Annotated in this window: 47 protein-coding genes and 1 tRNA gene (1 of these 48 only partly in view); 24 read left to right on the top strand and 24 right to left on the bottom strand. The window is 72.8% G+C overall.

Annotation, left to right across the window (positions count from 1 at the left end):
• Positions 1-119 precede the first annotated feature (119 nt).
• The 12 genes from pip to C229_RS0121490 all read left to right on the top strand — a co-directional run bounded on the left by pip (position 120) and on the right by C229_RS0121490 (position 10,907).
• Complete coding sequence (gene pip / locus C229_RS0121435) at positions 120-1,097, top strand: prolyl aminopeptidase (protein WP_026314025.1); 978 nt, start codon at positions 120-122, stop codon at positions 1,095-1,097.
• Positions 1,098-1,582: 485 nt separating this feature from the next.
• On the top strand, positions 1,583-2,107 hold the full coding sequence (gene ectA / locus C229_RS0121440; protein WP_018657161.1) for a diaminobutyrate acetyltransferase: 525 nt from the start codon (positions 1,583-1,585) through the stop codon (positions 2,105-2,107).
• Between the two features lie 136 nt (positions 2,108-2,243).
• Positions 2,244-3,506 carry a diaminobutyrate--2-oxoglutarate transaminase gene (ectB, locus tag C229_RS0121445; RefSeq protein ID WP_018657162.1) on the top strand — a complete coding sequence of 421 codons (1,263 nt, stop codon included), beginning with the start codon at positions 2,244-2,246 and terminating at the stop codon, positions 3,504-3,506.
• Between the two features lie 46 nt (positions 3,507-3,552).
• Positions 3,553-3,948, top strand: a complete 396-nt coding sequence (locus C229_RS0121450) for an ectoine synthase (RefSeq protein ID WP_018657163.1) — start codon at positions 3,553-3,555, stop codon at positions 3,946-3,948.
• Positions 3,945-4,850, top strand: a complete 906-nt coding sequence (gene thpD / locus C229_RS0121455) for an ectoine hydroxylase (RefSeq protein ID WP_018657164.1) — start codon at positions 3,945-3,947, stop codon at positions 4,848-4,850. Before C229_RS0121450 ends, thpD begins: the two co-directional genes overlap by 4 nt.
• A 105-nt stretch (positions 4,851-4,955) precedes the next feature.
• Positions 4,956-5,849, top strand: coding sequence for an ectoine/hydroxyectoine ABC transporter substrate-binding protein EhuB (ehuB, locus tag C229_RS0121460; RefSeq protein ID WP_018657165.1), 894 nt, complete (start codon positions 4,956-4,958; stop codon positions 5,847-5,849).
• Between the two features lie 6 nt (positions 5,850-5,855).
• A complete protein-coding gene (gene ehuC, locus C229_RS0121465; RefSeq protein WP_018657166.1) occupies positions 5,856-6,575 on the top strand; it encodes an ectoine/hydroxyectoine ABC transporter permease subunit EhuC in 720 nt (239 codons plus the stop codon).
• A complete protein-coding gene (gene ehuD, locus C229_RS0121470) occupies positions 6,575-7,228 on the top strand; it encodes an ectoine/hydroxyectoine ABC transporter permease subunit EhuD (RefSeq protein ID WP_018657167.1) in 654 nt (217 codons plus the stop codon). The genes ehuC and ehuD overlap by 1 nt, the downstream gene beginning before the upstream one ends.
• Positions 7,215-8,057, top strand: a complete 843-nt coding sequence (ehuA, locus tag C229_RS0121475) for an ectoine/hydroxyectoine ABC transporter ATP-binding protein EhuA (protein ID WP_018657168.1) — start codon at positions 7,215-7,217, stop codon at positions 8,055-8,057. The genes ehuD and ehuA overlap by 14 nt, the downstream gene beginning before the upstream one ends.
• A 121-nt stretch (positions 8,058-8,178) precedes the next feature.
• Positions 8,179-9,339, top strand: coding sequence for a thiolase family protein (locus C229_RS0121480; protein ID WP_018657169.1), 1,161 nt, complete (start codon positions 8,179-8,181; stop codon positions 9,337-9,339).
• Between the two features lie 2 nt (positions 9,340-9,341).
• The gene (locus C229_RS31375; RefSeq protein WP_018657170.1) at positions 9,342-9,749 is read left to right on the top strand and encodes a Zn-ribbon domain-containing OB-fold protein; all 408 of its coding nucleotides are present in this window, start codon (positions 9,342-9,344) and stop codon (positions 9,747-9,749) included.
• 9 nt (positions 9,750-9,758) lie between these two features.
• A complete protein-coding gene (locus C229_RS0121490; RefSeq protein WP_018657171.1) occupies positions 9,759-10,907 on the top strand; it encodes a nitronate monooxygenase in 1,149 nt (382 codons plus the stop codon).
• A gap of 258 nt (positions 10,908-11,165) precedes the next feature.
• Here the strand turns inward: C229_RS0121490 and C229_RS0121495 are convergent, their stop codons facing one another.
• Entirely contained in the window at positions 11,166-12,254 is a 1,089-nt protein-coding gene (locus C229_RS0121495; protein WP_018657172.1) for an SGNH/GDSL hydrolase family protein, read from the bottom strand.
• A gap of 228 nt (positions 12,255-12,482) precedes the next feature.
• On the opposite strand from C229_RS0121495, the gene C229_RS0121500 reads away from it, so the two are divergent.
• Positions 12,483-12,692 carry a hypothetical protein gene (locus tag C229_RS0121500; RefSeq protein WP_018657173.1) on the top strand — a complete coding sequence of 70 codons (210 nt, stop codon included), beginning with the start codon at positions 12,483-12,485 and terminating at the stop codon, positions 12,690-12,692.
• Here C229_RS0121500 and C229_RS0121505 read toward each other — a convergent pair.
• Positions 12,670-13,224 carry a GNAT family N-acetyltransferase gene (locus C229_RS0121505; protein ID WP_018657174.1) on the bottom strand — a complete coding sequence of 185 codons (555 nt, stop codon included), beginning with the start codon at positions 13,222-13,224 and terminating at the stop codon, positions 12,670-12,672. The genes C229_RS0121500 and C229_RS0121505 overlap by 23 nt on opposite strands.
• A gap of 14 nt (positions 13,225-13,238) precedes the next feature.
• Here C229_RS0121505 and C229_RS0121510 point away from each other — a divergent pair, with 14 nt between their 5' ends.
• Both C229_RS0121510 and C229_RS0121515 read left to right on the top strand, forming a co-directional pair.
• Positions 13,239-13,844 carry a class I SAM-dependent methyltransferase gene (locus tag C229_RS0121510; protein ID WP_018657175.1) on the top strand — a complete coding sequence of 202 codons (606 nt, stop codon included), beginning with the start codon at positions 13,239-13,241 and terminating at the stop codon, positions 13,842-13,844.
• Between the two features lie 326 nt (positions 13,845-14,170).
• The gene (locus C229_RS0121515) at positions 14,171-14,734 is read left to right on the top strand and encodes a dihydrofolate reductase family protein (protein ID WP_018657176.1); all 564 of its coding nucleotides are present in this window, start codon (positions 14,171-14,173) and stop codon (positions 14,732-14,734) included.
• 31 nt (positions 14,735-14,765) lie between these two features.
• On the opposite strand, the gene uvrB is transcribed toward C229_RS0121515, so the two are convergent.
• Entirely contained in the window at positions 14,766-16,883 is a 2,118-nt protein-coding gene (gene uvrB / locus C229_RS0121520) for an excinuclease ABC subunit UvrB (protein WP_018657177.1), read from the bottom strand.
• 94 nt (positions 16,884-16,977) lie between these two features.
• The gene (locus tag C229_RS0121525; protein ID WP_018657178.1) at positions 16,978-18,129 is read right to left on the bottom strand and encodes a sensor histidine kinase; all 1,152 of its coding nucleotides are present in this window, start codon (positions 18,127-18,129) and stop codon (positions 16,978-16,980) included.
• Between the two features lie 151 nt (positions 18,130-18,280).
• Between C229_RS0121525 and C229_RS0121530 the strand changes: the two genes are divergently transcribed.
• Positions 18,281-19,288 (top strand): hypothetical protein, encoded by a 1,008-nt coding sequence (locus tag C229_RS0121530; protein ID WP_026314028.1) that lies wholly within the window; start codon positions 18,281-18,283, stop codon positions 19,286-19,288.
• 20 nt (positions 19,289-19,308) lie between these two features.
• The gene (locus C229_RS31380; protein WP_018657180.1) at positions 19,309-19,947 is read left to right on the top strand and encodes a hypothetical protein; all 639 of its coding nucleotides are present in this window, start codon (positions 19,309-19,311) and stop codon (positions 19,945-19,947) included.
• On the opposite strand, the gene C229_RS0121540 is transcribed toward C229_RS31380, so the two are convergent.
• Entirely contained in the window at positions 19,944-21,173 is a 1,230-nt protein-coding gene (locus C229_RS0121540; protein WP_018657181.1) for an ArsB/NhaD family transporter, read from the bottom strand. The two genes, C229_RS31380 and C229_RS0121540, sit on opposite strands and share 4 nt — an antisense overlap.
• Positions 21,174-21,245: 72 nt before the next feature.
• On the opposite strand from C229_RS0121540, the gene C229_RS0121545 reads away from it, so the two are divergent.
• Positions 21,246-27,203 (top strand): WD40 domain-containing protein, encoded by a 5,958-nt coding sequence (locus C229_RS0121545; protein WP_018657182.1) that lies wholly within the window; start codon positions 21,246-21,248, stop codon positions 27,201-27,203.
• A 116-nt stretch (positions 27,204-27,319) separates the two neighbouring features.
• Here C229_RS0121545 and coaE read toward each other — a convergent pair whose 3' ends face one another.
• The 5 genes from coaE to C229_RS0121570 form a co-directional block, all read right to left on the bottom strand.
• The gene (coaE, locus tag C229_RS0121550) at positions 27,320-27,925 is read right to left on the bottom strand and encodes a dephospho-CoA kinase (RefSeq protein ID WP_026314029.1); all 606 of its coding nucleotides are present in this window, start codon (positions 27,923-27,925) and stop codon (positions 27,320-27,322) included.
• Positions 27,926-27,938: 13 nt separating this feature from the next.
• Entirely contained in the window at positions 27,939-28,427 is a 489-nt protein-coding gene (locus C229_RS0121555; RefSeq protein WP_018657184.1) for a GNAT family N-acetyltransferase, read from the bottom strand.
• 9 nt (positions 28,428-28,436) lie between these two features.
• Positions 28,437-30,341, bottom strand: a complete 1,905-nt coding sequence (locus tag C229_RS0121560) for an endonuclease/exonuclease/phosphatase family protein (protein ID WP_018657185.1) — start codon at positions 30,339-30,341, stop codon at positions 28,437-28,439.
• A 1,111-nt stretch (positions 30,342-31,452) separates the two neighbouring features.
• Positions 31,453-32,946, bottom strand: coding sequence for a 30S ribosomal protein S1 (gene rpsA / locus C229_RS0121565; RefSeq protein WP_018657186.1), 1,494 nt, complete (start codon positions 32,944-32,946; stop codon positions 31,453-31,455).
• Positions 32,947-33,213: 267 nt separating this feature from the next.
• Complete coding sequence (locus C229_RS0121570) at positions 33,214-34,335, bottom strand: polysaccharide deacetylase family protein (RefSeq protein ID WP_018657187.1); 1,122 nt, start codon at positions 34,333-34,335, stop codon at positions 33,214-33,216.
• A gap of 169 nt (positions 34,336-34,504) precedes the next feature.
• Here C229_RS0121570 and C229_RS0121575 point away from each other — a divergent pair, with 169 nt between their 5' ends.
• Positions 34,505-35,509: an asparaginase gene (locus tag C229_RS0121575; RefSeq protein ID WP_018657188.1), complete on the top strand. Its 1,005-nt coding sequence runs from the start codon at positions 34,505-34,507 to the stop codon at positions 35,507-35,509.
• Between the two features lie 64 nt (positions 35,510-35,573).
• On the opposite strand, the gene polA is transcribed toward C229_RS0121575, so the two are convergent.
• Complete coding sequence (polA, locus tag C229_RS0121580) at positions 35,574-38,264, bottom strand: DNA polymerase I (RefSeq protein ID WP_018657189.1); 2,691 nt, start codon at positions 38,262-38,264, stop codon at positions 35,574-35,576.
• 93 nt (positions 38,265-38,357) lie between these two features.
• Between polA and C229_RS0121585 the strand changes: the two genes are divergently transcribed.
• Positions 38,358-38,789: a PaaI family thioesterase gene (locus C229_RS0121585; protein WP_018657190.1), complete on the top strand. Its 432-nt coding sequence runs from the start codon at positions 38,358-38,360 to the stop codon at positions 38,787-38,789.
• A gap of 201 nt (positions 38,790-38,990) precedes the next feature.
• Complete coding sequence (locus tag C229_RS0121590; RefSeq protein ID WP_018657191.1) at positions 38,991-39,536, top strand: DUF4352 domain-containing protein; 546 nt, start codon at positions 38,991-38,993, stop codon at positions 39,534-39,536.
• A gap of 64 nt (positions 39,537-39,600) precedes the next feature.
• Here C229_RS0121590 and C229_RS0121595 read toward each other — a convergent pair whose 3' ends face one another.
• The 6 genes from C229_RS0121595 to C229_RS0121620 all read right to left on the bottom strand — a co-directional run bounded on the left by C229_RS0121595 (position 39,601) and on the right by C229_RS0121620 (position 45,620).
• Positions 39,601-40,422: an ABC transporter ATP-binding protein gene (locus tag C229_RS0121595; RefSeq protein WP_018657192.1), complete on the bottom strand. Its 822-nt coding sequence runs from the start codon at positions 40,420-40,422 to the stop codon at positions 39,601-39,603.
• Positions 40,412-41,236, bottom strand: coding sequence for an ATP-binding cassette domain-containing protein (locus C229_RS0121600; protein ID WP_018657193.1), 825 nt, complete (start codon positions 41,234-41,236; stop codon positions 40,412-40,414). The genes C229_RS0121595 and C229_RS0121600 overlap by 11 nt, the downstream gene beginning before the upstream one ends.
• Positions 41,233-42,372 (bottom strand): ABC transporter permease subunit, encoded by a 1,140-nt coding sequence (locus C229_RS0121605; protein WP_018657194.1) that lies wholly within the window; start codon positions 42,370-42,372, stop codon positions 41,233-41,235. The genes C229_RS0121600 and C229_RS0121605 overlap by 4 nt, the downstream gene beginning before the upstream one ends.
• Before the next feature lie 56 nt (positions 42,373-42,428).
• Positions 42,429-43,415 (bottom strand): branched-chain amino acid ABC transporter permease, encoded by a 987-nt coding sequence (locus tag C229_RS0121610; RefSeq protein WP_018657195.1) that lies wholly within the window; start codon positions 43,413-43,415, stop codon positions 42,429-42,431.
• A gap of 94 nt (positions 43,416-43,509) precedes the next feature.
• Positions 43,510-44,685 (bottom strand): branched-chain amino acid ABC transporter substrate-binding protein, encoded by a 1,176-nt coding sequence (locus C229_RS0121615; RefSeq protein WP_018657196.1) that lies wholly within the window; start codon positions 44,683-44,685, stop codon positions 43,510-43,512.
• A gap of 296 nt (positions 44,686-44,981) precedes the next feature.
• A complete protein-coding gene (locus tag C229_RS0121620; RefSeq protein WP_051109040.1) occupies positions 44,982-45,620 on the bottom strand; it encodes an ANTAR domain-containing response regulator in 639 nt (212 codons plus the stop codon).
• A gap of 68 nt (positions 45,621-45,688) precedes the next feature.
• Between C229_RS0121620 and C229_RS0121625 the strand changes: the two genes are divergently transcribed.
• Positions 45,689-45,761, top strand: a tRNA-Leu gene (locus tag C229_RS0121625).
• A 140-nt stretch (positions 45,762-45,901) separates the two neighbouring features.
• On the opposite strand, the gene pyk is transcribed toward C229_RS0121625, so the two are convergent.
• Positions 45,902-47,341 carry a pyruvate kinase gene (pyk, locus tag C229_RS0121630; protein WP_026314033.1) on the bottom strand — a complete coding sequence of 480 codons (1,440 nt, stop codon included), beginning with the start codon at positions 47,339-47,341 and terminating at the stop codon, positions 45,902-45,904.
• A gap of 116 nt (positions 47,342-47,457) precedes the next feature.
• Entirely contained in the window at positions 47,458-48,012 is a 555-nt protein-coding gene (locus C229_RS0121635; protein ID WP_018657199.1) for a type 1 glutamine amidotransferase domain-containing protein, read from the bottom strand.
• Positions 48,013-48,084: 72 nt separating this feature from the next.
• Here C229_RS0121635 and C229_RS0121640 point away from each other — a divergent pair, with 72 nt between their 5' ends.
• Positions 48,085-48,753, top strand: a complete 669-nt coding sequence (locus C229_RS0121640; protein ID WP_018657200.1) for a helix-turn-helix transcriptional regulator — start codon at positions 48,085-48,087, stop codon at positions 48,751-48,753.
• Here C229_RS0121640 and C229_RS0121645 read toward each other — a convergent pair.
• Positions 48,737-49,615: a hypothetical protein gene (locus tag C229_RS0121645; RefSeq protein ID WP_018657201.1), complete on the bottom strand. Its 879-nt coding sequence runs from the start codon at positions 49,613-49,615 to the stop codon at positions 48,737-48,739. The two genes, C229_RS0121640 and C229_RS0121645, sit on opposite strands and share 17 nt — an antisense overlap.
• Before the next feature lie 138 nt (positions 49,616-49,753).
• On the opposite strand from C229_RS0121645, the gene C229_RS0121650 reads away from it, so the two are divergent.
• Positions 49,754-50,464 carry a VOC family protein gene (locus C229_RS0121650; RefSeq protein WP_205624530.1) on the top strand — a complete coding sequence of 237 codons (711 nt, stop codon included), beginning with the start codon at positions 49,754-49,756 and terminating at the stop codon, positions 50,462-50,464.
• On the opposite strand, the gene C229_RS0121655 is transcribed toward C229_RS0121650, so the two are convergent.
• From C229_RS0121655 to C229_RS0121670, 4 genes are all read right to left on the bottom strand, one after another.
• The gene (locus C229_RS0121655; RefSeq protein ID WP_018657203.1) at positions 50,461-51,036 is read right to left on the bottom strand and encodes a GNAT family N-acetyltransferase; all 576 of its coding nucleotides are present in this window, start codon (positions 51,034-51,036) and stop codon (positions 50,461-50,463) included. The two genes, C229_RS0121650 and C229_RS0121655, sit on opposite strands and share 4 nt — an antisense overlap.
• A gap of 80 nt (positions 51,037-51,116) precedes the next feature.
• The gene (locus tag C229_RS0121660; RefSeq protein WP_018657204.1) at positions 51,117-52,580 is read right to left on the bottom strand and encodes a glutamate synthase subunit beta; all 1,464 of its coding nucleotides are present in this window, start codon (positions 52,578-52,580) and stop codon (positions 51,117-51,119) included.
• A 16-nt stretch (positions 52,581-52,596) separates the two neighbouring features.
• Positions 52,597-57,153, bottom strand: coding sequence for a glutamate synthase large subunit (gltB, locus tag C229_RS0121665; protein WP_026314035.1), 4,557 nt, complete (start codon positions 57,151-57,153; stop codon positions 52,597-52,599).
• Positions 57,154-57,464: 311 nt separating this feature from the next.
• Positions 57,465-57,671 carry the 3' end of a hypothetical protein gene (locus tag C229_RS0121670; RefSeq protein WP_155884972.1) on the bottom strand. The gene runs 537 nt beyond the window's last position, so 207 of the gene's 744 nt are visible here — the last part of the coding sequence; the start codon falls outside the window, past its right edge; the stop codon is at positions 57,465-57,467.

The following is a 57,671-nucleotide window of genomic DNA, read 5'->3' on the forward strand; positions in this document are numbered from 1 at the left end:
GAACGTTTGCCCAGTTTGGGGTTGAGTTTCGTGATCCGCGCGGTCGGTGAGGCCGTTCCGGACGCCGCGCGCCCCCCGCAACGGGAGCGCCTCCAGTGAGAGAATCACAGCTCATGGAGCTGCGCACCCTTTATCCGCCGATCGAACCGCTGGAATCGGGACTCCTCGCCGTCGGTGACGGCGACGAGATCTACTGGGAGGTGTGCGGAAACCCACGCGGGCTGCCCGTCGTGATGCTGCACGGCGGTCCCGGCGGGGGCTGCACGCCCGAGCACCGGCGCCAGTTCGATCCCGAGCGGTACCGGATCGTCCTGCTCGACCAGCGCAACTGCGGCCGCAGCCGCCCGCACGCGTCCGACCCGGCGGTGTCGCTGGAGGCCAACACCACCTGGAACCTCGTGGCCGACCTGGAGCTGCTGCGCGAGCACCTGGGCGTCGATCGGTGGCTGGTTTTCGGCGGGTCGTGGGGCAGCGCGCTGTCGCTGGCCTACGCGCAGACGCATCCCGAGCGCGTCGCCGCGCTCGTGCTGCGCGGGATCTTCACGCTGCGCCCGTTCGAGCTGTACTGGTTCTACCAGGAGGGCGCCTCGCTGCTGTTCCCCGACCTGTGGGAGCGGTATCTGGCGCCGATCCCCGAGGACGAGCACGACGACCTCATCGCCGCCTACGCCGCCCGCGTCCACTCCCCCGACGCGGCGGTGCGCGTCCCGGCGGCGCGGGCGTGGTCGCGCTGGGAGGCGAGCACGCTGACGCTGCGGCCCGACCCGGCGATGGTGGCGCCCTTCGACGACGACGACCGCGCGGTCGCGTTCGCCCGGATCGAGAACCACTACTTCGTCCACGAGGGATTCTTCGCCGAGGACCAGTTGCTGCGCGACGTGGACCGCATCCGGCACATCCCGGCCGTGATCGTGCAGGGCCGCTACGACGTGTGCACGCCGCCCGCGACGGCGTGGGATCTGCACCGGGCGTGGCCGGAGGCCGAATTCCATCTCGTGGACGACGCGGGGCACGCGTTCAGCGAGCCGGGCACGCTGGACCGTCTCGTCACCGCCACCGACCGTTTCGCGGATCGGCCGGAACTGTGGGCGGGCTGACCGTCGCGGAGTGAGGGATGAAGGCCGCGGGGCACCGCGGCCCTTCACTTTTCCGCCGCGCGGGCCGCATACTCGGCCCTGGGGCGGATCACCGGCGCCGGGCTCCGGTGCGGCCCGGCGAAACACTCCTGTAACGGGAGGCACACGTCCCACCTGGGGTGATGATCGGTGACGCAGAGCACGGGCGCGAAGATGACGATCAGATGACGTGATTCACCTCACAGAAATGAGACATAAAATTTCCGGTCGAATCCCGTGCATCCCCTAAAGTTGCCGCCGAACAACCGCTACTCGCCAGTAGCACTGCATCGGTGCCCATCCTGCGCAGACATGGCCGACACGCCAGGGATTCGGACCCCGCGCCGCACGGGGGGATTCCGGAAAAATGCAAGCGAACGTTCATACCCCGACCCGCCAACTGCCAAACATACGCGCGATAACAATCTATAACGGCACCGGTCGAACGTTCGCTACGTTTGCTGAATATGTCAGCGCAACCCCTGGAAACGACGACGCCCCGGCGGGAGCACCTGCTGCGGGAACCGACGCTCGCGGACGGGCCGCACCTGTGGCGCATGGCCCGTGACACCCGCGTCCTGGACGTGAACTCCCCCTACAGCTACACGCTGTGGTGCCGGGACTTCGCGGCGACCTCCGTGGTCGCCGAGGACGACGGTTCCCCCTGTGGCTTCATCACCGGCTACGTCCGCCCGGACGCGCCCGACACCTTCTTCGTCTGGCAGGTCGCCGTCGACCGGGACCAGCGCGGCCGCGGCCTCGCCCGCGCCATGCTCGACGAGCTGGCCGCCCGGCTGTCCGCGCGCGGCCACCGCCACCTGGAGGCCACCGTCACGCCGGACAACACCGCGTCCACCGCGATGTTCGCGTCCTTCGCCCGTGACCACGGCGCCGAGCTGACCCGCACGCCGCTGTTCGAGGCCGAGCACTTCCCCGGCGGGCACGAGCCCGAGGTGCTGTTCCGCATCGGCCCGCTGCCCTCCGGCGGCTGAGCGCCCGCCGCCGCGCGCTCCGCACCGCCGTCCGTCCGGCGCGGCACCGCCGCCCGCCCGACCCGCCCGAACGGCCCGGCCCGGCCGCCGCCCACCCCCGATCATCCACTCGCCCGTTCTGCCCGGAGGCACACTCATGGACGTCTTCAACCACCTGGAATCCGAAGTGCGCGGCTACTGCCGTAGCTGGCCGACCGTGTTCACCACCGCGCGGGGCAGCCACATCACCGACGAGCACGGCAAGACCTACCTGGACTTCTTCGCCGGTGCCGGCACCCTCAACTACGGGCACAACAACCCCGAGCTGAAACGACGCCTGATCGACTACCTCACCGGCGACTCGATCGTGCACAGCCTCGACATGTACACCGCGGCCAAGCGCACCTTCCTGGAGCGGTTCGAGGAGGTCGTGCTGAAGCCGCGCGGCCTGGACTACAAGGTGCAGTTCCCCGGCCCGGCGGGCAACCACTCGGTCGAGGCGGCGCTCAAGCTCGCCCGCAAGTACACCGGCCGCGAGACCGTCGTCAGCTTCACCAACGCCTTCCACGGCATGACGCTCGGCGCGCTGGCCGTCACCGGCAACTCGATGAAGCGCACCGGCGCGGGCGTGCCGCTCGGCCACGGCGTCGCGATGCCCTACGACAACTACCTCGACGGCCGCACCCCCGACTTCCTGCTGTTCGACACGATGCTCGACGACAGCGGCAGCGGCCTGGACAAGCCCGCCGCCGTCATCGTGGAGACCGTGCAGGGCGAGGGCGGCATCAACGCCGCGACCGCCGACTGGCTGCGCGGCCTGGCCGACCTGTGCCGCCGCCACGAGATCCTGCTGATCGTCGACGACGTGCAGATGGGCTGCGGCCGGACCGGCGCCTTCTTCAGCTTCGAAGAGGCCGGGATCACCCCCGACATCGTGTGCCTGTCCAAGTCGCTGAGCGGCTACGGCCTGCCGTTCGCCGTCACGCTGATGCGCCGCGACCTGGACGTGTGGGAGCCCGGCGAGCACAACGGCACGTTCCGCGGCTTCAACCCCGCGTTCGTCACCGCCACCGGCGCCCTGGAGGAGTACTGGACGGGCGAGGGCCTGGAGAAGCAGACCCTCGCCAAGGGCGAGCTGGTCGAGCGCGGCCTGAACGACATCGCGCTCGCGCACGCCGGCGCGGTCGACGCCGTGCGCGGCCGGGGCCTGGCCTGGGGCCTGGTCATGCGCGACGCCGCGCTCGCCCCGCAGGTCTGCAACGAGGCGTTCCAGCGCGGCCTGCTGATGGAGACCTCCGGCCCCGAGGGCGAGGTCGTCAAGCTGCTGCCGCCGCTCACGACGACCGACGAGGAACTGGGCCGGGGCCTGGAGATCATCGCCGAGTCCATCGCCGCCGTCCGCGACCGCGTCGCCGTGTGAGACCGCCGCGCGACCCGGATCACGTGAAGACACGAGAGGAGACGCAATGATCGTCCGATCGCTCACCGACGTCCTCGGCACCGAGCGCGACATCAAGGCCGAGACCTGGACCAGCCGCCGGCTCGTGCTGGCCAAGGAGGGCGTGGGGTTCTCGCTGCACGACACCGTCCTGTACGCGGGGACGGAGACGAAGATGTGGTACGCGAACCACATCGAGGCCGTCTACTGCATCGAGGGCGAAGGCGAGCTGGTCAACGACGAGACCGGCGAGAAACACCGCATCGAGCCCGGCGTGATGTACCTGCTGGACGGGCATGAGCATCACACGCTCCGCGCGCACACCGACGTCCGCACCGTCTGCGTCTTCAACCCGCCCTGCACCGGGCGGGAGGTCCACGACGAGAACGGTGTCTACCCGCTGCTGACCGAGGAGGACGCATGAGCATCATCGATTCCCATCCGACGCTCGACGACGCCTACCCGACCCGCAAGAGCGGCGAGGCGGCCCTGCTCTACCGCCAGGACCCGGTCGTGTACGGCCGCGCCGAGGACGGCCAGATCGACGCCGAGACCCTCGCCGGGTACGAGGCCAACGGCTACCTGAACGTGCAGCGGCTGCTGGAGCCCGGCGAGGTCGACGTCTACCGGGCCGAGCTGGACCGGCTGGCGGGCGACGAGACGATCCTCGCCGACGAGCGCACCGTCACCGAGCGCGGCACCCGCGAGGTCCGGTCGATCTTCGAGGTCCACAAGCTCAGCGATGTCTTCGCCCGGCTGGTCCGCGACCCCCGCGTCGTCGGCCGCGCCCGGCAGATTCTCGGTTCGGATGTTTACGTCCACCAGAGCCGGGTGAACTACAAGCCAGGCTTCAAGGGCAAGGACTTCTACTGGCACTCCGACTTCGAGACGTGGCATGCCGAGGACGGCATGCCCCGTATGCGTGCCGTCAGCATCTCCATCGCCCTCACCGAGAACTTCGTGCACAACGGCGGTCTGATGATCATGCCGGGGTCGCACAAGACCTTCGTGTCCTGCGTGGGCGAGACCCCCGCCGACCACTACAAGGAGTCCCTGGTGGGGCAGGAGGTCGGGACGCCCGACCCCAACAGCCTGTCCATCCTGGCCGACAAGCACGGCATCGAGCTGTTCACCGGGCCCGCGGGTTCGGCCACGATGTTCGACTGCAACTGCATGCACGGCTCGAACGGGAACATCACGCCGTTCCCGCGCTCGAACGTGTTCATCGTGTTCAACAGCGTCGAGAACACCTGCGTGAAGCCGTTCTCGGCGCCGTCGCCCCGGCCGTCGTTCATCGGCGCCCGCGACTTCACCCCGGTCGCCTAGCGACGACGACCCTTCCACACCCACCCTGACCGCGCGATCCGCGCCCGCCCACGCCGCCGATTCCCGGCGCGGGCGGGCGCGGAGTCACACCACAGGAGATCAACGATGACTTCCTCGAGACGCCAGTTCCTGCGGACGGCGGCGCTGCTCGGCGCCGCCGTGCCCCTCGGCGCGGCGGCGTGTTCCACCACCGACCCCGAGGCGGAACGGTCCGGGGGCGGCAGCCTGGCCAAGGCACGCAAGGACGGCAAGATCCGCATCGGCTTCGCGAACGAGTCGCCGTACGGCTTCACCGACTCGTCCGGCAAGCTCACCGGCGAGGCCCCCGAGCTCGCCCGGGTGATCTTCAAGGAGCTGGGCGTCAAGGAGGTCGAGGGCGTCCAGGTCGACTTCGGCGGGCTGGTCGGCGGTCTCAAGGCCAGCCGGTTCGACCTCGTCGCCGCCGGCATGTTCATCACGCCGGAACGCTGCGCCGAGGTCGCGTTCTCCGACCCCGAGTACGTCGCCAAGAGCGCGTTCATGGTGCCGCGCGGCAACCCCAAGGGCCTCACCAAGGCCACCGACCCGGGCGAGAAGAAGGCCAAGGTCGGCGTGCTGACCGGCGCCGTCGAGGGCGGCTACGCCGAGAAGCTCGGCGTCAGCAAGGGGAACATCAGCACGTTCTCCGACCAGGCCAGCGCCTACGAGGGGCTGAAGGCCGGGCGCATCGACGCGATCTGGCTGACGCGCATCTCCCTCGCCGACGTCATGTCCAAGCACGAGGGCGAGCCGTTCGAGGTCACCGACGCGTTCGTGCCGGTCATCGACGGCAAGGAGCAGCTCGGCGCCGGGGCGTTCGCGTTCCGCAAGGCCGACACCGAGCTGCTGGAGGCGTTCAACGGCAAGCTCACCGAGCTGAAGCAGGGCAACCGGCTGCTGCCGATCCTCCAGCCGTTCGGCTTCACCCAGGCCGACATGCCCACCGGCGAGGACACCGCGGCGAAGTTCTGCGCGGGCTGATCCCCCGTGACCGACGTTCTCGACAGCTACCGGCTGCTGCTCCAGGGTGCCTGGATCACCGTGCAGCTGACGGTGCTCGGCAGCGCGCTCGCGCTGGTGCTCGCCCTGGTCTTCGGACTGGCGGGCACCAGCGCGCGCGTGTGGGTCCGGGCGCTCAACCGCGTGTACGTGGAGTTCTTCCGCGGTACCGCGACGCTCGTCCTGATGTACTGGTTCTTCTACGCGCTGCCGCTGGTCGGCTTCCGCTTCACGCCGATGGCCGCCGCCGTCCTGTCGCTCGGGCTGAACATCGGCGCGTACGGCGCCGAGGTGGTGCGCGGCTCGCTGAACGCCGTCCCGAAGGCGCAGTACGAGGCGACGGTCGCGCTGAACTTCTCGCCGTTCCAGCGGATGCGGCGGGTGCTGCTGCCGCAGGCCGTGGCGCTGATGCTGCCGCCGTTCGGCAACCTGCTCATCGAGCTGATGAAGGGCACCGCGATCGTCTCGCTGATCACCATCGGTGACCTGACGTTCCGGGCGCAGCAGATCCGCGGCGCGACCGGCGAGACGCTCTGGACGTTCGTCGCGATCCTCGTCCTGTACTTCGTCATCGCGCAGGTGCTCCAGCTCGGCGTCCGGTTCGCCGAACGCCGCGTCGACCGGATGCTCGGCCGCGGCCCGGCGCCCAAGGACGACCCGGGCGCGGTCGTCGCCGCCGGCGCCTCGGGCACGGGGGTGAACCCCTGATGGAATGGGACTGGACCTACACCGGGGAGATCCTTCCCGACCTGCTGAACGGCCTGCGCGTCACCGTCACCGCGACGATCGCCGGGTACGCCATCGCGCTCGTGCTCGGCCTGGTGTGGACGCTGCTGCGCCGCACCCCGAGCCGGATCGTCAACCAGACCGTCCGCTGGGTGACCGAGTTCATCCGCTCGACGCCGCTGCTGGTGCAGCTCTTCTTCATCTACTACGTCATGCCGACGTTCGGGGTGACGCTCGGACCGCTCGTGGCGGGCATCATCGGCCTCGGCCTGCACTACTCGACCTACACGGCCGAGGTGTACCGGGCCGGGATCGCCGACGTCCCCAAGGGGCAGTGGGAGGCGTGCACCGCGCTGAACCTGCCGCGGTCGCGGACGTGGCTGGACGTGATCCTGCCGCAGGCGATCCGCCGGGTCGTGCCGACGCTCGGCAACTACCTCATCGCGATGTTCAAGGACTCGCCGCTGCTGCTGGCGATCAACGTGCTGGAACTGCTCGGCACCGCCTACCAGATCGGTGCCCAGACGCTGAAGTTCCTGGAGCCGATCACCGTCGTCGGCCTGCTGTTCGTGGCGGTCAGCGTCGTTTCCTCGATCCTCGTCCGCCGCCTGGAGAAGCGCTATGCCACCTACTGAACCCACTGACACCCCGTCGCCGTCCAAGGCCGGCGACGCCGTCCCGCGCGTCAGCGACGCACCGGGCATCCGCTTCGAGAAGGTGGTGAAGCGGTTCGGGAGCAACGTGGTGCTGCGCGAGCTGGACTTCACCGTCGCGCCCGGCGAGCGGGTGACGCTGATCGGGCCGTCGGGCTCGGGCAAGACGACGATCCTGCGGCTGCTGATGACGCTGGAGAAGCTCGACGACGGCGTCATCTGGATCGGCGACCGTCCGCTGTGGCACCAGGACAAGGGCGACGGGAAGCTCGTCCCGGCCGGGCAGAAGCACCTGCACGAGATGCGCAAGCAGGTCGGGATGGTGTTCCAGCAGTTCAACCTGTTCCCGAACATGAACGTGCGCCGCAACCTCACCGAGGGCCCGGTGCGCGTGCTCGGCCTGTCCAAGGACGAGGCGAACGCGCGGGCGCAGGAGCTGCTGGAGCTGGTCGGCCTCTCCGACAAGATCGACGACCATCCGGCTCGTCTGTCGGGCGGCCAGCAGCAGCGCGTGGCGATCGCCCGCGCGCTGGCGATGCGGCCCAAGGTGCTGCTGCTGGACGAGGTCACCTCGGCCCTGGACCCCGAGCTGGTCGTCGGCGTCCAGGACCTCCTGCGCGACATCGCCCGCCAGACCGACGTGACCCTGCTCTGCGTCACCCACGAGATGCACTTCGCCCGCGACATCTCCGACCGCGTCCTGATGTTCGACCAGGGCCAGATCGTCGAGGAGGGCCCGCCCGAGCAGATCTTCGGCTCCCCCTCCGAACAGCGCACCCGCGACTTCCTCCAGGCCGTCCTGGCCACCTGAGCCGCGGCGTTCCGGCCGTGTCCCGTTCCCGGGGCACGGCCGTTCCGCGTCCCCGCCCGCTCACGGCCGAACGTCATTCGGTACGGTGGCCGGGATCGGATCATCTGCGGGAGGCGGGACGATGAGCGCGGCCATCGCGGGGCTCGGGATCACCGAGCTGGGCAAGGTCTACGGGCGCAGTCCGCGGCGGTTCGCCGCCGACGCGGTGCGGCTCGCCGCCGACGACGCCGGGCTCCGCCTGGACGAACTGGACGGCCTGCTCGTCAGCCACGGCCTCGGCGGATCGCCCGGCATCGAGCTGGCCGAGACGCTCGGGCTGCGCGACCTGCGGCTGCTCACCGCCATGAACGCCTTCGGCGCCACCGCCGGAGCGATGATCTCCTACGCGGCGCAGTCGATCGCGTCCGGCGCGGCCACCGCCGTCGCCTGCGTGTTCTCCGACGCGCCGCTTCAGCCGCGCCAGTCGTCCGGCTCGGCCTACCACCGCGACGCCCGCGAGTGGTACGGCTTCGGCGGCATGACGGCCGCGCTCGGGCTGCGCAGCGTCAACGCCTTCTACGCGCTCGCCGCGCAACGCCACATGGCCCGCTACGGCACCACGAGCGAGCAGCTCGGCGCCATCGCCGTCAGCACGCGGCAGTGGGCCTCGCGCAACCCCCTCGCCCAGATGCGCGACCCGATCACGCTGGACGACCACCAGAACTCCCGCTGGGTCGCCGAACCCCTGCACCTGCTCGACTGCTGCCTGGTCTCCAACGGCGCCGTCGCCGTCGTCGTCACGAGCGCCGACCGCGCCGCCGCCCTGGCGCAGCCCCCCGTGCACGTCTGGGGCTGGGGGCAGGGACATCCCGGGCACCGCAAGGAGCGCGGCAGCGCCTTCGGGCTCAGCACCGGCGCCGCGATCTCCGGGCCCGCCGCGATGAAGATGGCCGGGGTCACCGTCGCCGACATCGACGTCTGCCAGCTCTACGACTGCTACACCTACACCGTCCTGGTGTCCCTGGAGGACTACGGGTTCTGCGGCAAGGGCGAGGGCGGCGCGTTCGCGGCGTCCGGCGCCCTGGCGCCCGGTGGCGCGCTGCCCACCAACACCGGCGGCGGGCAGCTCTCCGGCTACTACATGTGGGGCATGACGCCGCTGTCGGAGGCGGTGATCCAGGCGCGCGGCCACGGCGGCGACCGCCAGGTGGACCGGCGCGACGTGCTGCTCGTCAGCGGCAACGGCGGCATCCTCGACCACCACTCGACACTGATCGTCAGCCCCCACCGCAAGGGAGCCTGAGCATGGACATCGGCATCCTGCGCCGCGACGGCCGCACCGACGCCTTCTTCGACGGCACCGCCGCCGAACGCCTGATGATCCGGCACTGCGCCGAGTGCGACGTCCATCTGGCGCCCGACGCGACGTCGTGCCCCGGCTGCGGCGACGAGGACCCCGGCTGGGCGCGGGCGTCCGGCGACGCCTCGCTGGTGAGCTGGACGGTCACGCACGGCCGCCCGGCCGAGGACGGGACCGTCCCCGAACCGGCCCTGCTCGCCCTGGTCGAGCTGGACGAGGGGCCGTGGCTGTACACGCGGCTGGCCGTCGCCCGCGCCGCGCTGCGCGAGGGCCTGCCGCTCACGGCGGCCTACGTCCATCCGGACGAGGGCGAGTCGTACCTGCTGTTTACCGAACGGGGTTCGGTCGGCTAGCGTCAGCGCATGCTTACCGACGTGTGCGCCCGGTTCGGCATCGAGTTCCCGCTGCTGGCGTTCAGCCACTGCCGCGACGTCGTCGCCGCCGTCACCAACGCCGGGGGCCTCGGCGTCCTCGGCGCCGTCGCCTACACCCCCGAACGGCTCGACGAGGAACTGCGCTGGATCGACGACCACGTCGGCGGTCGCCCCTACGGCGTGGACGTCCTCGTCCCGGCGAAGATCGACGAGTCGGCGCGCCGCGCCGGACGCGGCGACGGCGGCCTGGACACCATGCTCGCCGCCGTCCCGCCCGAGCACTGGACGTTCCTGCACGACCTGTTCGCCAAGTACGACGTGCCGCTGCCCGACCTCGACCGCGCCCGCCGCAGCGCCACGCGCGGCGCGGGCACCCAGGTCACGCCCGAGGGCGCCACCGCCCTCATCGACGTGTCGCTCGCCCACCCCATCGCGCTCATCGCCAACGCGCTCGGCACCCCTCCCCCGGCCATGATCGACCGCGCCCGCGCGGCGGGCGTCCCCGTCGCCGCGCTCGTCGGCACCGCCGAGCACGCCCGCCGCCAGGTCGCCGCGGGCGTCGACTTCATCGTCGCCCAGGGCGGCGAGGCGGGCGGGCACACCGGGGAGATCTCCACGCTCGTCCTGGTGCCCGAGGTCGTGGACGCCGTCGCGCCCGTGCCCGTCCTGGCCGCGGGCGGCATCGCGTCCGGGCGGCAGATGGCCGCCGCGCTCGCGCTCGGCGCGTCCGGCGTCTGGTGCGGCTCGGTCTGGCTGACCACCGAGGAGGCCGAGACGCCGCCCGCCGTGAAGGAGAAGCTGCTCGCGGCGACGTCGCGCGACACCGTCCGCTCCCGGTCCCGCACAGGCAAGCCCGCCCGGCAGCTCCGCTCCGCGTGGACCGACGCGTGGGAGGAACCCGACAGCCCGGCCCCGCTCGGCATGCCGCTCCAGATGATCGTCGCCGAGGGCGCCCTCCGCCACATCGACAAGATCGCCGAAACCGGCCACCCCGGCGCCCGCGCCCTCGCCAACTACTTCGTCGGCCAGTGCGTGGGCCAGCTCAACACGATCAAACCCACCCGCCAGGTCGTCTACGACATGATCGAAGAGTTCGCCGCCGCGGTAGACCGCCTCAACACCATCACCTCAACCTGAACCCCCTCAACCCACGACGCCCGCAGAAACCAGCCCAGCCCCCTCCCGGTCTGGCTCCCCGCATCCGCTCCGCCAACCCGGCCACGCGTGCAGGAACCGGCTTAGATCCCTCCCGACCCAGCCCCGAGCCCTCTCCATCGACCCGGCCACGCGCGCAAAGAACGACCCAGGCCCCCGGTCCCCGCGTCCGTCCGTCAGCCCGCCAAGCGTGCTGGAACTGGCCCAGGCTCCTCCCAGTCCCGCCCTCGGCGTCCGTCGTCAGGCTCGGGGGGCGTGTAGGGGGCGGTTCGGGCCGCTTCTGATCTGGTCGGTGAAGAGGCGGGCCAGGGCCTCGTGGCCGCGGGCCGTCGGGTGGAAGCTGCGGGGTTCGGCCTCCAGGGCGCCGAGGTCGACCGACAGGCCGTTCATGTACGGGTCGGCGCTGCCGGCCTCGTGACCGGCGAACGCGCTGTAGGCGTCGGCGAACTCGACGCTGCCGGGGCGGCCCGCCGCGTCCAGGCGCTCGTCGGCCTCGGCCGCCGCGAGCCGGATCAGCTCGTTGAGGTCGTGCGCGCGGGCGTTCAGCCAGCGCTGCTCGACGACCGTGAGGTTGTCGCCCGCCGTGCCCGCCAACTCGGAGAACGCGCGCGGATACCCCATGACGAGAACCCGCGCGTTCGGCGCGGCGGCGGTGATCCGGTCGAGGACGGTGGGCAGCGCGACCCGCAACTCCGCCATCCTGCCCGCGATCTCCGGCCCCTGCCCGGTGCACTTTCCGCTCCAGGGCAGCTTGACCACGCAGTTCGCGATGATCTTCGAGAAGCCGACGTCGTTCCCGCCGACGCTCAGCGTCACCAGGCTCGTGCCGGGGCCGAGCCGTCCGACCTGGGACGGCTCGCCGGACTTGCCGTTGAGGACGTGCCGCGTCGTGGCGCCCGAGCACGCGAAGTGCCCCGACTCGGCAAACGGGAACGCCGCCGCGACGGCGTGGAAGTACGCCTTGGAGGTACGGCGGCAGCGCTCCAGGGGGTTGCGGTCGGCCAGGCCGCCCTCCGCGCCGACGCCGGAGGAGTAGGAGTCACCGAGGGCAGCGTAGGCACCGGCGGTGGCGGCCTCGACCGGCGTGCGCGTCCCGTCACCGACGCGCTCGGGATCGGCGGGGGCGGCGGCGAGCGGGCTGCGACACCCCACGTCGAACAACTCGCAGCGGACGGCGGGGAAGGCCACGAGCGGGACGGTGGCGACCGCGAGCAGCGCGACCAGCGTGATCGCCGCGAGCCTGCGCTGACCCACGCGCGCGCCCAGCCGCGCCTGCGCGACGTCCAGCCGCGCGCGGGCGCGCCGCAGGCGCTCCCCCGGTCGTGTCATCGGTCCTCCCCAGGGCATGACGTGCGAGCCGCGCCCCGGGTTCCCGCCTTTACATTGTAGATTACGAAAGGGTGACGAATCGAGCAAGACCGGACCCCGACTCCGCCCTGCGCGGCGTCATAGAGGATGGTTGAATGCGGATTGCCCGGGAAAAGTCGGCTAGGAGTGAGACATACGCACTTGACCGCTCGACGTCGACCGCCCCCGCTCCCGAAAGGATCGACGTTCATGGACGAAGCCAACGAGGTCCTGTTCGACCCCGCAGGGCTCAACCGTGCCCAGCGCGCCGGCCGCGCGTGCGTCGTCTGCGGCAAGCGCTGGCCCGCACCGCAGGTCCGCGTCGGCCGGGTGGCCGGCGGCGAAGGCGTCTACGCCTGCGTCGACGACGCGCCCGCTCTGCACCGCACTCCCGCGTTCAGCGGCACGCCCGCGCCATGACGACCCGGCGGCCGAGGTCGCCCAGCCCCGCCGCGACCTCGGCGGCCCAGTGCGCGCGCAGGCCCGCGCCCCACTGAGCCTGCGGCAGCTCGGCGAAGCCGTGCCGGGCGTACCACGGTGCGTTCCACGGCACGTCACGGAACGTGAGCAGGGACACGCGCGCGGCGCCGGACCGCTCCGCCTCCGCGACGACGGCGCGCAGCAACCGGGTGCCGGTCCCCCGCCGGATCGCGTCCGCGTGGACGGCGATCTGCTCCAGGTGCACCCCGCCGTCCAGCGGGACCGTCCCGGCGAACCCGGCCGGTGGGCGGCCCGCCACCAGAATCCGCGCCCCGGTGCCGATCAGTTCCTCGATGACGAGCGGTCCGGGCGGGAACGTGATGCCGAGCGGCGCGAACAGCGCGTCGGCCGACCGCTCGATCCCCGGCAGCACCGCCAGGTCGTCTTCCTCCGCCGCGCGCACGGCGTCGTCGTCCATGCGGCGATCGTAGGTCGGCGCGGACGGCGCCGCGACGCCGTTGCCGATCCGCACGGTACGTTCCTGCGATGCGCGAGCCGTGGAACCACAACGTGCACTACCACCCGCTGATCCTGCGCGCCGTCCCGCCGGGCTGCGGCGCGGCCCTGGACGTCGGCTCTGGCGACGGCCGCCTGGCCCGCGCCCTGGCGGCCCGCGCCACGTCGGTGACCGGAGTGGACCGTTCCCCCGCGATGATCGCGGCGGCTCGCGCGGCGTCGGCGGACGTGCCGAACGTCCGTTTCGCCCAGGCGGACGTCCTCACGCCCGGCGCGCTGCCCGCCGCGTCGTTCGGCTTCGTCTCGGCGGTGGCGGTCCTGCACCATCTGGACATGGACGTTGCGCTCCCCGCCCTCGCGCGGCTGGTGGCCCCGGGCGGCATCCTGTACGTCCTCGGCCTGGCCCGCGACCGCTCCCCCGCCGACCGGCTCCGCTCCGCCGCCGCCGTCCCCGCCGCGCAGGCCCTCCGCCTCCGCCACGGCGGCAAGACCGACCCGGCCGCCATGCCCGTGCGGAACCCAGAGATCACCTGGTCACAGGTACGGACGACGGCCCGCACGCACCTGCCCGGCGCCACCTACACCCGCCACCTCCTATGGCGCTACTCCCTGGTCTGGCACAACCCCGCGCCCTGACATCGCGCATCCACCCCTACCGGACGATGTGCCCGCGTCTCCACGCCGCGGGCCGTCTGGGCGTTCCGTCCGACATCGCGCATCCCCCTACCGGACGATGCGCCCGCGTCTCCACACTGCGGGCCGTCTGGGCGTTCCATCCGACATCGCGCATCCACGCCTACCGGAGGATGTGCCGCCCCTGCCGCTGGGCCGGGAAGGCTCCGCCGTGGACCCCGGAGCCGGTGATCTCGCGGCAGTGCCGGTACCGCGGTGTGGTCCGGCCGATGACTTTTCGTGCCGTGCCGGTCCCTACTTCGGGTACCGACACACGGGAGGCTGGCGCCATGGGGAAACTGACCTTCGCGATGAACGTGAGCCTGGACGGCTACGTCGCCGCGCCCGGCGACGACCTCGGCTGGGGCGTGCCGAGCGACGAGCTGTTCCAGTGGTGGTCCGACCGGGTGGCGGCGACCGGCCTGGCCCTGTACGGGCGCGGGCTGTGGGAGACGATGAGCTCCCACTGGCCGACCGCCGACCGGCGGCCGGGCGCCACCCCGGCGGAGATCGAGTACGCCCGCCGCTGGCGGGACATGCCGAAGGCGGTGTTCTCCTCCACGCACCGCGAGGTCGCCGGGAACGCCCGCCTGGTCACCGGCGACGCGGTCACCGAGATCGCCCGGCTGAAGGCCGACGACGACGGCCCCCTGGACATCGGCGGCGCCACCTTCGCCGCCTCGGCAATGCGAGCCGGACTGATCGACGAGTACGTCCTTGTCACCGCACCGGTCCTGGTGGGCGGAGGCACACCGTTCTTCACCACACTGGAAACCTGGGTGAACCTGACACTGACCGAGACCCGCACCTTCCCCGGCGGCGTACTCCTGACCAGGTACGAGACCACGCGCTGACGTCTGTCACGGTGTCGGCGGGGCGTCGAGGTCAGCTCACGCCGGCCTCCTTCATTTCGCGGAGCTCGCGCTTGAGTTCCTTGATCTCGTCGCGGAGGCGGGCGGCGAGTTCGAACTGGAGGTCGGTGGCGGCCTGGTGCATCTGCTGGGTCATCTGCTCGATCAGCGACTCCAGTTCCTCGCGGGGACGTTCACCGACCAGGTCGGCGGCGTGCCGGCCCGCCTCGCGGGAACGGGACGCCAGCCCCGGGACGGGGGCCTTGCCCCGGCTCTGCTGGCGCCCGCCGCCGCCGATGAGGGTGGCGGTGTCGGCGTCCTCGCGGACGAGGGAGTCGAGGATGTCCGCGATGCGCTTGCGCAGCGCGCGCGGCTCGATGCCGTGCTCGGTGTTGTACGCCTGCTGCTTGGCACGCCGCCGGTCGGTCTCCTCGATGGCGCGCTGCATCGACGGCGTGACCTTGTCGGCGTACATGTGCACCTGCCCGGACACGTTGCGGGCGGCGCGGCCGATCGTCTGGATCAGCGACGTCTCCGACCGCAGGAAGCCCTCCTTGTCGGCGTCGAGGATCGCCACCAGCGACACCTCGGGCAGGTCGAGACCCTCGCGCAGCAGGTTGATGCCGACGAGCACGTCGTACTCGCCCGCGCGCAGCTCGCGCAGCAGCTCGATGCGGCGCAGCGTGTCGACCTCGCTGTGCAGGTACCGGACGCGGATGCCCAGCTCCAGCAGGTAGTCGGTGAGGTCCTCCGACATCTTCTTGGTCAGCGTGGTGACGAGGACGCGTTCGTCCTTCTCGGTGCGCTCGCGGATCTCGTGCACGAGGTCGTCGATCTGGCCCTTGGTGGGTTTGACGACGATCTCGGGGTCGATGAGCCCGGTCGGCCGGATGACCTGCTCGACGACGTCGCCCTTGACCCGGTTCATCTCGTACGGGCCGGGCGTCGCCGACAGGTAGACGGTCTGCCCGATGCGCTCCAGGAACTCCTCCCACTTGAGCGGGCGGTTGTCCATCGCGGACGGCAGCCGGAACCCGTGGTCGACGAGCATCCGCTTGCGGGACGCGTCGCCCTCGTACATCGCGCCGATCTGCGGGACGGTCTGGTGCGACTCGTCGATCACCAGGACGAAGTCCTCGGGGAAGAAGTCGAGCAGCGTGTTGGGCGCCGATCCGGCCGGGCGGCCGTCGATGTGCCGGGAGTAGTTCTCGATGCCGGACGCGGTGCCGACCTGCCGCATCATCTCGATGTCGTAGGTGGTGCGCATCCGCAGCCGCTGCGCCTCCAGCAGCTTGTTCTGCCGCTCCATGGCGGCCAGCGTCTCCTCCAGCTCGGCCTCGATGCCGCGGATGGCCCGCTCCATCCGCTCCGGCCCGGCGACGTAGTGGGACGCGGGGAACACGTACAGCTCGGAATCCTCGGAGAGGACCTCGCCCGTTAGCGGGTGCAGCGTGGCGAGCTTCTCGATCTCGTCGCCGAACATCTCGATCCGGACGGCCAGTTCCTCGTACTGCGGGATGATCTCGATCGTGTCGCCCCGGACCCGGAACGTGCCGCGCGTGAACGCCAGGTCGTTGCGGGAGTACTGCATGCCGACGAGCTGCCGGAGCAGGTCGTCGCGCTCGATCTCCTGCCCGACGCGCAGCTTGACCATGCGGTCGACGTACTCCTGCGGGGTGCCCAGGCCGTAGATGCACGAGACCGACGCCACGACGACGGTGTCGCGCCGGGTGAGCAGCGAGTTGGTGGCCGAGTGCCGCAGCCGGTCGACCTCGTCGTTGATGGACGAGTCCTTCTCGATGTAGGTGTCGGTCTGCGGGATGTACGCCTCGGGCTGGTAGTAGTCGTAGTACGACACGAAGTACTCGACGGCGTTGTTCGGCAGCATCTCGCGCAGCTCGTTGGCGAACTGCGCGGCCAGCGTCTTGTTGGGCTGCATGACCAGCATCGGCCGTTGCAGCCGCTCGGCCAGCCAGGCGACGGTGGCGGTCTTGCCGGTGCCGGTGGCGCCGAGCAGCACGGAGTCCTTGTCGCCGCGCGTCAGCCGGTCGGTGAGCTGCTCGATCGCCTGCGGCTGGTCGCCCGAGGGCGTCATCTCCGTGACGACCTCGATGGGCGCCACCGTACGTTCCAGGTCTGTGATCGGCCGCATGCTCGTCCTCCCCGTCCGGAGCCGTGCGGCCCCCTGCTCCTCACACTGTAGGCAAGGGATACGACAATTCCTGCCGCCCGGTCATTCCCGCAGGTCAGGACGTGGGCAGCGGCAGCCGGGCCACGACCGTCCAGCCGCCGGAACCGTGCGGCTCGGCGACGAACCGGCCGCCGAGCGCGGTGACCCGCTCGTGCAGCCCGACCAGGCCGTTGCCGCCGCTCGGCAGCCGGTGCCCGGGGCCGTCCCGGCCGGGCTCGTTGACGACCTCGACCTCGACGGCCTCGGCCAGCATCCGCACCTCGACGCGGGTGCGGGCGTCCCCGGCGTGCTTGTGAACGTTCGTCAGCGCCTCCTGCACGACCCGGTACACGGCGCGGCCGACGGCGGGCGGCATCGGCCGCTCCCGGCCGCGCACCCGGAACCCGACGCGCAGCCCGGTGGCGCCGGACTGCTCGGCCAGCGCGCGCAGCTCGTCCAGCGTCACGACGGACGCGGCCACGGCCTCCTCGCCCTGCCGCAGCACGCCGACGACCTGGCGCAGTTCCTCCAGTGCCTGCCGGCCCATGTCGCCGATCACGGCGGCGGTCGCGGCGGCCTGCTCGGCGTCGCGGGACGCGATCGCGCGCAGTGCCCCGGCGTGCACGACCATGATGCTGACGCGGTTGGCGACGACGTCGTGCATCTCGCGGGCGATCCGGGTGCGTTCCTCGGCGCGGGCGCGTTCGGCGAGCAGCCCGAGTTCGCGTTCCAGCCGGGCGGCCCGTTCCTGGAGCGACAGCAGCAGTTGCTTGCGGGCGCCCATGTAGAGGCCGAGCACGACGGGCAGCGCGTTGAAGGCCAGCCCGAACATCGCCTGGGTGAGGAACGACTCGTCCCCGGCGGTGGGGCCGGGCAGCGCCAGGCCCGCGGCGAACCCGGCCACGGCGACGCAGGTGGTGACGCGGCGGGACGCGGAGTAGGCGCCGAGCGAGTACAGCACGATGAGCATCGCGAACCCGGCGCCGCCGGTGACCGTGCCGAAGGTGATCGTGAAGATCGCGAGCCCGACCGGGTAGCGCCGCCGGACGACCAGCGCCAGCGCGGTGATGATCCCGCACGCGGTGACGGCGGGCGCGGGCAGCCAGAAGTCGCGGTAACCGAAGTACAGCAGCGCGGCGTCGGCGAGGGCGAGCGCGCCCGCGAGGCTCACGTCCAGGGCCAGCGAGCGGGACGGCCGGCGGCGCGCGGACGTGCCGAGAGAGCGCACCGACGGTAGCCCTACCGTCCGGAGCGACGCCCGTGTCCCCCGTCCTGCCATGTCCGAAACCTTATAGCGTCGGTCAGGAAAACCCCGGTGGCCCCCGTGCGGCCCGCTGGTTACGATGACGGCGCCGACAGGACGGGGAGCCCGCTTCGCCATGACTCGATTCGCCGTGTGGCTCGGCAGGAACGCCGACGCCTTCGTCGCCCTGCTGCTCGCCGTCGTCGTCGCCGCCCTCGGCCTCGGCGTCGATCTGCCCAACGAGACCGAGGTGACCAACAGCGCGATCCTGGCCGTCATCGGCCTGCTGGCCACGTCCGTCCTGCGCGACCGGGCGCGCCGCCAGCCGGTCGAGGCCGAGGTCCGCGACACGCTGCGCGACTCGACGTCGTCGCTGGCCGAGCTGTCCGGGCGGCTGGCCGACGTCGAGCGGTTCGAGGGGGTGCTGGAGGGCACCCGCCGGGCGCTGGACGACGCGTCGGTGGTCCGGGTGGCCAGCCGCGCCCAGATCGAGCAGTTGCTGGCCGAGGCGCGCCGGGGCACCGACCGGTGGTTCTACCGGGGCGGCACGGGCGCCTATCTGCGGTCGCGGACGCTGCCCGAGTGCGTCGCCGACGCCAACCGGCAGCGGCGGGCGCTGCTGGTGCGGGCGCAGCTCGTCGACCCGGCCGACGACGCCGTCTGCGAGACGCTGGCGCGGCACCGGGCGTCGCTGCCCGCCGCGCCCGGCGAGGGCCCGTGGACGGCCGACCGCGTCCGCAAGGAGGTGCTGGCCACGATCCTGGCGGCGTGCTGGCACCGGCAGCGGTTCGTGATGCTGGACGTGCAGCTCGGCCTGTCCGCGACGATGACGACGCTGCGCTACGACCTGTCCACCTCGCGCATCCTCGTGACGCGCGACGATCCCGGCGGCGACGTCCTGGTGATCGACAACGACAAGTTCTACTACGCCTGGTGCGCCGCCGAACTCCAGACCAGCCTCGACCAGGCCCGGCGGGTGCCGGTCGAGCGGGCCCGCGAGGCGCCGCTCGGGGACGAGCCGACGCTGGAGGAGGTGCGGCGGCTGTTCGACGTGCTCGGCCTGCCGCTGCCGCGCGCCTACGCCGACCGCGACGTGGTCGAGATCGTCCGGATGGCGCTGCGGCCCGCCGCGCCGCTCGTGTGACCCGGCCCGGGAGGTGACCCGTGAACCGCCGCGAACTGTCCGCCCGGCTCGCCGACGGCCCCGATCACACCGCGCTGCGCGGCTGGGCGCGCGGCGTGCTGACGCGGGCCGCCGAGGGGACGGGCGTGCCCGCCGTGCACCATCCGCTCGGGTTCGTGTGCCTTCCGGTGGAACGGACGGGCGGCGACGGGGTGTGCGTGCACGTGTGGTCGCCGCGGCTGCCGGAGGCGGCGACGTCCACGTCCGGCGTGCACTGCCATAGCTGGGACCTCGTCAGCTACGTCCTGACCGGGGAGATCGGCAACCGGCTGCCGGACGTGCGGCCGGTGGCGCGCGGGCCGACGCACCGGCTGTTCGAGGTCGTCAGCTCCCCCGCCGGGGACGATCTGCGTCCCACCGGACGGACCGTCCGGCAGGGTCCGGGCGTCACCGAGCGGCACGGGCCGGGCGCGGTGTACCGGCTGCCCGCGGGCGTCTTCCACGAGAGCGTCGTGCCGGACGGCGGCTGCACCGCCACGATCGCGCTCGGCTCGGAGACGCCCGGCGTGCCGGATCTGACGCTCGGGCCGCTCGACGGCGCGCGCCACCACGTGACCCGTCCCGAATGCGGCGACACGACGCTGCGGCTCGTCGCCCGCGCGGCCCTGGACGGCCTCTAGGTCGCCAGCAGCGCCAGGACGGCCGCGAGCGTGCCCGCGACCGCCAGCACCGCGCCGGTGAGGACGAACCGGCGCAGCGGCACGCGCAGGTCCCAGCGGCGGCACCACTCGAACCACAGCAGCGTGGCCAGCGACCCCCACGGGGTGATGACGGGGCCGACGTTCGTGCCGATGAGCAGCGCGAGGAGCTGGTCGCGATTGGCGGGCGGGACGGCCGACTCCCCCGCCACGTAGGCGGGCAGGTTGTTGAGCACGTTGGACAGGCCCGCCCCGGCGAACGCGGCGCGCAGCGCGCCCGCCGCGTCGTCGCCGGTGCCGACGAGCGCGCGCATCGCCGCGTCCAGCCCGAACCGCTCCAGCGTCGGCACGACGAGGAACAGGCCCGTGACGAACACCAGGAGCTGCCAGGGGATCAGCGCGGGCCGCAGCGCCGACCGGTTCCGGACGGCGAAGGCGGCGACGGCGATCAGCGCGGCGCCGGTCGCGGCCAGGCCGAGCTGGACGCCGGTGTGCACGCCGAGCAGGATCGCGCCGATGAACAGCAGGCACGCCGCCGCCGTCGCCCAGAACAGCACGCGGTCGCGCGGCGCCGCCGGGCCCGGCGGGGTGTAGCGGTCGGCGCCGCGTTCGCCGCGCCGCCAGAAGAACACCCACAGCAGCACCATCGTGACGGCCAGGACGGCGAGCTGCGGCGCCCACATCCGCGCCGCGAACGCGGGCGTCTCCAGCCCGACGCGGTCGGCGGCCAGCAGGTTCGTCAGGTTGGAGACGGGCAGCAGCAGGCTCGCGGTGTTGGCGAGCCAGACGGTCGCCATCGCCAGCGGCAGCGGCGCGATCCCGGCGCGGGCGGCCAGCGCCAGCATGACCGGGGTGATGAGGACGGCGGTGGTGTCCAGGTTGAGGAACAGCGTCGTCACCGACGCGAACGCCACCACGAGCAGGAACAGCGCGGCGTAGGAGCCGCGCCCGGCGCGGGCGGTGCGCTCGGCCAGCGCGTCGAAGACGCCCGCCTCCTTCGTCAGCTCCGCCAGCACGATGACCGCGAACAGGAACAGCAGCATCGGGGCGACGCGGGTGAGGCTGGCGCGGGCGTCGGCGGCGGGCAGCAGGCCCGTGACCACGCATAGCACGCCCGCGGCCAGCACGCCGACGCGGACGCGGTCGAGCGCGCCGAGCGAGGTGGCCGCGCGGCGCAGGGAGGCGAGGGCGGTGCGCACGGCACGCATGTTCTCACGGAAGTTATCCACAGGCTCGGCGGAGGGCCGCGCGGAAGGCGGCGGGATCGCGATACTGGGGCCATGAACGCTCCCGGAGAGTCCAGCGGGCCCACCCGTCCGACCGACTTCTTCATCAGCTATTCGCCCGCCGACGAACGGTGGGCGTCGTGGATCGCCTGGCAGTTGGAGACCGCCGGGCACCGCACGATGATGCAGGCGTGGGACTTCGTGCCCGGCACCAACTTCATCGACTTCATGGATCGCGGGCTGTCGGAGGCCAAGGCGGTCATCGCGGTGCTGTCGCGCAACTACCTGCGGTCGCGGTACGGGCGCTGGGAGTGGATGACGGCGCTGCGGGCCGATCCCGACGATCCGTCCCGCAAGCTGATCACCGTCCGCATCGAGGACTGCCCCATCGACGGGCTGCTGTCCACGATCACCTACGTCGACCTGGTCGGCGTGGAGGAGCCTGCGCGGGCGCGGGCGCTGCTGATGCGGCGCATCGAGGAGTCGCTGGCCGGGCACGCGCGGCCGTTCGAGGGCCCGGGGTTCCCGGGCGGGCCGGTGGTGCCCGCGCCGGCACCCGGTGACGCGCCTGCGCCGCGCGTCGTGCGGACTCCGGCGGCGCTGGCCGCCGCCGAGACGGGGCAGGCTCCGCCGTCGCGGCCGCCGCTCACCGGCGAGCGCGCCACCCGGCGCATCCCGGTGCGGGCGCCGCACTTCCCCGCCGCCGAGGGCGAGGCGCCGGGGCCGCGCGAGCGGCTGAGCGTCCTGCACCTGCCCGGGCCCCGGTTCGGCCGCACGCTCGGCGGGCCGGACGAGCCGCGCACCGCCACCGAGTTGCAGGACCGCGTCTGGAGCGACGTCACCCGCCTCGCCGACCAGGGCGTTCCCCGGCCCGAACTGCTCGTCGTCACGGGCAACCTCACGCACTCGGGCAGCCGCAGGGAGTTCACCGAGGCGCTGTCGTTCCTCACCAGCCTGCGGGCGCTGCTCGGGCTGGAGGCGCACCGCGTCGTGATCGTCCCGGGCGCGCACGACGTGACGCTCGCCGCCTGCCGGGCCTACTTCGCGAGCTGCGAGGCCGACGAGATCGAGCCGCAGCCGCCGTACTGGCCCAAGTGGCGGCATTTCGCCGGGCTGTTCCAGGAGTTCTACCAGGGCCTCGACGGGCTGATCTTCGACAGCGCCCAGCCGTGGACGCTGTTCCCCGTGCCCGATCTCAAGGTCGTCGTGGCCGGACTGAACTCCACGCTCGCGCTGACGCACCGCGAGAACGACCGCTACGGGCACGTGGGCCGCGCGCAGGCCGCCTGGTTCACCGAGCGGCTGCGCCGGTTCGAGGCCGACGGCTGGCTGCGCCTGGGCGCCGTCGGGCACAGCCCCGTCGGCGGCGAGCCGGACGCGCTGCGCGACGCCGACGATCTCGACGCCGTCCTGGGGCGCCACCTGAACCTCCTCCTGCAAGACGCGCCCGCGCAGTTCGGCGCCGTGCCGGAGCTGCCGTCGGGCGCGCCCGCGGTGCCCTCGCCCGGCCCGGGACGGCACCAGATCGTCGTGGTGTCGCGCACCGGCCTCGCGCGGTGGGTACCGTCCGACGAGCGGCCCGGCCCGGCCACGGTCGAGCGCGCCTGGATCGACGTGGGCGGCACGTTCCCCTCGCCGCCGCGCCCGGCGGCCGTCGAGCCGCCCGTCCCCGACGGGCCCGCGGCGGGGCCGCCGCCCGTCCGGGACGACGCCGAGCAGACCCGGCCCGATCCGGCCGGGCGCCTGCTCGACCGCATCACCGAGGCGTGCGAGACGCGATTCGAGCGCGCCACCGTGCGGCGCGTCGACGCCGACCCGCCGCACCTGCTGCTGACCCATCTGGAGGCGGGGTTCGTCCGGCAGTACCGCATCGGCGCGCACGTCGGGCGGCCCACCGAGGACGACGTCGACGCGTTCGTCCGGCACGTCCACGCCGACGGCGCCGACCACGGGTCCGAGCTGGTGTATTTGGGGCCGCCGCCCGCCCGGTCGCTCCGCGAGGACGCGCTGCGGCGCGGCATCCGGCTGCGCAGCTTCACCGAGTTCCAGGGCCTGCTCGACCTGTCGGAGTACGTCGCCGCGCAGTCGGCCCGACTGACCACCGGCGGCGTGTACCCGCCCTCGCTGTACGTCCCGCAGCGGTTCCGCGAGCTGGACCGCCAGTCCGGCCCGGACGGCGCGGGCGCCGGCGGCGACGACGCCGTGGGCGAGATGCTGCGGCTGCTGGCCGCCGACCACGGCCGGTTCCTGCTGCTCCTGGGCGATTTCGGCACCGGCAAGACGTTCGCGCTGCGCGAGCTGGCCCGGCGCATCCCGGCCGAGCTGCCGCACGTCATCCCGATCCTCATCGAACTGCGCTCGCTCGACAAGGCGCAGTCGGTGGACGCGCTGGTCGCCGCCCACCTCGCCGCGCGCGGCGAGGAGCTGATCGACCTGCGCGCCTTCCACTACATGCTGCGCCAGGGCCGCATCGTGCTGCTGTTCGACGGGTTCGACGAGCTGGTCACCCGCGTCTCCTACGACCAGGCCGCCGACCACCTCGACACGCTGCTCCAGGCCGCCGACGACAAGGCGAAGATCGTCGTGGCGGGCCGCACGCAGCACTTCAAGTCCCAGGCGCAGGTGCTGACCGCGCTCGGCGAGCGCGTCGGGGTGCTGCCGCACCGGCGCCTGCTGACGCTGAAGGGCTTCAACGCGTCCCAGGTCCGGCGCTACCTCGTCAACCGGTACGCCGACGAGCAGATCGCCGACGACCGGCTGCGGCTGCTGGAGAGCATCGAGGAACTGCTCGGCCTCGCCGCCAACCCGCGCATGCTCAGCTTCATCGCCGACCTCCCCGAAGACCGCCTGCGCGTCATCGCCCAGGCGCGGCACACCGTCAGCCCCGCCGATCTCTACGCCGAGATCCTGTCGACCTGGCTGCGGCACGAGGCCGAACGCGTCCGCCCGGCGGGCGGCACGCCCGGCCTGGCCGCCGACGACATGCGGCGCGCCGTCACCACGCTCGCGCTGCGGCTGTGGGAGGGCGGCGAGCAGTTCCTGCGGCTCGCCGAGCTGGCCGACGTCGCCGAGACCCTCACCGGCCTCAGCCGCGACCGGATGTCCCCGCAGCAGGTGACGCACGCGGTCGGCGCGGGCAGCCTCCTGGTCCGCACCGAGGCGGGGCTGTTCGGCTTCATCCACGCGTCGGTCGCCGAATGGCTCGTCGCCCGGCACATCGCCGACGGGTTCGCCGACGGCGCCCCGCCCGAGCTGGCCCGCCGCCCGCTGAGCCAGCTCACCGTCGACTTCCTGTGCGACCTGGCCGACGCCCGCGCCTGCCAGGACTGGGCGGCGGGCGTCCTGGCCGACTCCGCCGCCGCCGACGCCGCCCGCGCCAACGCCATCAAGATCACCACGCGGCTGCGCACCCCCGCCCGCGCCGACCTGCGCGGCGCGAACCTCCAGGGCGAGGACCTGTCCTACCGCGACCTCCAGGACGTCGACCTCACCGGCGCCGACCTCACCGACGCCCAGCTCGTCGGCACCAACCTGTCGCGGGCCGTCCTGCGCGACGCGTGCCTGGCCGGGGCCCGGCTCGACGAGGCGCGGCTGACCGGCGCCGACCTGCGCGGCGCCGATCTGTCCCGCGCCCGGCTGGCCCGCGCCGACCTGCGCGACGTCGCCGTCGAGGGCAGCCGGTGGACGCGCGCCGCCCTCATCGGCGCCACCGTGCCCGACCGGGTCGCCCGCGCGCCCGAGCTGCACGAGGCGGCGGTCGCGCCGGGCAGCCCGGTGGAGACGCAGCTCGCCCCGGCGGCCGTGGGCGTCCCGTACGGCTTCCACTTCCGCACGAGCCGCCTGCCGCAGCCCCTCGCCTACAGTCCCGGCGGCGCGATCGTCGCGGTCGGCGGAGAGGACGGCGGCGTCCTGGTCTGCGACGCGGTGACCGGCGCGCCCATCCGCACCCTCCAGGGTCACCGCGACCGCGCCTACGCGGTCGCGTTCGATTCCGCCGGCAGCCTCCTGGTCACCGGCTCCGCCGACGGCACCCTCCGCGTCTGGGAGCTCGCCACCGGCGACTGCCTGCACACGCTGACCGTCCATCCCGAGGGCGTCTGGCCGGTCGTCGTCGGCGGCGGCGCGTCCGGCCCCGGCCGTACCGGCCGCCGCCCCCCGCCGAGCGCGGGCGGGGCGCCCGGTGCCGGGCGCCCGCCACGGGACGCCTCGTCCGGCGGCCCGGCGGGCGGCGCCGAGCCGGGCGGGGACGCGTTGATCGCGGCCGGGGCGGCGGACGGCGTGGTGCGCGTCTGGAAGGCCGCGACCGGTGAGCCGGTCCAGCAGTTCCCCGGGCACACCGCGCCCGTCTACACCGCCGCGTTCGACCCGGCGCTGGCCGTCCTGGTCACCGGAGACGCGGGCGGGGCGCTGCGCGTGTGGGACGTGGCGTCCGGTGAGCTGCTGTGGTCGCTGTCGGGGCATCGCGGCGCGGTGTTCCGGGTCGTGTTCCAGCCGGGCGGCTCGCTCGTCGCGGCGGGCGACCAGGCGGGCGTGATCCGCCTGTGGGACGTGTCCACCGGCGAGATCCGCAAGGAGATGCTGGGCCACACCGGCAGCATCTACGCGCTGGCCTTCCACCCGGAGGGGCGCGTCATGGTCTCCGGCGACACCGACGGCTCGCTGCGCCTCTGGGAGGACGGCGAGCACCGCCGCACCCTGCCGGGCCACACCGGCGCGATCTACCAGGCGACGTTCAGCCCGGACGGGTCGCGGCTGGCGACGTCCGACAGCGAGGGGTCCGTCCGCCTGTGGGACCCGGTGACCGGCGCACAGCGGCTCACCCTGGCGGGTCACCGGGGCGCGGTCTGGCCGTTCGCGTTCCGGCCCGACGGCGCGCAGCTCGCCACCACCAGCAACGACGGCACCGCCCGCCTGTGGGACGCCGAGACCGGGCAGAGCCGCGCGCTGCTGCGCGGGCACGGCCGCCGCCTCACCGGCGTCACGTTCAGCCCCGACGCGAGCCTGATGGCGAGCAGCGGCAACGACGGCGTGGTCCGCCTGTGGGAGCCGCGTTCCGGCCGGATGATCCGCGAGCTGCACGGCCCGGCCGACAACCTGACGTCGGCGGCGTTCAACCCGGCGGGCGTGCAGCTCGCCACCGCCACCAACGACGGCGGCGTGCACCTGTGGCAGGCGGCGGCGGGCGTGTTCGAGCGGGAGCTGAACGTCGAGACCGACCACGTGTGGGCGCAGGCGTTCAGCCCGGCGGGCGACGTCCTGGCCACCGCCAACGACGACGACACGGTCCGCCTCTGGTACTGGACGACGGGCCGCGAGGTCGCGAACCTGGCCGACCACCGGGGCCGCGTCCGCTCCATCGACTTCAGCCCCGACGGCGCGCACGTCGCCACGGGCTGCGACGACGGCGGCGTCCGCCTGTGGGATGCCCAGAACGGCGAACCGCTGGCGCTGCTCACGGGCCACACCGACCGCGTCTACCGCGTCGTGCACGACCCGTCGGGCGCGACGCTGGCGACGGCGAGCAACGACGGCACCGTCCGCGTCTGGGACGTCGCCGCGCGCGGCGTCCGCCACGTCCTGACCCACCACACCGGCCGCCTGTGGACGGCGGCGTTCGCCCCGTCCGGCGACCTGCTGGCGACGGCGGGCGACGACCTCGTCATCCGCCTCTGGGATCCCCGCACCGGCCGCCGGCTCCACACGCTGACCGGGCACACCCGCCGCGTCTGGTCGGCCGCCTTCTCCCCCGACGGCTCCCTGCTCGCCACCGCCGGCGACGACGGCGCCATCATCCTCTGGAACATGACCGACCCCACGTCCCCCACCCGCCACGCCACCCTCCTCGGCCTCCCCGAGGGCTGGGCCGCCCTCGCCCCCGACGGCCGCTACAAGTCCGAGGGCTCGGTCTCCGGCGAGTTCTGGAACGCCATCGGCATGGTCCGCTTCGACCCCGGCGACCTAGACCCCCACCTCCCCACCGTCCACCCCATAGCCCTGGACGAACCCTTCTGACCACCCACCCCCCAAAACCCAGCCACCAACTCCACCCAGCGCTGTGGGGTGGTGTGCTCGATCGGCGGTCGTGGGGCGCGCGATGGGCGGTGTTGTGTCGGGTGGGTTGGTGTGGGTTAGGGGGAGGTGGTGGCGTGGGTTTGGAGGGTTTGCCAGAGGGTGTCGGTCTGGGTGTGCAGGGAGTGCAGGGTGCCGGAGTTGTCCAGGATGTGGTCGGCTGCGGCGCGGCGGGCGGCGCGGGTGGCCTGGGCGGCGATGCGGGCCTCGGCGGCCTCGCGGGTCATGCCGCGATGGGTCGCGAGGCGTTCGATCTGCGTTTCGACGGGGGCGTCGACGACGATGACGACGTCGTAGAACGAGGCGAGGTCGTTCTCCACCAGCAGCGGGACGTCGTACACGACGATCGCGTCGGCCGGGGCGGCGTCCATCAGTTCCTGCATGCGCTCCCCCACGAGCGGATGCACGATCGCGTTGAGGGCCTTGCGCCGGTCGGCGTCCGCGAAGACGATCTCGCCGACCTTCTCGCGGTCCATCGAGCCGTCCGGCAGCAGCACCTCCGGCCCGAACTCCGCGACGACGGCGTCGAGGCCGGGCGTCCCGGGCTCCACGACCTCGCGCGCGATGCGGTCGGCGTCGATCACCACCGCGCCGTGCGCGGCCAGCCGCGCCGCCACCTCGCTCTTTCCCGAACCGATCCCGCCGGTGAGTCCCGCTTTCAGCACGGCACCAACCTACTCAGGGCGCGACCGCGCCCGCCACGAGGGGCTTGCGCAGATGGACGAGCGTCAGGTGCGCGGCCAGGCGCTCGCGGCGCGTCTCGGTGTAGCCGAGCCGCCGGTACAGCCGCAGGTTCGCGTCGCTGAGGTGCCCGGTGAACAGCACGCAGGCGTCGGCGCGCCCGGCGACGGCCTCCTCCAGCGCGGTCATCAGCGCCCGGCCGACCCCGGCGCGCTGCGCGTCCGGCGCCACGACGAGCCGCCCGACCAGGCACGTGCGCTCCTGCACGCGCCCCCGCACGGCGCCGATGACGCGCCCGCCCGCCGTCGCGGCCAGCATGACGGTCCCGGCGTCGGTCACCGCCGCGCGGACCTGCTCCAGCGACTCCACCAGCGGCGCGATGAACGGATCACCGTAAAGCTGAGCCTCGGCGACGTACGCGGCCCGCTGGACGGTGAGGATCGGGCCCGCGTCGCCGGGGCCCGCGGGCCCGATCTCGAACTCCATCCGACGACCCTACTGCGCGAGCCGCACCGTGACCCGCACCGGACGATGGTCGGGGCCGGGGACGACGGGGACCACGTAGTCGGTGAACAGCAGGTCGTCCGTCGCGAAGATCCAGTCGAGCCGCCGCCCCGACGCGGTCGTCGGCGCGGGGTCGCCGGTGCCGGCGCTGCGCAGCCCCGTCCCGTCGGTCATCCGCAGGATCTCCCGGTCGCCGGGCTCGGCGTTGAACGCGCCGCCGATGATCGTATGCGGCGCGCCGCCCCAGGCGCGCAGCAGCGCCGACGTCTCGCGCATCCGGTCCCGTTCGTGCTCCGCGCCGGATTGCAGGTGGGTGGACCACACGTCGAGAAGCCCGGCGCCGGTGTCCAGGCGCGCCCACACGTATCCGTGGATCTGCGACCAATCGCCGCGCGGCATCCGCCCGACGCCGGACCCGCGCACGGGCAGCGTGGTGAGGATCGCGTTGCCGAACTGGCCGTCGGCGGCGGGCCCCCACAGCAGGGTCATGCCGAGCCGCCGCGACAGCCACACCGCGACGTCGGTGGTGCCCGACAGCAGCGAACCGCGCCCGGTCTCCTGGAGCAGCACGACCTGGGGGCGCTGCGCGGCGATCGTCCGGGCGGCGCGGTCGGGGTCGAGGCGGCCGGAGGCGTCCACGGCGTCGTGCACGTTGTAGCTGAGGACGTTCACCTCGCCGCGCCGGCCGGACGGCGGCGGCGCGTCGGCGGCCGGGGCGGCGACCGCGTACAGCGCGGTCCCGGCGAGCAGGACGAGCGCGGACGCCCCGGCGACCAGCGCCCGCAGCGGCGCGCGGGCGGGCAGCGGCCCGCCGCGCGCGGCGGTGATGGCGGCCAGGCCGCCGAGCCCCAGCCCGGCCAGGCCGGGCAGCGCGTTGTTGGGGAACGGCAGCGAGGTCAGCGCGCTGAGCTGGTACGGCACCAGGACGACGGCGATGAGCAGCCCGCCGAACGCGCCCGCGACGTCCACCCGCCAGGGCGCCCCGGCGCCGCGCCCGCCGCGCCGCAGCGGCGCCCGGCACGCGACGGCCAGCAGCCACGCCGCGAGGACCTGCCCGACGATGACGACGGGCACGATCTCGACGCCGGAGATCGCGAACGTACCGGCGATGGCGGCGGCGCCGAGGCCGAGCAGCGTCCCGCCGAGCACGCAGACGCCGCCGGGCACGGCGCGCACGGCCAGCCCCGAGGCGAGGAACGCCAGCGCGAGCGCCTGCCCGGCGACGATGACCAGGTGCGCGGTCGTCAGCGACAGCCAGCCCGCCGACGCGACGAACGCGGGACTGGCGAGCACGAGGATCTGGAGGGCGAGGAAGGGGCCGAACGCGGCGGCGCCGAACGCGTCCCGCCAGGACACGCCGGGCGCGGGCACGAGGCCGCCGCTGACCTCCCGGTAGAGGGCGGCGGCGCCGAGCGCGACGACGGCGAGGCAGACGAGCCACGGCCCGATCCCGGCCTGCCAGACGGGGTCCCAGGTGGCGAACGCCATCCGGACGGACGTGTCGGCGGCCAGGCCCGCGACGGCGGCGGTGGCGAAGCCCACGCCGGACAGTCCGCGCGCGCCCTCGTACAGGGCGGCGACGGCGAGCATGCCGAGCGCGGTGCCGAGGAACGCCAGCCACACCTGCGGCCCGGTCGCCTGCGCGACCAGCCGGACGAGCAGCAGCCCGCCGATCCCGGTGAGCAGCAGGCCCCGCGCCCCGGCGGCGCGCCGCACGACGGGCGCCACCAGCCCGGCCAGGTACAGCAGCGCCACGACGCCGCCGGCCACGGCGGCGCCCGCCGAGTCGGCGAAGTGGTCGAGCTGGGAGAAGGAGAACCGCAGCGTCTGCGCGAGCACCGCGACCGTGACGGCGATCAGCACCAGCCGCGCGGGCCCCTGCGGGATCACCGACACCCGTCGCCGCACCCCGGCCCGGCGCCGCCCCCGGCGCCCTACCCCGTACCCGCCGCTCTCCGGGCCAGAGCCGTTCCCGCCGCTCTCCGGGCCAGAGCCGTTCCCGCCCCCGCCGCCGTTCCCGCCCCAGCCGCCGTTTCCGGAACCGCCATCGTTTCCACGACCGCCGCCGAAGGCGGGCTGCGGTGCCTGCCCGGGCGGCGGGCCGCCAGGTCCCCGGCCGTGGGGGTGACGGCCGCGCTCGGCGTCGTAGCCCGGTGGCACAGCGCCCTGGGGGCCGTGTCCGTGCGGGGTTGCCGCAGGCGGCGGCTCGCCGGGGGCGCCGGGCGGGGGCGCCGCGTGGCGTCCGCGCGGCGGCTGGGCGGGGGTGGAGTGGGGGTCGGTACCGGTCAATTGAACAGGTGCTCCCGGACGGGGGACGGTCGGTCGGGCGGGACCGCTGAAACGGACCACGGCCGAAAGGAGATCCGCGGATCGCCTCCCGGCCGTGTTCATCCTGCCACCGGACTCCCCGAACCGCCGCCCGGGACGCGCCACACACCCCACCCAACCCCCAACAACCCCGCCAAATCACAACCCCGCGCGCACAGCCCACCACGCGCGGCACCCGCAGAAACCCGCCACCCGCACGGCCCCGCTCCCCCGCGCGAACGTGGCGTGCGAGCGGTGACGCCCGTGTGAACGACCAGTGGGAGCCGTGCCGCAGGTGGGCTGGTCGGGGTGCGGCCCAGGTGCGTGCGGGGCCGGTACGGCGTGAGACGCCGGGGGAAACGCGGCGACGCCCGCCCGCGGTCGGCTGGGAGCCGGTGCCGCAGGTGGACTGGTCGAGGTGCGGCCCAGGTGCGTGCGGGGCCGGTACGGCGTGAGACGCCGGGGGAAACGCGGCGACGCCCGCCCGCGGTCGGCTGGGAGCCGGTGCCGCAGGTGGACTGGTCGAGGTGCGGCCCAGGTGCGTGCAGGGCCGGGTACGGCGCGAGGCGCCGGGGGAAACACGGCGACGCCCGCCCGCGGTCGGCTGGGAGCCGGTGCCGCAGGCGGGCGTCGGTGGTGCGGGACGGCCCTGGGGCCGTCCGGGTGGTGGGCGCGGGGTGTGCCCGCGCCCACCTGACGGTCACTGGCCGCCGGACAGCTTCTCGCGCAGGGCCGCGAGGGCCTCGTCGGTCGCCAGGGCGCCGCCGGTCTGCTCGGTCTCGCCGCCGCCCGAGTACGAGGTCTCGGTGCCGCCGCCGGTGCTGCCGCCCGCGGGGGCGGCCGTGTCGGCCTCGGCCTCGGCCTTGCGGGCCTCTTCGATCTGCTTGCGGTGAGCGTCGAAGCGGGACCGGGCCTCGGCGTACTGCCGCTCCCAGGTCTCGCGCTGCTCGTCGAAGCCCTCGAGCCACTCGCCGGTGTCGGAGTCGAAGCCCTCGGGGTACTTGTAGTTCCCCTGGTCGTCGTACTCGGCGGGCATGCCGTACAGCGTCGGGTCGAAGTCCTCTTCCTCGATGCCGGCGGCGCTCTCGTTGGCCTGCTTGAGCGACAGGCTGATGCGGCGCCGGTCGAGGTCGATGTCGATGATCTTCACGAAGATCTCGTCGCCGACCTGGACGACCTGCTCGGGGATCTCCACGTGGCGCTCGGCCAGCTCGGAGATGTGCACCAGGCCCTCGATGCCCTCCTCGACGCGGACGAACGCACCGAACGGCACCAGCTTGGTGACGCGGCCCGGCACGACCTGCCCGATCTGGTGGGTGCGGGCGAACTGCTGCCACGGGTCTTCCTGGGTCGCCTTGAGCGACAGGGAGACGCGCTCGCGCTCCATGTCGACGTCCAGGACCTCGACCGTGACCTCCTGGCCGACCTCGACGACCTCGGAGGGGTGGTCGATGTGCTTCCAGGACAGCTCGGAGACGTGCACCAGACCGTCGACGCCGCCGAGGTCGACGAACGCGCCGAAGTTGACGATGGAGGACACGACGCCCTTGCGGACCTGGCCCTTCTGGAGCGTGTTGAGGAAGGTCTGGCGGACCTCGCTCTGCGTCTGCTCCAGCCAGGCGCGGCGGGACAGGACCACGTTGTTGCGGTTCTTGTCCAGCTCGATGATCTTGGCTTCGAGCTCGCGGCCGACGTACGGCTGGAGGTCGCGGACGCGGCGCATCTCGACCAGCGACGCGGGCAGGAAGCCGCGCAGGCCGATGTCGAGGATGAGACCGCCCTTGACGACCTCGATGACCGTGCCGGTGACGATGCCGTCCTCGTCCTTGATCTTCTCGATCGTGCCCCAGGCGCGCTCGTACTGGGCGCGCTTCTTGGACAGGATCAGGCGGCCCTCCTTGTCCTCCTTCTGGAGGACCAGGGCCTCGACGTGGTCTCCGACGGCGACGACCTCGTTGGGGTCGACGTCGTGCTTGATGGAGAGCTCACGGGAGGGGATGACACCTTCCGTCTTGTAGCCGATGTCGAGGAGGACCTCGTCTCGATCGACCTTGACGACGGTGCCTTCGACGATGTCGCCGTCATTGAAGTACTTGATGGTCTCGTCGATCGCTGCGAGGAAGGCTTCCTCGGACCCGATGTCGTTGACCGCTACCTGCGGGGTGGTCGAGGTGGCCTCGGTGCTGCTCGTCATGTGTCGGCTGGCTCCGGATACGGACATAGTCGGTGTCAAGACTGCGCGGAGGGCCGTTATCCGCCCTGCCGTGGACCGGAGGGGAAGAGACGGGGGTGCCAGGCGGCTCCCCGCGTCAGTGAACCGAACCGATGTCGACGACCTGACCGAGCGCGAGCTTGCTCCGTCCGAAGCACGCACAAGCCCACAGCGCAGCGATCAGGATATGGGATACTCAGCGGCAGGTCAATCGAGTCATGACCGGCCGCCCTGACCGGGCGTCGGCGCTCAGTACACGCGGCCGCGGTCGCGCAGGTGGGACGCGAGCCGGTCGGAGGCCGCGCGCGGGAACGTGATGGTCGCGGGGTCGCCGTCGGAGGTGTAGCGCTCGCCGGGATTCTTCCGGAGATGCTCCAGCCATGCTACCGAACAGTAGCGTCGGCAGTCGTTCTCCTTGATCTTCCCTTCGGACCGGACGCGGTTGATCGCGTACCGGTCGAACGCGGCGGCGAAGGGCGACTCCGACGGCCGCCAGCCCGCGAGGAAGACGCCCTGGAAGCCGTACCGGTCGCCGTCCCGGCGGGCCCAGGACGGCGTGCGGGGCACGGCGCCGAACGGGTAGGCGAGCGTCGCGGTGTGGGCGCCGGTCAGCTCGACGATCCGCCGCTCCAGGTCACCGATCTCCGCCCGGACCCTCTTCTTCGTCAGCGCCGACAGGTCGGCGTGCGTGCGCGTGTGGTTGCCGATCTCGAACCCGTTGCGGACGAGCCAGGCCAGCCCCTCGGCGGCGCGGTCGCCGAGGCCGAACATGTCCTCGTTGACGTAGAACGTCGCGACCGGGCGGAACCCGGGGTGGGCGCGCGCCACCTCCCGGAGGACCGCGACGGCGGTGTCCGGGGCCGGGGCGCCGTTCGCGTCCAGGGCGAAGTGGCCGGGGGTGCCGTCGTCGAAGGTGAGGACGACCGGGTGACGCCCGGCGGGGACGTCCAGGTCGCCGCGCACGAACTCGGCGGCGGTAACGGGAACGTAACCGTCGCGCGCCAGCGCGGTCAGCTCGGCGCGCAGTTCCCCGACCGACCGGTCCAGGGACTGCTCCGGCTTCGCGACGATCCGGTGGTACATGAGCACGGGCACGACGCCGAGTTCGTTGGCCCGGGCGGCGCGCGCGGCCGGGGCGGCCTCGGGCAGCGGCGCGTCGGGGGGCGTCGTCGGCGTGGGGGTGGCGGGCGGCGCGGCGGGGCCGGACGGTTCCGGGGACGGCGCGACGGACGCGGGCGCGGCGGGCGGCGGGGTCGCGGCGGCGCGGGCGGCCGTCGCCGCCTCCGGCGGGTTCCGGTCGCCGGGCAGCACGAATCCGAGGACGAGCGCGACGACCACGACGGCGCCGGCGAGCTTGTGCAGGACGGGCACGGGCCTTCCGTTCCGCTGGGGGGCCAGCACAGCGTACGGCGGCGGCGCCGTCCCGGGACAGAGCCCGCCGGGAAACGGACACGGCACTTCTCCGGAACATCACCGACGGTCACTCTGGGTAACACCGCACTGATCGGGCCCGTCGCGGGGCGGGCCGGGAGGGGGCGGTGTGCGGCGGCTGGTGATGCTCGGGACGGGCGGGACGATCGCGTCCCGGGAGACGCCGCGCGGCCTGGCCGCCAAGGTGGGCGCGGCCGAGCTGCTGCGCGCGGCGAACGCGGTGTGGGACGACCCGCGCGTGCGGGTGGACGTCCGCGACCTGGGCCCCGTGTCGAGCTTCGCCGCGAGCACCGCCGACGCGCTCGGCATCGCCGGCGCCGCGCTGGCGGCGGCGCGGGAGGCCGACGGCGTCGTCCTCACCTACGGCACCGACACGATGGAGGAGCTGGCGTTCCTGCTGGCGCTGTGCCACGACGGCGCGGCGCCGATCGTGCTGACGGGGGCGCAGCGCCCGGCGAGCGCGGCGGGCCGCGACGGCGACCGCAACCTGGCGGCGGCGCTGCGCTGGGCGGCGTCGCCGCAGGCCGAGGACACCGGGGTGTCGGTGGTGTTCCACGGCCGCGCCTGGCCCGCGATCGGGGTGCGCAAGGTGGACTCGTACGGGCTCGCGGCGTTCGCGGCGCCGGGCCGGAGCCCGCTGGCGGCCGTGGACGAGGCGGGCGTCCGCGCCCCGTTCGCGGCGGTGCGGCGGCCCGCGCCGCTGCTGGCCCCGCTCCCGGACGACCTGCCGCGCGTGGACGTGGCCGCCCAGTACCTCGGCTGCGACGCGACGGCGGTGCGGGCGGCGGCGTCGGCGGGGGCGCGGGGCGTGGTGCTCGCGGCGATGGGCGCGGGGAACGCGCCCGCGTCCGTCGTGGCGGCGGCCCGGGACCTGATCGCGGACGGCGTCCCGGTCGCGGTGGCGAGCCGCACGGGCGCGGGCCCGGTGCTCGGCCTGTACGCGGGCGCCGGGGCCGAGCTGTCCCGCGCGGGCGCCCTCTTCGCGGGCGACCTGTCCCCGTGGCAGGCGCGGCTGCTGCTGGCCGCGTCGCTGGTGGACGGCGGAGACGCCGCGGGCGCCCTGGCGCGCTGTCGCGACTGGATGGCCGAGGCGGGCGTCACGTCCCGGCCCTGAACGGCCGCGCTCCGGTCGGCGTCGGCCGCGCCGCCGTCGTCTCTCTCCTCGGCGCGGCGCCCGCCTAGTGGGCGGCCTCCTGCCAGGTGCGGCCGGTGCCCATGGAGACCTCCAGGGGCGCCTTGAGGTCGTAGGCGCCGGCCATCTGGGCGCGGACCAGGTCGCTGAGGGCGTCGTGTTCGCCGGGCGCGACCTCCAGGACGAGTTCGTCGTGGACCTGCAAGAGGATGCGGGACTCCAGGGACCGGTCGCGCAGGGCCTGGTCGACGCGGAGGCTGGCGACCTTGACGATGTCGGCGGCCGATCCCTGGATGGGGGCGTTGAGGGCCATGCGCTCGGCCATCTCGCGGCGCTGCCGGTTGTCGGAGTTGAGGTCGGGGAGGTAGCGGCGGCGGCCGAGGATGGTCTCGGTGTAGCCGTCCTGGCGGGCGCGCGCGACGACGTCCTGGAGGTAGTCGCGGACGCCGCCGAACTGCTGGAAGTACTCCTCCATGAGGCCGCGGGCCTCCTCGGCGGAGATGCGGAGCTGCTGCGACAGCCCGTACGCCGACAGGCCGTAGGCCAGGCCGTAGTTCATCGCCTTGATGCGGGCGCGCAGCTCTGAGTCGATCTCCTCGGGGGGCAGGTCGAACACCCGCGCCGCGGTGATCGTGTGGAAGTCGGCGCCGGTGCCGAACGCCTCCAGCAGCGCCTCGTCGCCGGACAGGTGCGCCATGATGCGCAGCTCGATCTGGCTGTAGTCGGCGGTGAGCAGGGTGTCGTAGCCGCCGCCGACGACGAACGCCTCGCGGATCTGCCGGCCCTCGGCCGTGCGGATCGGGATGTTCTGGAGGTTGGGGTCGGTGGAGGACAGGCGCCCCGTCGCCGCGACCATCTGGTTGAACGTGGTGTGGATGCGCCCGGCGTCGTCGGCCATCGGGATGAGCGAGTCGACGATGGACTTGAGCTTGGCGACCTCGCGCCACCGCAGGATGTGCTCCAGGACGGGGTGGCCGTCCTTGGCGAGCAGGTTCGTCAGCGCCTCGGAGTCGGTGGTGTAGCCCGTCTTGGTGCGCTTGGTCTTGGGCAGGCCCAGCTCGTCGAACAGGACCTGCTGCACCTGCTTGGGCGACCCCAGGTTGAACTCGCGGCCGACGGCCTCGTGGGCGCGCTGCTCCATCTCCTTGACCTGGCCGCCGAGCGTCGCCGACAGGCCCGCCAGGTGGTCGGCGTCGACGGCGATGCCGGCCCGCTCCATGCCCGCCAGGACGCCGACGAGCGGCAGCTCCACCTCGTGCAGCAGCCGCGTCGCGCCGCGCCGTTCCAGGTCGCGGTCGAGGACGTCGGCCAGCTCACCGACGGCGCGGGCGCGGACGGCCAGGTCGAGCGCGGCCTCCTCCTCGCCGGAGCCGTCCAGCGTGAGCTGCCCGGAGGTGTCGCCGTCGTCGCGCAGCTCGCGGTGCAGGTAGCGCAGGGCCAGGTCGGCGAGGTCGAACGTGCGCTGCCCGGGCAGCGCCAGGTAGGCGGCCAGCGCCGTGTCGCTGGTGAGCCCCTCGATCTCCAGGCCGCGCGCCGCCAGCGCCAGCATCGGCCCCTTGGCCTCGTGCATCGCCTTGGGGCGGGACGCGTCGGCCAGCCACGCCGCCAGCGCCCGCTCGTCGTCGGCGATCAGCTCGGCCGGGTCGAGGTGGACGGCCGCGCCCGCCGCCGACGCCAGCGCGACGCCGGTCAGCTCGCCGGTGCCGCGCCCCCACGTGCCCGTCACCGCGACGCCCGTGCGGCCCGCGGCGGTGTTCTCCTCCAGCCAGGACGCCAGCGCCCCCGGCTCCAGCGCCTGGAGGTCGACGTCGAAGCCCTCGTCGGCCTCGGGCTCGACCGCCGACAGCGACGCGTAGAGCCGTTCGCGCAGCACCCGGAACTGGAGCGAGTCGAACAGGGTGTGGATCTCCTCGCGCTCCCACTGGCCCATCTTCAGCTCGGCGGGGGCGGCCTCCAGCGCGACGTCGCAGTCGAGCTTGTTGATCTGCTGGTTGCGCAGCACCGACGCCAGGTGCTCGCGCAGGTTGTCGCCCGCCTTGCCCTTGATCTCGTCGACGTGGGCGACGAGGGCGTCCAGGTCGCCGTACTTGGTGAGCCACTTGGCGGCCGTCTTCGGGCCGACGCCGGGCACGCCGGGCAGGTTGTCGCTGCTCTCCCCCACCAGCGCGGCCAGTTCGCGGTACCGCTCGGGCGGCACCCCGTACTTGGTCTCGACGGCGGCCGGGTCCATCCGGGCCAGCTCCGACACGCCCCGGATCGGGTACAGGATCGTGACCGACTCGTCGACGAGCTGGAACGCGTCGCGGTCGCCGGTGACGACCAGCGTGTCCATTCCGGCGGCGGTCGCCTGCACCGACAGCGTCGCGATGATGTCGTCGGCCTCGAACCCCGCCACCGACAGGCGCGGGATGCGCAGCGCGTCCAGCACCTCGAAGATCAGCGAGACCTGGCTGCGGAACTCGTCGGGCGTCTTCTGCCGGCCCGCCTTGTACTCGACGTACGCCTCGTGCCGGAACGTCGGCTCGGACCGGTCGAACGCCACCGCGATGTGGGTGGGCTGCTCGTCGCGCAGGACGTTGATGAGCATCGAGGTGAAGCCGTACACCGCGTTGGTGGGCTGGCCGTCGGTCGTCGCGAAGTTCTCCACCGGGAGCGCGAAGAACGCCCGGTAGGCGAGGGAGTGCCCGTCCAGGAGGAGGAGTCTCGGCTTGTCAGGGGTCGGTGCTGTCGTGGCCACACCAGGACTCTAGTCTGCGCGTACGACAGTTCGAGGGACGTCGCGCGACCCGGACCGCGCCGACGCTGCCCGCACGGCGAAAGAGGCACGGCGATGACCGACGACCGCGTGGAACGCTCCGGCGACCTGCCGGGTTTCTTCCCCGGCGACCCGCAGGGCGACCTCGGCACCACGATGGGGATCGAGCTGCTCGAAGCGTCCCCCGAACGCGTGGTCGGGCGCATGCCCGTCAAGGGCAACACCCAGCCCTACGGTCTGCTGCACGGCGGCGCGTCCTGCGTGCTGGCCGAATCGCTCGGCTCCATCGGCTCGGCGCTGCACGCCGGAGAGGGCCGCATCGCCGTCGGCGTCGAGATCAACGCCACCCACCACCGCGCCGCGACCCGGGGCCACGTCACCGGCGTCGCCACCCGCGTGCACGGCGGACGCACCCTCGCCACCTACGACATCGTCATCACCGACGAACGCGACCGCCGCGTCTGCACCGCCCGCCTGACCTGCATGCTCCGCGACGCCCCGAACTGACCGGCACGCCGATGTGGCGAACGTCCGGCCCGTCATCCTTTGCGGTGGAGTGCCCACGGTCGCTACCGTGGATCAGAGCGGCCCGGGATCACCGAGTAGACAACGTGCGCGTCCGGAGACGGGCCGCGCGGCCCCAAAGGTGATCCCGGGCGTTCGCTTCCCCCCTCGCGCCCGCGCCGCCGGGCCTCTACCGTTCCGGTCATGCCCGAGCGAATCGCCCCGGTCCTGGCCGCCCTCGCACTCGCCTTGACGGGCTGCTCCGGCGACCCGGGCGGCACGCGCGACGCGGCGCCCACCTACCCGCTCGCGGCCCGCACCGTCCGCCCCGGCGAGAGCGCCGTCCGCGCCGCGCCCGTCACCGGCGGCGAGCTGCGCTTCCAGGTCATCGGGCTCACCGCCGGGCTCACCACCCTCGCCGGGAGCCACGCCGACCGCGCCCCGCGCGGACGCTACGTCCGCGTCCGCCTCGTCGTCGAGAACACCGGACGCACCGGCCAGCGCCTCGACGTCCGCGCCCAGCGCCTCCGCACCGCCGACGGCGCCGCGCACGCCCGCGACCTCCAGGCCACCCTCATCAAGCGCCAGCCCGCCGACACCCTCGACCTCGGCGCGGGGATGCGCACCGAGATGGACCTGTGGTTCGACATCCCCGCCGCCACGCAGCCGGCCGCGCTGCGGCTCGTCGGCACCGCGCCCCTCGGCGCGGTCACGGCCGAGGCACCGCCCGTCGAGGTCCCGCTGCGCTGACCGTCCGGGAAACGACGAGCGGGGCGGGACGGGCCGCAGCCCGTCCCGCCCCGCCGCCCCGCGCTCAGGACGGGGAGTCCCCCTCCGCCGGGCCGTCCGGCGGCGGGCCGCCGTCCGCCCGCGTCACGTCCGGAGCCGCCGCGGCCTTCTCCGCCGCGACCTGGTCCTCCACCGTCATGTCGGCGCCCGAGCCCAGATAGGCCGCCCGCACCTGCGGGTCGTCCAGCAGCTCCGCGGCCGGGGCCGACTTCACGATCCGGCCCGTCTCCAGCACGTACGCCCGATGCGCGATCGACAGCGCCTGCGCCGCGTTCTGCTCCACGAGCAGCACCGTCGTGCCCCGCCGGTTGATCTCCACGATGATCGAGAAGATCTGCTGCACCAGTTTGGGCGCCAGGCCCATCGACGGCTCGTCCAGCAGCAGCACCTTCGGCTTGGCCATCAGGGCGCGCCCGATCGCGAGCATCTGCTGCTCGCCGCCGGACATCGTGCCGCCCATCTGGTTCTTGCGCTCGGCCAGCCGCGGGAACAGCTCGTAGACCTCGGCCAGTTCCTTCTCGGCACTGCCCTTGCGCGCGTACGAGCCCATGTGCAGGTTGTCGGCCACCGTCATGCCCGGGAACACGCCCCGGCCCTCCGGCGACTGCCCGATCCCGGCCAGGACCCGCCGGTGACCCGGCATCTTGCTGATGTCCGCGCCGTCGAACACGATCCGGCCCCGCGTCAGCGGACGCAGCCCGGAGATCGTCTTCAGCGTCGTCGTCTTGCCCGCGCCGTTCGCGCCGATGAGCGTGACGATCTCGCCCTGCTCGACCTCGATCGAGAGGCCCTTGATCGCCGCGATCTTGCCATAGTGGACATGGATGTCCTCGACCTCAAGAAGCATCGGCGGGAGCCCCCAAGTACGCCTCGATGACCCGCGGGTCGTTCTGGATCTCCACCGGCAGCCCCTCGGCGATCTTCTGGCCGAAGTCCAGCACGGCGAGCCGGTCGCTGATGCCCATCACCAGGCTCATGTCGTGCTCGATGAGCAGCACCGTGCGGCCCGAGTCGCGGATCTTGCGGATCAGCTCCTGCAACGCGACCTTCTCCGCCGGGTTCATCCCCGCCGCGGGCTCGTCCAGCAGCAGCAGCTTGGGGTCCGTCGCCAGCGCCCGCGCGATCTCCAGACGCCGCTGGTCACCGTACGGCAGGTTCTTCGCCGACTCCTCCGCCCGGTGCGCCACCCCGACGAACTCCAGCAGCTCGGCCGCCTTCGCCCGCCCGGCGCGCTCCTCGCGGCGGTGCCACGGCAGCCCCAGCGCGGCACCGGCCAGACCCGTCCGGTGGTGCGCGTCCGCGCCCACCATCACGTTCTCCACGGCCGTCATGTTGTGGAACAGCCGCACGTTCTGGAACGTGCGCGCCACCCCGCGCTTGGTCACCTGGTACCGCTTCACGCCGTCCAGCCGGCGGCCGTCGAACAGCACCTGGCCCTCCGTGGGCCGGTACACGCCGGTGACGACGTTGAACACCGTCGTCTTCCCCGCGCCGTTCGGGCCGATCAACGCGAAGATCTCGCCCTCGCGCACGTCCAGCCGGACCTTGTTGATCGCGACCACGCCGCCGAACCGCATGACGACGTCACGCAGCTCCAGCAACGGCTCCTGCTTCGGCGAACCGGCACCGGACACCGGCGTCGCCTCCCGTTCCGCGCTCACTTGGCCACCTCCGGCTTCACGTCGTGCGGGTCGGCCGTCGGGGTCGCCACCTCGGCGCCCATACTGCCCATCCCGCCGGTGCCCTCCGCCAGCTCCGCCTTGCGGCGCCGCGACGGCAGCAGGCCCTCGGGCCGCAGCGCCATCATCAGCACCAGCGCGAACCCGAAGAACAGCACCCGGTAGTCCTGCAGCTCACGGAACCGCTCCGGCAGCCACGCCACCAGGAACGCCCCCAGCATCACGCCCGGCATGTTCCCCGAACCGCCCAGCACCACCGCCGCCAGCAGGATCGCCGACACGATGAACGGGAAGTTCGCCGGAATGATCGACGTGGCCTGCGAGCCGTACACCACGCCCGCCACCCCGCCGATCGACGCGCCGATCGCGAACGCCGCCAGCTTGAACTTGAACGTCGGGACGCCCATCAGCTCCGCCGCGTCCTCGTCCTCGCGCACCGCCATCCACGCCCGGCCGACGCGGGAGTTGTTCAGCCGGTTCACGAACACGATCGCCACCACGATCGCCGCGAGCATCAGGTAGTAGTACGGCCGCATGTCCAGCGCGCCGTAGGTGAACGGCGTCAGGTCGCCGAGACCGAGGAACGTGAACGGCTGCACGTCCGGGATCGTCCACTCCGACAGCGACGGAGGGTGCGGAATGCCCGAGATGCCGTTCGGGCCGCCGATCGCGTCGGTGTTCCGCGCCGTGATCCGGATGATCTCACCGAACCCCAGCGTCACGATCGCCAGATAGTCGCCCCGCAGCCGCAGCGTCGGCGCCCCCAGGATCACCCCCGAGATCGCCGCGATCACGACGCCGACGACCAGGATCTCCCAGAAGTTCCAGCCCAGGTTCTTCCCCAGGATCGCCATCGTGTAGCCGCCGATCGCGAAGAACGCGACATAGCCCAGGTCGAGCAGGCCCGCCTGCCCCACCACCACGTTCAGGCCCAGCGCCAGCAGGATGTACCCGCCGATCGGGAAGAACAGCAGCGTCGACCAGTCGCTCTCCGGCGACATGAAGTTGCCGATGAAGTCCGCCGGCAGGATCACCGCGAACACGATCAGGGCCAGATACACCGACCAGCGCACCGGATTGGACGCACCCGCCCAGCCGTCGCGCACCCGGTCGGGCATCGCCCTGAGATTACGGACGCCGGACACGCGTCCCCCCTCACTCGCCTTCGCGCCGGTCATGCGCGCGCCCTCTGCAGAGACTCGCCGAGAATGCCGGTCGGACGGAACATCAGCACCAGGACCAGGATCGTGAACGCGACCACGTCACGCCACTCCGCCCCGAAGATCGACGAACCGTACATCTCCAGCAACCCCAACGTCAGACCGCCCACCAGCGCACCGCGCAGGTTGCCGATACCGCCGAGGACCGCCGCGGTGAACGCCTTGATCCCGAGCAGGAAGCCCACCATGTACTGGGTCTCCTCGAACCGCATCATGTACAGCGCCGCCGCCACACCGGCCATCGCGCCACCCAGCGCGAACGTCACCGTCACCACGCGGTCGATGTTGACGCCCATCAGGACCGCCGTCTCGGGGTCCTGGGACGTCGACCGGATACCGCGGCCCAGCCGCGTCCGGCTCACGAACTGGTCCAGCGCGACCATCATCAGGATCGCGCCGACGAAGATGATGATCTTGTCGCTGCGCAGCCCCATGTCGCTGATGTCCAGCCCGAACAGCGACCGGATCGCCACCGGATCGGCGAAGTCGTTCGACTGCACCGGCAGCCTGCCGCCCTCCTTCGGACGGTCGAACAGCACCGGGATCACCACGAGCGCGAAGAACTGCTGCAAGAACAGCGACGCGCCGATCGCCGAGATGAGCGCCGCCAGCCGCGACGCCCCCTTCTTGCGCAGCGGCCGGTACGCCACCAGCTCCAGCAGCACCGCCGCGCCACCGGACGCGGCACCCGCCACCACCGCCAGCAGCAGCATCAGCCCGATCAGCGGCAGCGTCCCCAGCGGGGACGAGATGCCGAGCACCTCCAGGGCGCCGACCACCGCGAAGGTGCCGATCATGAAAATCTCGGAATGCGCGAAGTTGATCAGCCGCAGCACGCCGTAGACCATCGTGTAGCCCAGGGCGACGAGCGCGTAGATCGCGCCCAGGGACAGGCCGTCGATCGTGGACGGCCAGAACTGATCAATGAAGTTACTGAGCACTATGAGGTCGCCTTCGTCGAAGGGCGGGAGCGCGGTCGGCGCTCCCGCCCCTGCGCGTCAAAGAGTCCGTACGCCGCGGAGGGCGGACGAGCCCTTAGCCGAGCTTGGCCGTGTTCGCGTCGCCCAGCAGCGGCAGCGTCTGGCCCTTGACCTCGTAGACGTAGATCGCGCTGCTCGCCGGGTCGCCCTCGGGCGTGAACTTGATCTCCTTCGAGACACCCGGGACCGCCACCGTGGACAGGAACTTGTTGATGTCCTCGGCCTTGGTGTTACCGGCCTTGACGGCCTCGATGAACGCCGTCGCCGCGTCGTAGCCCTCGGCCGCGTAGATCGCCGCGTCGGAGTTGTACTTCTTCTTGTACGCGTCGGCGAACTTCTTCGACGCCGCGCTCGCCTTGCCCGTCGGGTCGATCAGGCACGGGCAGCCCACGACCGAGCCCTCGGCGTTGCTGCCGCCGGCACCCGCCGCCAGGCCCTTGTCCAGCGAACCGTCACCGGACAGGAAGCGCGCCTTCACGCCCGCCTCGCGGAGCTGCTTGATCAGCTTGCCGCCCGCGGCGTAGTAGCCGCCGAAGAAGATGGCGTCCGGGCCGAACGACTTCGCCTGGTTCACCGTCGCCGAGTAGTCCGACGCCTCGGGGTCGATCGCGCCGACCTGCGTCGTCGCGCCCTTGCCCTTGACGGTCGTCTCCACCGTCGTGCCCAGCGGCTTGCCGTACTCGGAGTTGTCGTGGATGACGAAGACCTTCTTCGCCGACAGCCCGCTCGTGATGAAGGTGCCGACACCGGCGCCCTGGATGTCGTCGTTGCCGACGATGCGGTGGAAGAACTTCCAGCCGTTCTTGGTGAGGGCGGCGTTCGTCGCCGACGGGGACACCGCCGGGATCTTGCCCTCCTCCAGCACCGGCCCGACCTGCTGCGTCTCACCGGAGAACGCCGGGCCGATCAGGCCGACGATCTTGTCCTTGGTGATCGCGGACTTCGCCAGCGGCACGGCCTGCTCGCCCTTGCCCTGGCTGTCGTAGTCCTTGATGTTGATCTTGACCTTGGGGTTGGTGGCGTTGTACTCCTCGAACGCCAGCTTCGCGCCCCGGTTCGGCGGGATCACGATGCCCGAGTTCTCACCGGTCAGGTCGCCCATGAAGCCGATGGTGACGGAGTCGCCGTCACCCGAGCCGCCGTCCGAGTCGCCGCCACAGGCCGCCGCACTGACCGCGAGAACCGCGCTCAGAGCGATGGCGCCCGTCGCCCGCATGATGTTGCGCCGCAAGGTGGTCAACCTTTCCATCCGGATCCGGAAGGGGATCGGGTACGAGTCAGCCCCCGGTGCCGCCGCCACAACGACGGGCGATCTCCCGGGAGTCAGGTATGTCGTACACCTTGCGGTTGGTCCAGAGGAGGACCCTCCGATCGAAGGGTTATTCGTTCGTTACGGCTCCGTGCCCATCCGCCACCCGTCCCGGCCAGCGACGATGACCCAGCGTGACCGCGCGGCAGAATCCCTCCGCGCGTCCCGGAACCCCCCGGATGGGGCGTTCCACGCGGAGCCGGACGGGCCGTCGCCGGTCACTCCGCGGGCGCCTCCGCGGCCGACCCTCCCGCCGCGCCCGCCACCACGGCCTCCGCGACCGCGCGCATCGTCAGCCGCCGGTCCATCGACGTCTTCTGAATCCACCGGAACGCCTCGGGCTCGGTCCAGCCGTGCGCGGCCTGGAGCAGGCCCTTGGCCCGGTCCACCACCTTGCGCGTCTCCAGCCGGTCCCCGAGCCCCGCGACCTCCGCCTCCAGCGCCCGCATCTCCGTGTAGCGGCTCACCGCCACCTCGATGGCGGGCGCGAGGTCGGTCTTGGTGAACGGCTTCACGAGGTAGGCCATCGCCCCCGCGTCCGTCGCCCGCTGCACCAGCTCCCGCTGCGAGAACGCCGTCAGGATGACGACCGGCGCGATCCGGTCGGCCGAGATCCGCTCGGCGGCCGAGATGCCGTCCAGCACGGGCATCTTGACGTCCAGGATCACCAGATCGGGCCGCTGCTCGGCGGCCAGCCGCACGGCCGTCTCCCCGTCCCCGGCCTCCCCGACCACCTCGTAGCCGTCCTCCTGGAGCATCTCCTTGAGATCCAGGCGGATCAGGGCCTCATCTTCTGCGATCACAACTCGCCGAGCGCTCTCCGTCACGCGCACGAGACTACCGGGACCGGCTAGCATGGTCCGCGCCAGGTGCGCCTAGTGCGCGCCGAAGGCCGGTCAGGCCGCTTTTCACCCAGTACGGCCCCGCCCCGGTATTCCAACGGCAGAGAAAGCGGATTCAAAACCCGCACAGTGTGGGTTCGAATCCCACCCGGGGCACCGTGCAGCCCACCGTTCGCGCAGAGCGGTGGGCTTCGTCGTGTCCGGCCGCGGTACCGACGTCCGGACGAGTGACGGGGTTCCCGGGGTGGCCGGAGCGTGGCCGGATCGAGATGGGGTGGTGACGCTCCGGCCACGGGTCAGGGTTGGGCGGGGTTGTGGGCGATGGCGTCGCCGATGCGGTGGACGCGGAGGGCGTTGGTGGAGCCCGGGGTGCCGGGGGGTGAGCCGGCGACGATGACGACGCGGTCGTTCTTGTGGCAGCGGCCGATCTCCAGGACGGCCTGCTCGACCTGGCGGACCATCTCGTCGGTGTGGTTCACGTGCGGGACGATGAACGTCTCGACGCCCCAGACGTGGGCGAGGCGCCCGCGCACGGCGGGCACGGACGTGAACGCCAGCAGCGGGATGGGCGAGCGGTAGCGCGACAGCCGCCGCGCCGTCTCCCCCGACATGGTGAAGGCGACCAGGGCCTCGGCGCCGACGGTCGCGCCGACCTCGGCGGCGGCGCGGGCGATGGCGCCGCCGACGGTCTCGGGGATGCGGTTGAGGGTGTGGGTGGCGTGCAGGGACGCCTCTTCGGCGGTGGAGACGATGCGGCTCATGGTCTCGACGGACTGGACGGGGTACTGGCCGACGCTGGTCTCGCCGGAGAGCATGACGGCGTCGGCGCCCTCGAAGACGGCGTTGGCGACGTCGGAGGTCTCGGCGCGGGTGGGACGGGGCGCGGAGATCATGCTTTCGAGCATCTGGGTGGCGACGATGACGGGCCGGGCCTTCTCGCGGCACAGCTCGATGGCGCGCTTCTGCACGATCGGGACCTGTTCGAGGGGCAGTTCGACGCCCAGGTCGCCGCGGGCGACCATGATGCCGTCGAAGGCGGCGACGATCTCGGGCAGGTTGTCGACGGCCTGCGGCTTCTCGATCTTGCCGATGAGGGGGACGCGGACGCCCTCCTCGTCCATGATGCGGTAGCAGATCTCGGCGTCGTCGGGCGTGCGGACGAAGGACAGCGCGACCATGTCGACGCCGAGGCGCAGGGCCCAGCGCAGGTCGGTCTCGTCCTTGTCGGTGAGGGCGGGGACGCTGACGGGGACGCCGGGCAGGTTGAGGCCCTTGTTGTCGGAGACCATGCCGCCGACGGTGACGGTGGTGCGGACGCGGGGTCCGTCGACGGCGGTGACCTTGAGGGCGACGCGGCCGTCGTCGATGAGGACGGCGTCACCGGGCGAGACGTCGCCGGGCAGGCCCGCGTAGGTGGTGGAGACCTCTTTGCGGGTGCCGGGGACGTCGTCGGTGGTGATGGTGAAGTCGTCGCCGAGGGTGAGGCGGACGGGGCCGTCCGGGAACCGCCCGATGCGGATCTTGGGGCCCTGGAGGTCGGCGAGGATGCCGACGCCGCGTCCGGTGGCGTCGGCGGCGGCGCGGAGCCGGTGGTAGACCTCTTCGTGGGTGGGGTGGTCGCCGTGGCTCATGTTGAGGCGGGCGACGTCGATCCCGGCGTCCACGAGGGCGCGGATCTGCTCCTCGCTGGAGCAGGCGGGGCCGATGGTGCTGACGATCTTCGCTCGACGGGTCACGGGCATAACGCTACTTACCTACTTGCCGGTAGGGGTATTCGTGCAGGATGTGGTCCCGGAGTGTTCATCCGATGGTCCGGACCATAGGTCTAGACCACCGGAGAATCGGGCGTCCGTCAAGAGGCGACGGCGTCGATGGTGGCGCGGGTGAAGGCGGGCAGATCGTCGGGGTTCCGGCTGGTGACGAGCAGGTTGCCGCCGTGGTCGCAGACCTTGACCTCCTCGTCGACCCAGGTGGCTCCGGCGTTGCGCAGGTCGGTCTTGAGGCTGGGCCAGGACGTGACGACGCGGCCGTCCACGGCGCCGGCCTCGATGAGGGTCCAGGGGGCGTGGCAGATCGCGGCGACGGGCTTGCCCGCGTCGAAGAACCCCTTCACGAACGCGACCGCGTCCGCGTCGGTGCGCAGGTAGTCGGGGTTGCCGACGCCGCCGGGCAGGACGAGCCCGTCATAGGCGCTGACGTCGGCCTCGGCGACGGTGACGTCCACGTCGAAGGTGTCGCCCTTGTCGAGGTGGTGCAGGGCCTGGACCTTCCCGGCGTCGGTGGAGACGAGGTGGACGGTGGCGCCGGCGTCCTTGAGGGCGTCCCAGGGGTGGGTGAGCTCGATCTGCTCGATGCCCTCGGGCGCGACGAGGAACGCGACGGTCTTGCCGGTGAGCGCGCTGGTCATGTGATCTGTCCTCCTGGCTGCGGGGTCCGTCCTCGGCCTCTGCCCGGCGAGGCATGGGGTATGCAGGGAGGCATGGATTACCGGGAGCGGCCGGGCCCGGCGGGCGCGGGGGTCGCGTGCGTGTGGCGGGCGCGGCTGCCGGGCGACGCGGCGGCGTTCACGCAGGTGGTGGTGCCGGACGGCTGCGTGGACCTGATCTGGTGGGACGGCGCGATCCTGGTGGCGGGCCCGGACACCGGGCCGATGCCGTCGCGGATCGAGCCGGGCGCGGAGCTGGCGGCGGTGCGGCTGGCGCCGGGCCGGGCGGCGCCGGTGCTGGGGGTGCCGCTCGCGTCGGTGCGGGACGCGCGGGTGCCGCTGCGGGAGCTGTGGGGTGACGAGGCGGCGCGGCTGGCGGACGCGGCCGATCCGCTGGCGGCGCTGACGGACGCGGTGGTGGCCCGGTCGGCCCCCGACCCGCGCGTACCGGCGCTGCTGGACGCGCTGGCGCGGTCGCCGGTGCGCGCCGCGGCGCGGGAGCTGGGGCTCGGTGAGCGGCAACTGCACCGCCGGGCCGTGGCCCTGTTCGGCTACGGCCCGAAGACGGTGCAGCGGGTGCTGCGGTTCCAGCGGGCGCTGCGGCTGGCGCGGTCCGGGATGCCGCTGGCGGAGACGGCGTACGCGGCGGGTTACGCGGACCAGCCGCATCTGGCGCACGAGGCGCGGGAGCTGGCGGGCGTGCCGATCACGCGGCTGCTGTGAGGCGTCCGTAGGCGCGCAGGGTGAGCAGCCGCGCGACGGTGATCACGCCGCGCCATTCGGGGCCGGTGGCCGGTGCCCAGGACGGGAAGTTGACGTCCCAGCCGCCGTCGTCGGCGCGGGTGGCGAGGACGTGGTCCAGGTGCCGGTCGATGTCGGCCTGCTCGAAGAGGCGGCGGCCGTATCCGCCGGGGTGCGGCGCGAGGTCGAGCGGCGAGTGGACGTGCCCCTCGGCTTCGGGGTCGAGGGCGGCGGTGGCGGCGAGGGCGTCGCGGTGCCGGGTGAAGGCGGCCTCGGCGCGGTCGCGGTCGGGGACGTGGTCGAGGAAGGCGAGGACGCTGAGGGCGTCGTAGGGGCCGGGGTCGAAGCCGGGGGCCTCCAGGCCGCGCCAGGCGAAGTCGGTCGCGGCGGCGGTGTAGGGGTGGCGTGCTCCGGTGGCGTGCAGGAGCCCGGCGAGGGCGGCGGTGGGGTTGAGGGCGCCGGGCGGGTCGTCGCCCTCGGGCTGCCACCACGGGGCGCGCGGCGAGGTGAGGACGGTGGGCAGCACGAACGGCACTCCCCCGTCGGGCCGGGCGATCGAGGCGAGGTGGGCGGCGACGGGTTCGGGGTCGCCGGACCCGGCTTCGAGCATGGTCTCCAGTGCGAGCTGGGCGGGGACGGGCTGTGATTCGGGGCCGCGCAGGTCGGGTTCGAGGGCGTGCCCGTAGCCGCCGTCGGGGTTGGCGTAGGGGGCGAGGGCGGCGAGGACGGCGGTGGCGGGGCCGCCGCGGAAGTGCAGGGCGAAGCGGTGCCGGTCCAGGAGGCGCGCGGTCCGGTGCAGGAAGTCTTCGGCGGCGGCGAGGCCGTCCGCGTCGAGCGAGGTCATGGCGGTGACACTAGCCGTCCGCCCCGGAGTGGATCTTGTAAGGAACGGACATCGGCGGGGCGGGCCGCTACTGTGGGACGGCCGAATTCGGCACAGATCACGACAGGAGCGCCGGGCGTGTTGATCGGGTGGAGCACCGTGTTCGCTGACCGGCCGCTGGCCCGGTTCGAGGAGGCCGCGCGGTTCTGGACGGCGGTCACCGGGACGCGCCTGTCGGAGCGGCGCGGCGCCGACGGCGAGTTCGCGACGCTGCTGCCCCCGTCGGGCGACGCGCACCTGCGGTTGCAGGGCGTCCGGGACGGCGACGGCGGCGCCCACCTGGACCTGGCGGTCGCGGATCTGGCGGCGGCGGTGCGGGTGGCGCGGTCGCTGGGCGCGGTCGCGGTCGGTGAGGCCGAGGGGCTGGCGGTGTTCACGACGCCGGCGGGGCAGGGGTTCTGCCTGACGGCGTGGGACGGGTCGCTGGAGCGGCCTCCGGCGGCGGAGGGGTCGGGCGGGGTGCGGACCCGGGTGGACCAGCTCTGCCTGGACGTCCCGCCGTCGGCGCACGCGGCGGAGCTGGAGTTCTGGTCGTCGCTGACGGGCTGGCCCGTGGCGGCCTCGGATCACCCGGAGTTCACCAAGCTGGTGCCGCAGGGGTCGCTGCCGGTGCGGCTGCTGGTGCAGCGCCGCGCGGACGAGACGCCGCCGTCGGCGCATCTGGACCTGTCCTGCTCGGACGTGGCGGCGGCGACGGCCTGGCACGTGTCCGAGGGCGCCCGCGTCGTCGAGGTGTTCGGCGACTGGACGGTCATGGCGGACCCGGCGGGCGGCGTCTACTGCCTCACCGCGCGCAGGCCGCTCCCCTAGCGGGCGCCGGGCCAGGGGCCGGGCGGTTCGTGGCCGACGCTGGTGTCGGCGGTGCGGACGTCGTGGACGCGGAAGCCGCGCGCCTGGTAGTTGCGCAGCGCGGCGGGCGAGTCCAGCGAGCACGTGTGCAGCCACACGCGGGTGGTCGGGGAACGGTCCGGCCAGCGGCCGGCGAGGTCCCAGGCGCGGGCGGCGGCGACGCCGAGCAGGTGGCCGCCGAGGCCGCGTCCGGTGAAGGCGGGCAGCAGCCCGAAGCAGACGATCTCGACGTCGCCGCCGGGTTGCGGGTCGAGTTCGGCGTATCCGGCGGGGGTGCCGCGGACGTGGGCGACCCACGTCTCGACGCCGGGGCGGTCGAGCCAGCCCTGCCACTGGTCGTGGGTCCAGCCGAGCCGGTCGGTCCAGTGCCAGTCGCCGCCCACGGCGGTGTAGAGGAACCGGCTGAAGGCGGGGCTGGGGATCTCGGCCCGCGCGATGGTCACCGGTTCGGCGGGGACGGCGGCGGGGAGCAGGTCGGCGGGGGCGCGCTGCTCCAGGTACCAGGTGGTGACGTCGGCTCGGCGGCTGGGCATCGGTGGGCTCCCCCCGGAGTGGCGCGAAGACGGAACCGCCGCGCTCCCGGCGTGCGGGGGCGCGGCGGTCGGGTGGACGGTCAGGCGATCGGCCGGGCCGTCGGCGGGATCGGGTACGGCAGGGCGCTCTGCCCGGTGAGGTGCCGGTCGACGCCGTGCGCGGCGGCGCGGCCCTCGGCGATGGCCCACACGATGAGCGACTGGCCGCGGCCCATGTCCCCGGCGACGTAGACGCCGTCGACGGACGTCTTGTAGTCGCGGTCGCGGACGACGTTGCCGCGCTGGTCCAGCTCGACGCCGAGCTGCTCCAGCAGGCCGTCCTTCTGCGGGCCGAGGAAGCCCATGGCGAGCGTGACGAGCTGCGCGGGGATCTCCCGTTCGGTGCCCTCGACGGGCGCGAACCCGGTCTCGGGACCGCCCACCTCGACGATCTTCAGCACGCGGACGTTGCCGTCCTCGTCACCGACGAACGCGCTGGTGGAGACGGCGTAGACGCGGTCGCCGCCCTGCTCGGCCAGTTCCTCGTGGGCGCTCTCCATCTTGAACAGCATGGGGTAGGTCGGCCACGGCTGGGAGCCGGGCCGCGCCTCCGGCGGCCGCGGCATGATCTCCAGCTGGGTGACCGACGCGGCGCCCTGGCGGATGGCGGTGCCGATGCAGTCGGCGCCGGTGTCGCCGCCGCCGATGACGACGACGTGCTTGCCCTCGGCCGAGATCGGTGAGACGGCGTAGTCGCCCTCCTGCACCTTGTTCGCGGGCGTGAGGTACTCCATCGCCTGGTGGACGCCGCGCAGTTCCCGGCCGGGGACCGGCAGGTCGCGCCAGACGGTGGCGCCGCCGGCCAGCACGACCGCGTCGTAGCGGTCGCGCAGCTCGTCGGCGGTGATGTCCTCACCGACGTTTACCGAGGTCTTGAAGTCGGTGCCCTCGGCGCGCATCTGGGCGATGCGGCGGTCCAGGTGGCGCTTCTCCATCTTGAACTCGGGGATGCCGTAGCGCATGAGCCCGCCGACGCGGTCGGCGCGCTCGTACACCTTGACGTCGTGCCCGGCGCGGGTGAGCTGCTGCGCGGCGGCCAGCCCGGCGGGACCGGAGCCGATGACGGCGACGGACTTGCCGGTGCGGACGGCGGGCGGCTGCGGGTGCACCCAGCCCTCCTGCCACGCGCGGTCGATGATCTCGGCCTCGACCCGCTTGATCGCGACGGGGTCCTGGTTGATGCCGAGGACGCAGGCGCTCTCACACGGGGCGGGGCACAGCTTCCCGGTGAACTCGGGGAAGTTGTTGGTGGCGTGCAGCCGTTCGATGGCCTCGCGCCAGTCGTGCCGGTAGACCAGGTCGTTCCACTCGGGGATGAGGTTGCCGAGCGGGCAGCCCTGGTGGCAGAACGGGATGCCGCAGTCCATGCAGCGGCTGGCCTGCTTCTCCAGCTTGTCGTTGCCGAAGTTCTCGTAGACCTCAGACCAGCTCTTGATGCGGACGTCGACCGGGCGGCGCTTGGGGAGCTCCCGCCCGACTTTCAGGAAACCCTTCGGGTCGGCCATGTGCGGTGTCCCCCTCTCAGCTCTGCGCGGCGGCCATGATGGCCTCGTCGACGTCGCGGCCCTCGGCGCGGGCGGCCTCGGCCGCCTGGAGCACCCGCCGGTAGTCCCGCGGCATGATCTTGGTGAAGCGGGCGGCGGCCGAGTCCCAGTCGGCCAGCAGCTTCTCGGCGACGGTGGAGCCGGTCTCGGCCGCGTGCTTCTCCACCAGGCCGCGGACGAAGTCGGCGTCCTCGCCGGTGAGCGGTTCGAGGTCGACCATCTCGCCGTTGACGCGCTCGGTGACCAGGTCCAGGACGTAGGCGACGCCGCCGGACATGCCGGCCGCGATGTTGCGCCCGGTGCGGCCGAGGATGATCGTCCGGCCGCCCGTCATGTACTCCAGGGCGTGGTCTCCGACGCCCTCGACGACGGCGGTGGCGCCGGAGTTGCGGACGCAGAACCGCTCACCGACGATGCCCCGGGCGAACAGCTCGCCGGCGGTGGCGCCGTACAGCAGGACGTTGCCGCCGATGATCTGCTGTTCGGCCTCGAACGCCGCGTCCGCCGGGGGCCGCAGCGTGATGCGGCCGCCCGACAGGCCCTTGCCGACGTAGTCGTTGGCGTCGCCGGTGAGGCGCAGCGTGATGCCGCGCGGCACGAACGCGCCGAAGGAGTTGCCCGCCGACCCGGTGAACGCGATGTCGATGGTGTCGTCGGGCAGGCCCTCGCCGCCCCACTTGCGGGTGACCTCGTGGCCGAGCATCGTGCCGACGGTGCGGTTGACGTTGCGGATCGGCAGGTCGAGGGTGACCTTGTCACCGAACGCGATGGCGCCCTCGGCGAGCTGGATCAGCGTGTTGTCCAGGGCCTTCTCCAGGCCGTGGTCCTGGCCGGTGACCTGGCGCAGCGCGGCGCCGTCCGCGACCTGCGGACGGTGCAGGATCGGTGACAGGTCCAGCCCGGCGGCCTTCCAGTGGTCGACGGCCTCGCGGGTGTCGATCATCTCGACGTGGCCGACGGCCTCGTCCAGCGACCGGAACCCGAGCGCCGCCAGGTACTCGCGTACCTCCTGGGCGACGAACTCGAAGAAGTTCACCACGAACTCGGGCTTGCCGGAGAACCGCTCGCGCAGCACCGGGTTCTGGGTGGCGACGCCGACCGGGCAGGTGTCCAGGTGGCAGACGCGCATCATGATGCAGCCCGACACCACCAGCGGCGCGGTCGCGAAGCCGAACTCCTCGGCGCCGAGCAGCGCCGCGATGACGACGTCGCGGCCGGTCTTCATCTGGCCGTCGGCCTGCACGACGATGCGGTCGCGCAGCCCGTTGAGCAGCAGCGTCTGCTGCGTCTCGGCCAGCCCCAGCTCCCAGGGGGCGCCGGCGTGCTTGAGCGACGTCAGCGGGGACGCGCCGGTGCCGCCGTCGTGGCCGGAGATCAGCACGACGTCCGCGTGGGCCTTGGACACGCCCGCCGCGACCGTGCCGACGCCGACCTCGGCGACGAGCTTGACGTGCACGCGCGCGACCGGGTTGGCGTTCTTGAGGTCGTGGATGAGCTGGGCGAGGTCCTCGATGGAGTAGATGTCGTGGTGCGGCGGCGGCGAGATGAGGCCGACGCCGGGCGTGGAGTGCCGCGTCTTGGCGACCCACGGGTACACCTTGTGGCCGGGGAGCTGCCCGCCCTCGCCGGGCTTGGCGCCCTGCGCCATCTTGATCTGGATGTCGTCGGCGTTGGTGAGGTACTCCGACGTCACGCCGAACCGGCCGGACGCGACCTGCTTGATCGCGCTGCGGCGCAGGTCGCCGTTGGCGTCGGGCGTGAACCGCGCCGGGTCCTCGCCGCCCTCACCGGTGTTGGACTTGCCGCCGAGGCGGTTCATCGCGATGGCGAGGGTCTCGTGCGCCTCGGCGGAGATGGAGCCGTAGGACATCGCGCCGGTGGAGAACCGCTTGACGATCTCCGCGACGGGCTCGACCTCGTCGATCGGCACCGGCGGGCGCTCGCCCTCCTTGAGCTTGAACAGGCCGCGCAGCGTCATGAGCTGCTCGGACTGGGAGTCGACCTTGCCGGTGTACTCCTTGTAGATCTCGTACTGGCGGGTGCGGGTGGCGTGCTGGAGCTTGAACACCGTGTCCGGGTTGAACAGGTGCAGTTCGCCCTCGCGGCGCCACTGGTACTCGCCGCCGACCTCCAGCGTGCGGTGCGCCGGGTCGTTGCCGCCCGGCGGGTAGGCACGGCGGTGCCGCTGCGCCACCTCGGTGGCCAGGACGTCGAAGCCGACGCCGCCCAGCCGCGAGGTGGTGCCGGTGAAGGCGCGGTCCACGACCTCGGCGCCCAGGCCGATCGCCTCGAAGATCTGCGCGCCGGTGTAGGACGCGACCGTCGAAACGCCGATCTTGGACATGACCTTCAGGACGCCCTTGCCGTACGCCTTGACGAGGTTGCGGGACGCCTTGTCGGGGTCCAGGTCCTGCAGGGCGCCGGTGGCGATGAGGTCCTGGACGGTCTCGATCGCCAGGTACGGGTTGATCGCCGAGGCGCCGTACCCGATGAGCAGCGCCATGTGGTGGCACTCGCGGGCCTCGCCGGTCTCGATCACCAGGCCGACCTGCGTACGGGTCTTCTCCCGGATCAGGTGGTGGTGGACGGCGCCGGTGAGCAGCAGCGACGGGATCGCCGCGCGCGCCGAGTTGGCGCCCCGGTCGGACAGGACGAGGATGCGGGCGCCGTCGTCGATCGCGCGCGTCACCTCGGCGCAGATCTCCTCCAGCCGCGCCTCCAGCGCCTCGCCGCCCCCGGCGACGTCGTAGAGGCCGTGCACGACGTGGGCGCGCAGGTGCGGCAGGTCGCCGCCGTCGTCGATGTGGATGATCTTGGACAGTTCCTCGTTGTCCAGGATCGGCGTGGGCAGCACCAGGCGGCGACAGGAGTCCGGGCCCGGCTCCAGCAGGTTGCCCTCGGGGCCGAGGGTCGACTGGAGGCTGGTCACCAGCTCCTCGCGGATGGCGTCCAGCGGCGGGTTCGTGACCTGCGCGAAGAGCTGCTTGAAGTAGTCGAACAGCAGGCGGGGACGCTCCGACAGCACGGCGATCGGAGTGTCGGTGCCCATCGAGCCGATCGGCTCGGCGCCGGTGCGGGCCATCGGCGTCAGGATGATCCGCTGCTCTTCGAGGGTGTAGCCGAACGTCTGCTGGCGCTTGACGAGCGTCTCGTGCGTCGGGACCTCGCGCTCGCGGTGCGGCAGCTCCTCGAACCGGACGAGGCCCTCGTGCAGCCACTCGCCGTAGGGGTGCTCGGCGGCCAGCTCGGCCTTGACCTCGTCGTCCTCGACGATCCGTCCGGCGGCGGTGTCCACCAGGAAGATCTTGCCGGGCTGGAGGCGGCCCTTGCGGACGACCTTGTCGGACGGGATGTCCAGCACGCCCGCCTCGGACGCCAGCACGACGAAGCCCTCGTCGGTCACCCAGTACCGGCCGGGACGCAGCCCGTTGCGGTCCAGGACGGCGCCGACGACGGTGCCGTCGGTGAACGTGACGGAGGCGGGGCCGTCCCACGCCTCCATGAGGGTGGAGTGGAACTCGTAGAAGGCCCGGCGGGCCGGGTCCATCTCGGTGTGGTTCTCCCACGCCTCGGGGATCATCATCAGCACCGCGTGCGGCAGCGACCGGCCGCCCAGGTGCAGCAGCTCCAGGCACTCGTCGAACGACGCGGTGTCGCTGGCCTCGATGTCGATGACGGGGTTGATGCGCGCCAGGTCGCCGGGCAGCAGGTCGGACTTCAGCAGCGCCTCGCGGGCGCGCATCCAGTTCCGGTTGCCCTTGACCGTGTTGATCTCGCCGTTGTGGGCGACGAACCGGTACGGGTGCGCCAGCTCCCACGCCGGGAACGTGTTGGTCGAGAACCGCGAGTGCACGAGCGCGATGGCGCTGGTGAAGCGGCGGTCCGACAGGTCGGGGAAGAACGGTTCGAGCTGCGGCGTCGTCAGCATGCCCTTGTACACGATCGTCCGCGACGACAGCGAGGGGAAGTAGACGCGGACGTCCTGCTCGGCGCGCTCGCGCATGCAGAACACGACGCGGTCCAGCTCCAGGCCCGTCGTGCCCGCGAACGGGCCGTCGGCGGCGGCCGTCACGAAGAACTGCGCGAAGTGCGGCATGACGCGGCGCGCGGCGGGGCCCGCGAACGCGGTGTCGATCGGCAGCTCGCGCCAGCCGAGCGGGGACAGGCCCTCCTCGGCGCACAGCGCCTCGACGTGCGCCACGGCCTCGGCGCGCTCGGCGGCGTCGGCGGGCAGGAAGGCGACACCGGCGGCGTAGGCGCCGGCCGAGGGCAGCGCGAAGTCGACGACCTCGCGGAAGAACGCGTCCGGGATCTGGACGAGGATGCCCACGCCGTCACCGTCGTCGGGCTCCGCGCCGACCGCGCCGCGATGGTCCAGATTCTTCAGGACGGTCAGGGCGTTCTGGACGATGTCATGGCTCTGGCGGCCGTGCAGGTCCGCCACCATCCCGACGCCGCAGGCGTCGTGCTCGTTCGCCGGGTCGTAGAGGCCCTGGTTCTGGGGGCGGCCCGGTGTGAGGGCAGCAGCAGCCATCAACCCTCCCGTCGTCGTCGTGTCACTGCTTCTGAGGTCAGTGCAGTCCGGGACGACGTTGGCCCTGCTGCGGTGTGAAGACCTTACATCACTGCCGGGATCATGCCCGACACGACCGGATCGCGAAACTTCGCGGCGGGCATGGATGTGTCGTCGTCCCCGAGTGGTTTAGACCAGAATACCTAGCCCATGTTTGGACATATCGCCCTGACCTCGGTGATCATCGTCACCGGAGGCCGATGTTTAGGCGATGCCCGGAGCGGCAGGTTCGCAAACCGGGCGCCGGTTCGGGGCTCTGGCGGGGGCCTTCGTCAGCGGGTCCGGGCGGCGCGGTTCAGCACCGCCGGGGGCTGCCCGCCCGCGATCAGCAGCGACAGCAGCGCCTCGTCGGACTCCGCACCCCGGCCGTCCAGCCGCTCCGCCCACGCCACCACCGCGTAGTGGCCGAGCGCCAGCCCGCGCGCCATGCCGAAGCCGCGCCCGAACCCCTGGCCCGCGTCCTTCGCCGTCAGCGGCAG

Origin of the sequence: Actinomadura flavalba DSM 45200, assembly GCF_000374305.1 — a bacterium.
GTDB classification, from domain to species: domain Bacteria; phylum Actinomycetota; class Actinomycetes; order Streptosporangiales; family Streptosporangiaceae; genus Spirillospora; species Spirillospora flavalba.

Excerpts from the sequence above, each read along its gene's own strand:
- gltB (WP_026314035.1), bottom strand. The coding sequence starts at position 57,153 with ATGGCTGCTGCTGCCCTCACACCGGGCCGCCCCCAGAACCAGGGCCTC.
- C229_RS0121590 (WP_018657191.1), top strand. The coding sequence starts at position 38,991 with ATGCCCGAGCGAATCGCCCCGGTCCTGGCCGCCCTCGCACTCGCCTTG.
- C229_RS0121585 (WP_018657190.1), top strand. The coding sequence starts at position 38,358 with ATGACCGACGACCGCGTGGAACGCTCCGGCGACCTGCCGGGTTTCTTC.
- C229_RS0121555 (WP_018657184.1), bottom strand. The coding sequence starts at position 28,427 with ATGGAGTTCGAGATCGGGCCCGCGGGCCCCGGCGACGCGGGCCCGATC.
- C229_RS0121510 (WP_018657175.1), top strand. The coding sequence starts at position 13,239 with ATGCGCGAGCCGTGGAACCACAACGTGCACTACCACCCGCTGATCCTG.
- C229_RS0121595 (WP_018657192.1), bottom strand. The coding sequence starts at position 40,422 with ATGCTTCTTGAGGTCGAGGACATCCATGTCCACTATGGCAAGATCGCG.
- C229_RS0121620 (WP_051109040.1), bottom strand. The coding sequence starts at position 45,620 with ATGCTAGCCGGTCCCGGTAGTCTCGTGCGCGTGACGGAGAGCGCTCGG.
- ehuB (WP_018657165.1), top strand. The coding sequence starts at position 4,956 with ATGACTTCCTCGAGACGCCAGTTCCTGCGGACGGCGGCGCTGCTCGGC.
- rpsA (WP_018657186.1), bottom strand. The coding sequence starts at position 32,946 with ATGACGAGCAGCACCGAGGCCACCTCGACCACCCCGCAGGTAGCGGTC.
- ehuA (WP_018657168.1), top strand. The coding sequence starts at position 7,215 with ATGCCACCTACTGAACCCACTGACACCCCGTCGCCGTCCAAGGCCGGC.
- C229_RS0121635 (WP_018657199.1), bottom strand. The coding sequence starts at position 48,012 with ATGACCAGCGCGCTCACCGGCAAGACCGTCGCGTTCCTCGTCGCGCCC.
- ehuD (WP_018657167.1), top strand. The coding sequence starts at position 6,575 with ATGGAATGGGACTGGACCTACACCGGGGAGATCCTTCCCGACCTGCTG.
- C229_RS0121540 (WP_018657181.1), bottom strand. The coding sequence starts at position 21,173 with ATGCGTGCCGTGCGCACCGCCCTCGCCTCCCTGCGCCGCGCGGCCACC.
- C229_RS31375 (WP_018657170.1), top strand. The coding sequence starts at position 9,342 with ATGGACATCGGCATCCTGCGCCGCGACGGCCGCACCGACGCCTTCTTC.
- C229_RS0121490 (WP_018657171.1), top strand. The coding sequence starts at position 9,759 with ATGCTTACCGACGTGTGCGCCCGGTTCGGCATCGAGTTCCCGCTGCTG.
- C229_RS0121515 (WP_018657176.1), top strand. The coding sequence starts at position 14,171 with ATGGGGAAACTGACCTTCGCGATGAACGTGAGCCTGGACGGCTACGTC.
- ectA (WP_018657161.1), top strand. The coding sequence starts at position 1,583 with ATGTCAGCGCAACCCCTGGAAACGACGACGCCCCGGCGGGAGCACCTG.
- C229_RS0121450 (WP_018657163.1), top strand. The coding sequence starts at position 3,553 with ATGATCGTCCGATCGCTCACCGACGTCCTCGGCACCGAGCGCGACATC.
- C229_RS0121660 (WP_018657204.1), bottom strand. The coding sequence starts at position 52,580 with ATGGCCGACCCGAAGGGTTTCCTGAAAGTCGGGCGGGAGCTCCCCAAG.
- C229_RS0121495 (WP_018657172.1), bottom strand. The coding sequence starts at position 12,254 with ATGACACGACCGGGGGAGCGCCTGCGGCGCGCCCGCGCGCGGCTGGAC.
- thpD (WP_018657164.1), top strand. The coding sequence starts at position 3,945 with ATGAGCATCATCGATTCCCATCCGACGCTCGACGACGCCTACCCGACC.
- C229_RS0121645 (WP_018657201.1), bottom strand. The coding sequence starts at position 49,615 with ATGACCTCGCTCGACGCGGACGGCCTCGCCGCCGCCGAAGACTTCCTG.
- C229_RS0121640 (WP_018657200.1), top strand. The coding sequence starts at position 48,085 with ATGGATTACCGGGAGCGGCCGGGCCCGGCGGGCGCGGGGGTCGCGTGC.
- C229_RS0121500 (WP_018657173.1), top strand. The coding sequence starts at position 12,483 with ATGGACGAAGCCAACGAGGTCCTGTTCGACCCCGCAGGGCTCAACCGT.
- ectB (WP_018657162.1), top strand. The coding sequence starts at position 2,244 with ATGGACGTCTTCAACCACCTGGAATCCGAAGTGCGCGGCTACTGCCGT.
- uvrB (WP_018657177.1), bottom strand. The coding sequence starts at position 16,883 with ATGCGGCCGATCACAGACCTGGAACGTACGGTGGCGCCCATCGAGGTC.
- C229_RS0121655 (WP_018657203.1), bottom strand. The coding sequence starts at position 51,036 with ATGCCCAGCCGCCGAGCCGACGTCACCACCTGGTACCTGGAGCAGCGC.
- C229_RS0121605 (WP_018657194.1), bottom strand. The coding sequence starts at position 42,372 with ATGCCCGACCGGGTGCGCGACGGCTGGGCGGGTGCGTCCAATCCGGTG.
- C229_RS0121545 (WP_018657182.1), top strand. The coding sequence starts at position 21,246 with ATGAACGCTCCCGGAGAGTCCAGCGGGCCCACCCGTCCGACCGACTTC.
- C229_RS0121530 (WP_026314028.1), top strand. The coding sequence starts at position 18,281 with ATGACTCGATTCGCCGTGTGGCTCGGCAGGAACGCCGACGCCTTCGTC.
- C229_RS0121480 (WP_018657169.1), top strand. The coding sequence starts at position 8,179 with ATGAGCGCGGCCATCGCGGGGCTCGGGATCACCGAGCTGGGCAAGGTC.